Source organism: Stenotrophomonas sp. STEN063 (genome assembly GCF_056854515.1).
Genome location: NZ_JBXFWF010000004.1, coordinates 1 through 57,671, shown reverse-complemented (window position 1 = coordinate 57,671; position 57,671 = coordinate 1). Strand labels below are relative to the sequence as shown.

Annotated in this window: 48 protein-coding genes and 1 tRNA gene (1 of these 49 running past the window's edge); 29 read left to right on the top strand and 20 right to left on the bottom strand. The window is 60.6% G+C overall.

Translation table 11 applies throughout. The annotated features are described in order from the left end of the window. Together AC1VWL_RS02285 and AC1VWL_RS02280 are read left to right on the top strand one after the other, a co-directional pair. On the top strand, nucleotides 1-3,023 hold the 3' portion of the coding sequence (locus tag AC1VWL_RS02285; RefSeq protein ID WP_482985586.1) for a PAS domain-containing hybrid sensor histidine kinase/response regulator. Its footprint begins 1,474 nt before the window's first position; the window shows 3,023 of its 4,497 coding nt (coding positions 1,475-4,497); its start codon lies off the left edge, out of view; it ends in the stop codon at nucleotides 3,021-3,023. A 5-nt stretch (nucleotides 3,024-3,028) separates the two neighbouring features. Further along, on the top strand, nucleotides 3,029-4,036 hold the full coding sequence (locus AC1VWL_RS02280) for a response regulator (protein ID WP_482985585.1): 1,008 nt from the start codon (nucleotides 3,029-3,031) through the stop codon (nucleotides 4,034-4,036). A gap of 1,351 nt (nucleotides 4,037-5,387) precedes the next feature. On the opposite strand, the gene AC1VWL_RS02275 is transcribed toward AC1VWL_RS02280, so the two are convergent. From AC1VWL_RS02275 to AC1VWL_RS02235, 9 genes are all read right to left on the bottom strand, one after another. Continuing rightward, entirely contained in the window at nucleotides 5,388-6,779 is a 1,392-nt protein-coding gene (locus AC1VWL_RS02275) for an ATP-binding protein (protein WP_482985584.1), read from the bottom strand. Continuing rightward, nucleotides 6,776-7,450, bottom strand: a complete 675-nt coding sequence (locus AC1VWL_RS02270) for a response regulator transcription factor (protein ID WP_482985583.1) — start codon at nucleotides 7,448-7,450, stop codon at nucleotides 6,776-6,778. The genes AC1VWL_RS02275 and AC1VWL_RS02270 overlap by 4 nt, the downstream gene beginning before the upstream one ends. 24 nt (nucleotides 7,451-7,474) lie before the next feature. Further along, nucleotides 7,475-8,137: a hypothetical protein gene (locus tag AC1VWL_RS02265; protein ID WP_482985582.1), complete on the bottom strand. Its 663-nt coding sequence runs from the start codon at nucleotides 8,135-8,137 to the stop codon at nucleotides 7,475-7,477. Further along, entirely contained in the window at nucleotides 8,118-8,975 is an 858-nt protein-coding gene (locus AC1VWL_RS02260; protein ID WP_482985581.1) for an SDR family oxidoreductase, read from the bottom strand. Before AC1VWL_RS02260 ends, AC1VWL_RS02265 begins: the two co-directional genes overlap by 20 nt. After that, complete coding sequence (locus AC1VWL_RS02255) at nucleotides 8,975-9,649, bottom strand: iron-containing redox enzyme family protein (RefSeq protein ID WP_482985580.1); 675 nt, start codon at nucleotides 9,647-9,649, stop codon at nucleotides 8,975-8,977. The genes AC1VWL_RS02260 and AC1VWL_RS02255 overlap by 1 nt, the downstream gene beginning before the upstream one ends. Then, the gene (locus AC1VWL_RS02250) at nucleotides 9,646-11,082 is read right to left on the bottom strand and encodes an AMP-binding protein (protein WP_482985621.1); all 1,437 of its coding nucleotides are present in this window, start codon (nucleotides 11,080-11,082) and stop codon (nucleotides 9,646-9,648) included. Before AC1VWL_RS02250 ends, AC1VWL_RS02255 begins: the two co-directional genes overlap by 4 nt. Nucleotides 11,083-11,132: 50 nt before the next feature. Further along, the gene (locus AC1VWL_RS02245; protein WP_482985579.1) at nucleotides 11,133-11,792 is read right to left on the bottom strand and encodes a thermostable hemolysin; all 660 of its coding nucleotides are present in this window, start codon (nucleotides 11,790-11,792) and stop codon (nucleotides 11,133-11,135) included. 214 nt (nucleotides 11,793-12,006) lie between these two features. Further along, nucleotides 12,007-12,477, bottom strand: a complete 471-nt coding sequence (locus AC1VWL_RS02240) for a hypothetical protein (protein ID WP_482985578.1) — start codon at nucleotides 12,475-12,477, stop codon at nucleotides 12,007-12,009. A 267-nt stretch (nucleotides 12,478-12,744) separates the two neighbouring features. Beyond that, nucleotides 12,745-13,599 carry an EAL domain-containing protein gene (locus AC1VWL_RS02235; protein ID WP_482985577.1) on the bottom strand — a complete coding sequence of 285 codons (855 nt, stop codon included), beginning with the start codon at nucleotides 13,597-13,599 and terminating at the stop codon, nucleotides 12,745-12,747. 1,214 nt (nucleotides 13,600-14,813) lie between these two features. On the opposite strand from AC1VWL_RS02235, the gene AC1VWL_RS02230 reads away from it, so the two are divergent. The 8 genes from AC1VWL_RS02230 to AC1VWL_RS02195 all read left to right on the top strand — a co-directional run bounded on the left by AC1VWL_RS02230 (nucleotide 14,814) and on the right by AC1VWL_RS02195 (nucleotide 22,575). Next, the gene (locus AC1VWL_RS02230) at nucleotides 14,814-15,296 is read left to right on the top strand and encodes a MarR family winged helix-turn-helix transcriptional regulator (RefSeq protein WP_482985576.1); all 483 of its coding nucleotides are present in this window, start codon (nucleotides 14,814-14,816) and stop codon (nucleotides 15,294-15,296) included. A gap of 443 nt (nucleotides 15,297-15,739) precedes the next feature. Beyond that, entirely contained in the window at nucleotides 15,740-16,078 is a 339-nt protein-coding gene (locus AC1VWL_RS02225) for a DUF6616 family protein (RefSeq protein WP_482985575.1), read from the top strand. 253 nt (nucleotides 16,079-16,331) lie between these two features. Next, on the top strand, nucleotides 16,332-16,721 hold the full coding sequence (locus AC1VWL_RS02220) for a rhodanese-like domain-containing protein (RefSeq protein WP_482985574.1): 390 nt from the start codon (nucleotides 16,332-16,334) through the stop codon (nucleotides 16,719-16,721). Nucleotides 16,722-16,726: 5 nt separating this feature from the next. Beyond that, on the top strand, nucleotides 16,727-17,059 hold the full coding sequence (locus AC1VWL_RS02215; RefSeq protein ID WP_482985573.1) for an ArsR/SmtB family transcription factor: 333 nt from the start codon (nucleotides 16,727-16,729) through the stop codon (nucleotides 17,057-17,059). A 117-nt stretch (nucleotides 17,060-17,176) separates the two neighbouring features. Continuing rightward, nucleotides 17,177-17,530 carry a carboxymuconolactone decarboxylase family protein gene (locus AC1VWL_RS02210; RefSeq protein ID WP_482985572.1) on the top strand — a complete coding sequence of 118 codons (354 nt, stop codon included), beginning with the start codon at nucleotides 17,177-17,179 and terminating at the stop codon, nucleotides 17,528-17,530. A gap of 552 nt (nucleotides 17,531-18,082) precedes the next feature. Then, nucleotides 18,083-18,637, top strand: a complete 555-nt coding sequence (locus tag AC1VWL_RS02205; RefSeq protein WP_482985571.1) for a cytochrome b — start codon at nucleotides 18,083-18,085, stop codon at nucleotides 18,635-18,637. A 43-nt stretch (nucleotides 18,638-18,680) separates the two neighbouring features. Continuing rightward, nucleotides 18,681-19,388: a VIT1/CCC1 transporter family protein gene (locus tag AC1VWL_RS02200; RefSeq protein ID WP_482985620.1), complete on the top strand. Its 708-nt coding sequence runs from the start codon at nucleotides 18,681-18,683 to the stop codon at nucleotides 19,386-19,388. Nucleotides 19,389-19,929: 541 nt separating this feature from the next. Next, the gene (locus AC1VWL_RS02195; protein ID WP_482985570.1) at nucleotides 19,930-22,575 is read left to right on the top strand and encodes a bifunctional diguanylate cyclase/phosphodiesterase; all 2,646 of its coding nucleotides are present in this window, start codon (nucleotides 19,930-19,932) and stop codon (nucleotides 22,573-22,575) included. Between the two features lie 2,118 nt (nucleotides 22,576-24,693). On the opposite strand, the gene AC1VWL_RS02190 is transcribed toward AC1VWL_RS02195, so the two are convergent. From AC1VWL_RS02190 to AC1VWL_RS02175, 4 genes are all read right to left on the bottom strand, one after another. Beyond that, a complete protein-coding gene (locus tag AC1VWL_RS02190; protein ID WP_482985569.1) occupies nucleotides 24,694-25,746 on the bottom strand; it encodes a sensor domain-containing diguanylate cyclase in 1,053 nt (350 codons plus the stop codon). 595 nt (nucleotides 25,747-26,341) lie between these two features. Next, complete coding sequence (locus AC1VWL_RS02185; RefSeq protein WP_482985568.1) at nucleotides 26,342-26,758, bottom strand: H-NS histone family protein; 417 nt, start codon at nucleotides 26,756-26,758, stop codon at nucleotides 26,342-26,344. A gap of 144 nt (nucleotides 26,759-26,902) precedes the next feature. After that, on the bottom strand, nucleotides 26,903-28,093 hold the full coding sequence (locus AC1VWL_RS02180; protein WP_482985567.1) for a tyrosine-type recombinase/integrase: 1,191 nt from the start codon (nucleotides 28,091-28,093) through the stop codon (nucleotides 26,903-26,905). A 162-nt stretch (nucleotides 28,094-28,255) separates the two neighbouring features. Further along, nucleotides 28,256-28,332: transfer RNA gene (locus AC1VWL_RS02175), tRNA-Arg, on the bottom strand. Between the two features lie 127 nt (nucleotides 28,333-28,459). Here AC1VWL_RS02175 and ubiA point away from each other — a divergent pair. Next, complete coding sequence (ubiA, locus tag AC1VWL_RS02170) at nucleotides 28,460-29,353, top strand: 4-hydroxybenzoate octaprenyltransferase (protein ID WP_482985566.1); 894 nt, start codon at nucleotides 28,460-28,462, stop codon at nucleotides 29,351-29,353. Between the two features lie 157 nt (nucleotides 29,354-29,510). Here the strand turns inward: ubiA and AC1VWL_RS02165 are convergent, their stop codons facing one another. Further along, nucleotides 29,511-30,092 (bottom strand): HdeD family acid-resistance protein, encoded by a 582-nt coding sequence (locus tag AC1VWL_RS02165; RefSeq protein ID WP_482985565.1) that lies wholly within the window; start codon nucleotides 30,090-30,092, stop codon nucleotides 29,511-29,513. Between the two features lie 141 nt (nucleotides 30,093-30,233). Next, the gene (locus AC1VWL_RS02160; RefSeq protein WP_482985564.1) at nucleotides 30,234-30,935 is read right to left on the bottom strand and encodes a ComF family protein; all 702 of its coding nucleotides are present in this window, start codon (nucleotides 30,933-30,935) and stop codon (nucleotides 30,234-30,236) included. Between the two features lie 73 nt (nucleotides 30,936-31,008). Between AC1VWL_RS02160 and bioB the strand changes: the two genes are divergently transcribed. The 4 genes from bioB to bioC all read left to right on the top strand — a co-directional run bounded on the left by bioB (nucleotide 31,009) and on the right by bioC (nucleotide 35,108). Beyond that, nucleotides 31,009-32,037, top strand: coding sequence for a biotin synthase BioB (bioB, locus tag AC1VWL_RS02155; RefSeq protein WP_481513442.1), 1,029 nt, complete (start codon nucleotides 31,009-31,011; stop codon nucleotides 32,035-32,037). A gap of 90 nt (nucleotides 32,038-32,127) precedes the next feature. Further along, nucleotides 32,128-33,336: an 8-amino-7-oxononanoate synthase gene (bioF, locus tag AC1VWL_RS02150; protein ID WP_282267899.1), complete on the top strand. Its 1,209-nt coding sequence runs from the start codon at nucleotides 32,128-32,130 to the stop codon at nucleotides 33,334-33,336. Between the two features lie 17 nt (nucleotides 33,337-33,353). After that, nucleotides 33,354-34,121 carry a pimeloyl-ACP methyl ester esterase BioH gene (bioH, locus tag AC1VWL_RS02145; RefSeq protein WP_482985563.1) on the top strand — a complete coding sequence of 256 codons (768 nt, stop codon included), beginning with the start codon at nucleotides 33,354-33,356 and terminating at the stop codon, nucleotides 34,119-34,121. Between the two features lie 99 nt (nucleotides 34,122-34,220). Beyond that, nucleotides 34,221-35,108 carry a malonyl-ACP O-methyltransferase BioC gene (bioC, locus tag AC1VWL_RS02140; protein WP_481533124.1) on the top strand — a complete coding sequence of 296 codons (888 nt, stop codon included), beginning with the start codon at nucleotides 34,221-34,223 and terminating at the stop codon, nucleotides 35,106-35,108. 229 nt (nucleotides 35,109-35,337) lie between these two features. Here the strand turns inward: bioC and AC1VWL_RS02135 are convergent, their stop codons facing one another. Next, nucleotides 35,338-35,946: a YdcF family protein gene (locus AC1VWL_RS02135; protein WP_282267903.1), complete on the bottom strand. Its 609-nt coding sequence runs from the start codon at nucleotides 35,944-35,946 to the stop codon at nucleotides 35,338-35,340. Continuing rightward, nucleotides 35,943-36,905: a pyridoxal-phosphate dependent enzyme gene (locus tag AC1VWL_RS02130; RefSeq protein WP_482985562.1), complete on the bottom strand. Its 963-nt coding sequence runs from the start codon at nucleotides 36,903-36,905 to the stop codon at nucleotides 35,943-35,945. The genes AC1VWL_RS02135 and AC1VWL_RS02130 overlap by 4 nt, the downstream gene beginning before the upstream one ends. Before the next feature lie 144 nt (nucleotides 36,906-37,049). Here AC1VWL_RS02130 and AC1VWL_RS02125 point away from each other — a divergent pair, with 144 nt between their 5' ends. From AC1VWL_RS02125 to AC1VWL_RS02075, 11 genes are all read left to right on the top strand, one after another. Beyond that, nucleotides 37,050-37,664 (top strand): hypothetical protein, encoded by a 615-nt coding sequence (locus AC1VWL_RS02125; protein WP_482985561.1) that lies wholly within the window; start codon nucleotides 37,050-37,052, stop codon nucleotides 37,662-37,664. A 490-nt stretch (nucleotides 37,665-38,154) separates the two neighbouring features. After that, nucleotides 38,155-40,044: a tRNA uridine-5-carboxymethylaminomethyl(34) synthesis enzyme MnmG gene (gene mnmG, locus AC1VWL_RS02120; RefSeq protein WP_482985560.1), complete on the top strand. Its 1,890-nt coding sequence runs from the start codon at nucleotides 38,155-38,157 to the stop codon at nucleotides 40,042-40,044. Between the two features lie 213 nt (nucleotides 40,045-40,257). After that, nucleotides 40,258-41,076 (top strand): nucleotidyltransferase domain-containing protein, encoded by an 819-nt coding sequence (locus AC1VWL_RS02115; RefSeq protein ID WP_482985619.1) that lies wholly within the window; start codon nucleotides 40,258-40,260, stop codon nucleotides 41,074-41,076. Nucleotides 41,077-41,140: 64 nt separating this feature from the next. Continuing rightward, on the top strand, nucleotides 41,141-41,680 hold the full coding sequence (locus tag AC1VWL_RS02110) for a gamma carbonic anhydrase family protein (protein WP_482985559.1): 540 nt from the start codon (nucleotides 41,141-41,143) through the stop codon (nucleotides 41,678-41,680). 77 nt (nucleotides 41,681-41,757) lie between these two features. Beyond that, nucleotides 41,758-42,678: a DUF2167 domain-containing protein gene (locus AC1VWL_RS02105; protein WP_482985558.1), complete on the top strand. Its 921-nt coding sequence runs from the start codon at nucleotides 41,758-41,760 to the stop codon at nucleotides 42,676-42,678. Between the two features lie 183 nt (nucleotides 42,679-42,861). Beyond that, complete coding sequence (locus tag AC1VWL_RS02100) at nucleotides 42,862-43,557, top strand: RDD family protein (protein WP_482985557.1); 696 nt, start codon at nucleotides 42,862-42,864, stop codon at nucleotides 43,555-43,557. Further along, nucleotides 43,554-44,546 carry a stage II sporulation protein M gene (locus AC1VWL_RS02095; protein ID WP_481533131.1) on the top strand — a complete coding sequence of 331 codons (993 nt, stop codon included), beginning with the start codon at nucleotides 43,554-43,556 and terminating at the stop codon, nucleotides 44,544-44,546. The genes AC1VWL_RS02100 and AC1VWL_RS02095 overlap by 4 nt, the downstream gene beginning before the upstream one ends. Further along, entirely contained in the window at nucleotides 44,536-46,122 is a 1,587-nt protein-coding gene (locus AC1VWL_RS02090; protein WP_482985556.1) for a DUF4129 domain-containing protein, read from the top strand. The genes AC1VWL_RS02095 and AC1VWL_RS02090 overlap by 11 nt, the downstream gene beginning before the upstream one ends. Next, nucleotides 46,119-47,267: a DUF4350 domain-containing protein gene (locus AC1VWL_RS02085; protein WP_482985555.1), complete on the top strand. Its 1,149-nt coding sequence runs from the start codon at nucleotides 46,119-46,121 to the stop codon at nucleotides 47,265-47,267. The genes AC1VWL_RS02090 and AC1VWL_RS02085 overlap by 4 nt, the downstream gene beginning before the upstream one ends. Continuing rightward, complete coding sequence (locus AC1VWL_RS02080; RefSeq protein ID WP_481533134.1) at nucleotides 47,264-48,289, top strand: AAA family ATPase; 1,026 nt, start codon at nucleotides 47,264-47,266, stop codon at nucleotides 48,287-48,289. Before AC1VWL_RS02085 ends, AC1VWL_RS02080 begins: the two co-directional genes overlap by 4 nt. 340 nt (nucleotides 48,290-48,629) lie before the next feature. Further along, nucleotides 48,630-49,928, top strand: coding sequence for a DUF58 domain-containing protein (locus AC1VWL_RS02075; RefSeq protein ID WP_481533135.1), 1,299 nt, complete (start codon nucleotides 48,630-48,632; stop codon nucleotides 49,926-49,928). Between the two features lie 282 nt (nucleotides 49,929-50,210). Here the strand turns inward: AC1VWL_RS02075 and AC1VWL_RS02070 are convergent, their stop codons facing one another. Together AC1VWL_RS02070 and AC1VWL_RS02065 are read right to left on the bottom strand one after the other, a co-directional pair. Further along, a complete protein-coding gene (locus AC1VWL_RS02070; protein ID WP_482985554.1) occupies nucleotides 50,211-51,398 on the bottom strand; it encodes a glutathionylspermidine synthase family protein in 1,188 nt (395 codons plus the stop codon). 4 nt (nucleotides 51,399-51,402) lie between these two features. After that, entirely contained in the window at nucleotides 51,403-51,969 is a 567-nt protein-coding gene (locus tag AC1VWL_RS02065) for a DUF1190 domain-containing protein (RefSeq protein WP_482985553.1), read from the bottom strand. A gap of 538 nt (nucleotides 51,970-52,507) precedes the next feature. Between AC1VWL_RS02065 and ilvD the strand changes: the two genes are divergently transcribed. Both ilvD and AC1VWL_RS02055 read left to right on the top strand, forming a co-directional pair. Further along, nucleotides 52,508-54,346 (top strand): dihydroxy-acid dehydratase, encoded by a 1,839-nt coding sequence (gene ilvD / locus AC1VWL_RS02060; RefSeq protein WP_482985552.1) that lies wholly within the window; start codon nucleotides 52,508-52,510, stop codon nucleotides 54,344-54,346. Between the two features lie 30 nt (nucleotides 54,347-54,376). Beyond that, the gene (locus AC1VWL_RS02055) at nucleotides 54,377-54,982 is read left to right on the top strand and encodes a hypothetical protein (protein ID WP_481533137.1); all 606 of its coding nucleotides are present in this window, start codon (nucleotides 54,377-54,379) and stop codon (nucleotides 54,980-54,982) included. On the opposite strand, the gene AC1VWL_RS02050 is transcribed toward AC1VWL_RS02055, so the two are convergent. Further along, nucleotides 54,970-56,028, bottom strand: a complete 1,059-nt coding sequence (locus AC1VWL_RS02050) for an integron integrase (protein WP_481533138.1) — start codon at nucleotides 56,026-56,028, stop codon at nucleotides 54,970-54,972. The genes AC1VWL_RS02055 and AC1VWL_RS02050 overlap by 13 nt on opposite strands. Before the next feature lie 557 nt (nucleotides 56,029-56,585). On the opposite strand from AC1VWL_RS02050, the gene AC1VWL_RS02045 reads away from it, so the two are divergent. Beyond that, nucleotides 56,586-56,861, top strand: a complete 276-nt coding sequence (locus tag AC1VWL_RS02045; RefSeq protein ID WP_482985551.1) for a hypothetical protein — start codon at nucleotides 56,586-56,588, stop codon at nucleotides 56,859-56,861. Nucleotides 56,862-57,671 lie beyond the last annotated feature (810 nt).

Below are 57,671 nucleotides of genomic sequence, written 5' to 3'. Positions count from 1 at the left end.
ATGCGAAGGCCGAGGAGCTGTTTGGCTATCCGCGGGAAGAACTGCTTGGAACAACCATGGATCGCCTCCTGCCATTGGAGACACGTGGCCACCACACCGGCTATATCGAACGCTACTTCCAGCAGCCCCAGGCGCGCCCGATGGGCGCGGGCCGCGATCTCTATGGGCTACGGCGCGATGGTGCGCGCGTACCGGTGGAAATAGGCCTGAACCCGATAAACACTGCGGAAGGTCGTTTCGCTCTCGCCTTCATCATCGACATCACCGAACGCAAACGGCATGAGGAGGGCATCATGCGCCTCAATGCCACCCTCGAGCAGCAGGTACTGGATCGGACCGCGCAGATACGCACCTATTCCTCCCGCCTGGGCGCGATCCTGCAACATGCCGGCTACGCCATCATCGTCACCGATCTACGGGGCCGGATCACGCTTTTCAATCCCGCAGCGGAGCGCATGCTGGGCTATGACGCCAATGAGATCACCGCCAGCGACACCAATGCCGATCGACTGCATGAAGGAGAAGAGCTGCGCTCCCGCGCGTCCGCGTTGTCCACGCAGCACGACAGCGAAGTCGGTGCATCCTTTGCGCAAATTGCCGCCCTCACTACCTGCAAGGGAAGTGATATCGCCGAATGGACGTATGTATGCGCCGACGGAAAGCGCCTTCCCGTCGCGCTGAATGTAAGCACCCTGCAGGACGACCAGGGAGAGGCATCCGGCTACCTAGTAATGGCCTCGGACCTCACCGAGCAGAAGCAGCGTGATTCAGCACTGCACCATGCCATCACCGCCGCCGAACAGGCCAATCGCTCTAAGAGCGACTTCCTGGCAAACATGAGCCATGAAATCCGCACGCCCATGAATGCCATCCTGGGCATGCTCTACCTGTTGGACCGCGCTGACCTGCCTGTTTCCGCGCAGGACATGACCCGCAAGATCAATGCGGCGGCACGGTCGTTGCTGAGCATCATCAACGATGTGTTGGATTTCTCGAAGATAGAGGCTGGGCGGATCGAAGTGGAGCACGCTCCCTTTGATCTGGCCGAGGTGCTCGACAACGTTGCCACACTCATGGCCTCCGCAGTGGATACGCGTGCGGTGGAAATGCTGGTTTCGCCGACGCCGGAAGGTGCACGCTACCTGCGCGGCGATGCCCTGCGCCTGGGCCAGGTACTGGTGAACCTGGTCAGCAATGCCATCAAATTCACTGAGCGCGGTGAGGTAGGATTGCACGTCACGCGCAAGCCCTGCGCGGACGAGCGCAAGATCCGCCTGCGATTCTCCGTCTTCGATACCGGCATGGGTATCCCGCAGGAGAAGCAATCCATGGTCTTCTCCCCGTTCTCGCAGGTCGACTCATCGACCACACGACGTTTCGGCGGCACCGGCCTGGGCTTGAGTATCTGCCGGAAGCTGGTGGCATTGATGGGAGGCACGCTGGAGGTAGAGAGCAGCCCTGGCCAAGGCAGCACATTCTTCTTCACCCTCGACTTTCCGCTGGCCAGCTCGCCTGGCGAAAAAATGCCCATACATGGCCCGTGGCATGTACTGGTCGCAGATGACCATGATCTGGCGCGCGAGCACCTGAATACACTTATCCGCGGGTTCGGCTGGACAACCGAGGAAGTCGAATCCGGCCTGGAGGCCGTCGAGCGTGTCACCACGCCCACCGCCAAGCATTGTGATGTGGTCCTGATGGATTGGCAGATGCTCGGAATGGACGGGCTTGCCGCCGCCGCGGACATCCGCCGCCGGGTACAGACCGCACAGCAACCTATCATCATCATGGTTACGGCTTTCGAGCGGAAGCTTGTTGACGACGAGGCAAACCGGGCCGCCGTCGATGCCGTGCTGACCAAGCCGGTCACCGCATCCGTGCTCTACAACGCCATCAACGAAACGCTGGCCCTGCGAAACCCTGCGCTGCGTGTGCGAAGCAGCGCAGTGCCCTCGAGCCGCCGACTAGAGGGCTACCGCCTCCTTGTGGTCGACGATAGCGAGATCAACCGGGAGGTTGCACAACGCATCCTGGAAGACGAAGGCGCCGTCGTGGAGCAGGCCTGCGATGGCCGCGCGGCCTTGGACCTGCTGCGCGACAAGCCCCATCGTTGCGACGCCGTGTTGATGGATGTGCAGATGCCGGTAATGGACGGCTACGAAGCTACCCGCCATATCCGGGCATCACCCGAGCTCTGGGCATTGCCAGTCATCGCACTTACCGCTGGGGCGTTCAGAACGCAGCAGGATGCGGCGTTGACGGCGGGCATGAATGCCTTCGTCGCAAAGCCATTCGAAGTGCCTGACCTGGTTGCGGCCATCCTCCGGTGCACGCGTACTGCGGTGGAGCCACGCCCGCTGCAACCGGATCTGCTGCAAACACATCCAGAGCGTGAGGCGACATCAGCGCTTGAGTTGAGCAGCATGCCGCTGCTCGACGTCGACAAAGGGCTGGCCTACTGGCGAGAAGACGGTCCCTACAAGCGGAACCTCGCGCTGTTCGCGAGGCGCTACGAACGTGCGAAGGAGGAAGTCCAAGCCAGCCTGGCCCGGCATGACACGCCAAAGGCACGCGCCGACCTGCACCGCATGCGCGGCGCAGCTGCATCGCTTGCGTTGTCACGACTGGTTACCGCATGCGCCGAAGTCGAGGAATGCCTGGCGCTTGAACTGGACGCCGCCGACGCGCTCCGGCGAATGGCATCCGTGCTTGAGGAAACACTGGCAAACCTGCACCACTACTCTCAGACCGATGAAGGCGATCAGCGCCCTGCCAGTGCCCCTCCACATGCCGATCCGGTCAACGCACTTGAAGAATTGCTAGCCGCCCTGGACAGCGCCAGCCCGGGGGCAATTGAGCATGCCCTCCACCGCCTGCCGGCCGGGCTACCCGACCATGTCCGGCAACGCATCGTGCTGTGTATCGAGGAATTTGATTACCGTACTGCCGAACATGAGGCCCGCGCCTTGTTGGAGAGCCTCAACACCCATTCCCCCCCTTTCCAATCATCAACCCAGGATTGACGGACATGCCCAGCGGCCCGATCCTCTGCGTGGACGACGAGCCCAACAACTTGGCGCTTCTTCGCCAGATTCTTGGAAACGACTACAAGCTGGCCTTCGCACGCGACGGCGAACAGGCGCTACGCGTCGCCGGAAAACACACGCCAAGCCTGGTTCTGCTGGATGTGGAGATGCCTGGCATGGATGGTTACCAGGTCGCGGCCGCGCTCAAGGCCAATGCTGCCACCGAGCACATTCCGGTCATCTTTGTCACCGCGCTCAACCGGGAAGTGGACGAACGTGCCGGCTTCGCCTGTGGCGGGGTGGACTACATCACCAAACCCGTTTCACCCTTCATTCTGCGCGCGCGGGTGAACACGCATCTGTCGCTTGTTCGCGCCTCTGCGTTGAACAGCAGCTACCAGGATGCCATCCAGATGCTCAGCGTGGCGGGGCATTACAACGATTCGGATACCGGCGCGCATATCTGGCGCATGGCCGCCTATGCCCGCGTTCTGGCTGAAGCAGTGGGCTGGGAGCTCCCAAGGGCGAAACTGCTGGAACAGGCCGCGCCGATGCATGACACAGGCAAGATCGGGATTCCCGATGCCATCCTCAAGAAGCCGGGCAAGCTGGACTCAGGTGAGTGGGAGATCATGCAGCGTCACACGCTGATCGGGTTCGAGATTCTCAGCCGTAGCAAGGCTCCCTTGTTCGAACTGGCAGCCGAGATCGCCCTCAGTCATCACGAACGCTGGGATGGAACAGGCTATCCACACCGTCTGGCAGGCAGCCGCATCCCGGAATCGGCCCGCATCGTGGCAATAGCTGATGTGTTCGATGCCCTGGCAAGCCGGCGTCCCTACAAGGAGCCGTGGCCGGTGGATGCCGTCGTCGAAAAGATAAGGGAGGGCCGCGGCAGCCACTTCGATCCGCAGATGGTGGATGCTTTTACAACGTGCTTGCCGTATATCCTCGAAGAAAAGCGTTACTGGGATCAGCGCGAGACGGGGCCGATAACTGTCACGGATTGAAGCGTGCAAGCGCATTGATCTGTTGGCCGATACAGGATGCACGGCGAGTACGCCAGCGTACAGTCGCCGACTTGGCTCCGCTCATCAGTTCATAGCATTCTCGGACTACCTTGACAGCCGCGCCCATTAAGCGCGATGTTGTAGCTGATCGTAAGAGCGACATCGAGACCCTAAGCAAGAGATTTTCTTGCGGCGGATTGTCCAAGAATCCATGACCATGCCTACGGAGGCCGATGTGTCACGCACTGAGATGTTCTTGGAAGGGCCTGGTCGACTGATACGCAAAGTCACACCCTGCGGCCTCAAGAGGGACCAACTTCGGTCTTGCCGTAAAGGCCGTATCAATAGGTTGGCAGACCCATCAGAAGCCAGAGCTGTTCGAGACAGCGAAGGAAATATTGCATTGCAAGTGGACAAGGAAGGTTGGAAGTTTCGGTTTCAGGGATCTCCATTCATATGGCAACTCTTGGTTGGATAACAGACGCTATATGACCTCATCGCCTGCCCATACGCTAAAGACCGATCATTGCGAACAATTTGAGATTCTAAGGAATCTTGTAAATAGCATCTCATCCGATATTGGACGTCTCTCAGCGCAAGAGCGTATTAGCCAACTCGAAGCCATCCGGCGCGCTGCGACACGCGCTTATAAGAATGCCAGCCCGTCGCTCGAAGACGCCATTTCTGCACTAGTACTCCGAGCCTGCAATGCGTTCATCGACGCAGACGCCACTTATGCCGAAGACGTCGCAACGCCAGCATCATGTAGCGCCTAAGCTCTTCAATCCGAAGAAGTTAGATCATAATTTTGATTTCACCCCACCACTCTCAAGCAGATCAAACCATCCTCTGGTGATCGGGAATAGCTACCACATAGCTTCGATCAAGACGAATAGTGACATGCCATTGCAAGTAATGACCTGAAGCAGGGCGACCAACTATGCTGCATCACATGGAGCGGACTAACCCCTGAGTTGACACCACGCAGCTTGTCTTGGACGCTACAACCAAGTACTGTCAAATCGGTGACCCGATGATCAGGTATTTGGACGGCTGGCAACTTCACGCCTACGTAGAACATACGGTGGATGGCCCCGGGGAAGCGTGCATATCATCCAGACACCTCGCTCGAGACATACTTCACATCACTCGATTTAGCGCAATGAGATTTCGCTCATCGCGCGAAGCTACCGACTACATCGACGCTCAACTTTTCTCAGTGAAAAGTGTCGCTGACGATGGAACTCTCAGGTTCTAGCGCTTATCAGCCCCTATTTCACGCCGAAACCTTCCGTGACTATAGTTCCTCGACAGTCCTGTTGCGCACTAGGCACCAAAAATAGCTGAACGATCAGAACGCTATGGATAACGGCCACGCCACACGCACCTCCAAACCTCCCAGTTGGTGTGATGTGCCAAGCGATACCAACGCGCCGTGTGAATCAGCAACCTGTTTGACAATGGATAGACCCAAGCCACTACCTTGAACACTGCTACCCAGTGTCCGGTAAAAGCGATCAAAGACGCGCTCACGTTCGTCCTCCGCAATCCCTGGACCACTATCAGCGACGATCAAGATCGCAAGATCCGCCTCGCGACGGACAGAGACCAGAATGCTTCCACCGAGTGGCGTATAGCGGATAGCATTTTCAAGAAGATTACGTGCCAAAGCCGCCAATGCAGCCTCCTCCCCCCTGACATCCACTGTCTCCAACTCAAGAGTCATGTGTTGTCGCTTAAGATAGGAGAGAGCGCTTAGTGCCTCCGCTTCCAACGCGACGATAGCATCAAGACTAAGCCGACTAGTCAGCATTCCACAGATCGCCTCTGCACGGCTAAGTTCCAGTAGTTGTGCGACGAGACGCTCCAGCCTTCCAATCGAGTTGTCCACCAGGTCCTGAGCACGCGCCCTCCCAGCGTCATCAGGCGCAAGCCGAGCATTCTCCGCATGTACTTTCAGCGCGCTAAGTGGTGTCCGCAGCTCATGCGCCGCGTCACCTACAAAGCGACGCTCACGTGCAAGTGCTTCATTAAGGCGCACTAGTAGACCGTTAACCGCTTGAATAAGGCCGTGGACCTCCCTTGGAACATCACGCTGATCCAATGGTGACATGCGTTCTGGATCACGCTGTCCTATTTGGTCAGAAACAAGCTGTAGTGATCGTGTTACATGGTTCACACTCCACCAAATTACCAATGCCATGAGCGGCAGAGCCAGGAGCAATGGCAGCATAGTGCCAGCTGCAATGTCTTCAGCAAGCTCCTCGCGAATATCAGAGCGCTCACCTGACTGGAACCACCGCCCCTCCTTGGTACGCATAGTAAACGTGCGCCATTGCTCACCTCCAATCAGAACGCTGGCATAGCCAGGGGTCAGAGGGGCCAACGGGGTAATCGGCGCACTGTCCGAACGTAGCAGCAACTTTCGATTCGCACCCCAAACTTGGAACGCAAGCTTACTCTCGTAGGCATGCCCATCCTTGTAAGCAAGTGCTTCCCCGACACCTTCCGCCTGTCCATGCCATCCGCGGAGTACGACGGTGTCTCCAGGGAAGGCAACTAGATCACCAAGCGGCTCGTTCACCAGCCCTATCAAAACTCTGGTTGATTGAACTAAGCGCGCATCGAACATCTCACCGGCTTCCTGCAGACCCGCCCGGTAGCTAAAGAACCCCGCAACCGCCATTAGCACACCCAGCGTAGCCAACAGCACTATCAATAGCGTCCGACGCATTGATCTCATTCGTCGGCCCCCGATGATTGACCGAGTGCGTAGCCGATTCCGCGAATCGTCCGAACGATGCCGGCGTCAACCTTACGTCGCAACTGATGAACGTGAACGTCTACGGCGTTGCTGGCTACGTCCTCGTCCCACCCATAGAGATGCTTCTGGATAGTGTCCCTCGCCATCGGCCGGCCATTTTGCTCCATCAGTAGACGTAGCAGAGCGAACTCGCGCCGAGTCAGATCCAAAACTCGCCCCTTCCACCGTGCTTCTAAAGTCGCTGGATCAAGATGGAGGTCTCCCGCATCCAAGGTTGGTTGTACTCGCCCGCTTCGCCGTCTAGTCAAAGCACGCACACGTGCCAGCAACTCTGCAGTATCAAACGGCTTGCCTAGATAGTCGTCGGCACCGACATCCAATCCGAGCGTTCGGTCGATAGGCCGCTCGCGGGCACTTAGCACCAACATTGGAACAGGATTATTGGCAGCGCGCAGGCGACGAATTACTTCAATACCATCAATCCGAGGCAAGCCAAGATCCAGTACAACCAAGTCAAACTCGCCCTCGTCGGCCGCTAGGACCGCTCCATGGCCATCTTGTACCCAATCCACAGCAAAGGCGCCGCGGCGAAGGGCGGTTCGAATCCCTTCGCCCAGCGACAGATCATCTTCGACAAGAAGGATACGCATAGCCGCAGTGTCGTTTCGACATGCCTACTTTGCAATATGGCTCATTACATCCGTCAGCTTCGCCTCCGCCTCACGACGCCTGCCAATGTCCGCCACCTCGCGCCCGGGTCGCGCGGGGGCATCCAAGGCTTTCTGCAAGGCTATGCGTGCCGACCTCCATTCCTTCTGATCACGAAGGAAATCGCCGTAGAAATAGTTGGCATCTATTCCGTCAGGATCGATCTCCAGACCCCGTCGAAGCATCTGCCTAGCCTGGTCATCATCACCGAAGCCTAATGGCCACCCGGGCACCTGATAGTAAAGTGCCCCTAGACTTGTGTACGCTGCACCCTCAAGTGCCTGAGGATCCAGTTTCAGTGCAGCCTCAAAGTCGGCCCGAGCCTGCTTGACCAAACTCAGGGCCCCCATTCCGCCTCTCTCCCCGGCAAGACTGGAAAGCACGATGCCTTCCCAAATAAGGGCTCCTGCATCACGGGGCGCAGCCTGCCGCGTTTGTGCGGCCTGTACAGAAAGCGCAGAAAAAGCAGCTTCCCGCTGCGCCTTTGGCGTCTGGTAGTTGATCTGAGCCCAGCGGTCGCGGACTTGGGCTACGGATGGCGCAGCCTCTGAAACAAAGGCGATCCCTAACAAAACTACGGTGGCAATGAGAATGAGATAGAACATGGGCTTACCCTGTGTGCGCTTCATGGGAGGCGTCCTCTTTGCGAAGTGAAGGTGTGGGATCGATTGCCAGGTTGCTGCTCGCATGTCTTTTGATTACCGGTAGTTGCTTCCGCAAGCTACGATCTACCAGCTCCGGAAATAAACCGTTGAGACGAGCAAACAGACGCTCCGGCCATCCCAACTGCAGGCGCGAATTCCCTGAGCGCAGGGCCTGCAACAACGCTAGGGCGACGTCATCCGCTGAGTCAGAGGTGACGCCCAGCTCAGCATTCATTGCATCTACCGAGGCACTGTTGAAATCTGTGCTTGTTGCTCGTGGTGACAGGTATTGGAAGCTAACGTTGCTGCCTGCGTACTCTCGCCCCAATGCTTCTACTAGGCCCCGCAGGCCAAACTTGCTGGCGCTGTAAGCGGCGAAGCCGGGATATGCCAAGCTTCCGAAGGTCGAACCAATCACTGCGACGCTTGCCTTTGGCTGTCGCTCCAAAGCTGGAAGCAACGCGTGGATCAACAGCAGCGATCCAACCAAGTTTGTTTGCATCAACTGCTCAAGCGATCGATCTGTTTGATCCGCAAACAGACCAAATGCGGCGCCGGCGTGCCCAACCACCAGTATGGAGGGGGGCACCGTCATTGCGGCCACTTGCTCTAGTAGCTCCTGACGACCTGCTGATGTGCCTATGTCGGCGCCCACGGGGAAGACCGTGCCGCTCGGTAACGCGTCTGCCAGCATTGCTAGGCGGTGGGTATTGCGCCCCACCGCGACCACCTTAGCCCCCTGCCCCACTAAGCGAACGCATAGTGGCCGTCCTATGCCACCGCTGGCACCTGTGAGGATAATAGTTCGTCCGGCCAGGTCCATTACGCCACCTCAGCCAGTCGCGTGCCACTGGAGCGCAAGGTTCTGAATATATCGCCATACAGAACGTAGAATCTTTGAGCAGCGCGGACCACCGCCAGCTGATCACAGGGATCGTCTAGCTGGTCCATCAGTGATTTGAAGAAGCCAACGTGCTCAACGTCCAGGTCCCCATGGGAGAGCAAATAACTGAACGCGTTGCGCGGTAGATCCAACGACGTCTGCAATGTATTGGCCGCCTGTGTCGCCAAAGCCACACTAGTGCCCTCTAGTACCAGCACCATTCCGAAGAATCCAACAGGGTTGCCCCGTTGGATGAGATCGTAGGCGTAGCTGACCATCAGCTCGGTGGCTAGCGCCGGTTCCGACACGGCAGCCGCCTCCCGGTCTCCACCCGCTGCGGCAATGTCTTCAAGCACCCATTCTTGGTGCCCCATCTCTTCCTCAATGTACTCACCGATTGCCGTTCGCAACCACTCGAGCCTGGAAGGTAACCGGGAGCCGCACGCCATAAGAAGTGGTACGGTGTGGCGCACGTGGTGATAAGCCTGCTGCAAGAACGCAAGATAGTCGGAACGATCAATGCGGCCTAAAAGAGCATCTCCGATAATGGGGATCTCAAGGAGCCTTTGGCGCTCACTTGTCGTTTGAGCGAGAAGGCCATCGTGAAAGCTCATCTGTTGTCTCCTGTAGTACTGAAGGCGGGCCGCCTGTATGCAGCGTCGATCTGGGCTTGGTAGTGCGCGAGGATCGCCTCACGCTTAGGCCTACCGTTTGCGGTCATCAGGCCCGCTTGCGCGGAGAATGGTGCGGCGGGTACATAGCGCGCGATACGCGCGTAGTCTGGTAGTCCCGCATTAACACTCGCTAGCGCATCCTCTATAGCGCGTTCGCCTTGACCAGCATGTCGCGGCACTAGCACGGCTACGTTATCGGCCTGCGCCTCGCCCCAAACTACTGCCTGGGCGATTGCAGGGTGGGAAACTAGCTCGCTCTCTACCCATTCCGGGGACACGTTGCGGCCGAAGGCCGTGATAAACACATTCTTTCGGCGACCTGTTACATGCACGAAACCCCCATCATCGACGTGCCCAAGGTCTCCGGTGTGGACAGGGCCATCAGGTAGCAGTTCCCCCCCCAAGTAACCAAGCGCCCGTGCGCCTGAGACAATGATCTCTCCGTCGATAATCTCAACCCGCGCGTGCGGCAGCGGCTTTCCGACAGTTCCATCACGTTGAGCGTCGGGTCGGTTAAGGCAAACCACGGAGCCGCACTCTGTGAGCCCGTATCCTTCAAACACCGGCAAATTTATTCGACGTGACCGCGCTAGCAGACCAGGAGAAACCTTTCCTCCGCCAACGGCGAGATAGCGCAGAGAACGCGGAAGAATAGCGCCCTGCTCGGATGCCATCACCAACGCTAATAGCAACTGTGGGACCAAGATGATGCTCTCGGGTTGATAGGCGTGCAGGCACTGCAACAGCCTTGATACATCCAGCCCAGACGCCCCCGTGTAGCCAATCTCTTGAAGAGATGGAAGCGCAATCTCTGCCCCAGCCAAGAGTGTCGCGTAGAGCCCTGCAACGTTCTCCAACAGCGTAGCCAACGGCATCAAGCACAGATGGCGGCGCGGAGATATTCCCTCAGCCGCTCCCGCCAATGAGTTCGCAACAATCAACAACGTTTCTGCGGATAAGCAAACTCCGCGCGGGCGACCTGTGCTGCCCGATGTATAAGTTACACATGCCGTGGCCGCTGGCAGCGCGCTACCATCGGCCGGGTCAAGCCACGCGCCCAGGGCGTCAATAATGGGAATCGAAGCACCGCGCAAAGTACGGCCATGCAGCTTCGACCCCCCATTAGCTGTCACAAGTAGCTGGGCGCCACTGATGTGTAGCGCGTGCTGCACTTGCCCTTCGGAGAAGAACGTTGGGAGTGGGATGTGCACCCCATCGATCACGCGCAAGGCAAGGTCCAACACCAGCCAGTCCGGTCCGTTGTCCAACCTGCTAGCCACACAGACCAAGCCCGCGCCCTGGAGCCATTGCGCCAACTGATGCACCCGGCCGCTAAGAGCCGATGACGTAATCTGGGCGTCCCCGGCAATAATGGGCTGGCGATTCGCATCCAACAGCCCGATAAAAGTCTGCGATGAGATGCTCACCCGGCTTCTCCGGCGTTGTTTAGGCCTTCCGGCATCACTAGAGGACACGCTTGTCCGCGAAGGAATGCGATACCCTCAAGTACGTTTCCGCACATCAAGCGCGGTTGCGTTTCGTAATAACGCCCCCAGTCAGCAGCGCGCTCCCCCATTCGCTCTGCCCGCGCCACCGCTAACTCTATCGGGGCCAGATGCAAGCGAACGAAGGCATTGCGTAGCTGCCTGGTGGCGACAAATAGCACCCAGTCCACCTTCGCGGCGCCAAGCACCCATGCCAGTTGCACAATCAGCTCACGCGCGACCCCAGCCGTGGACGCAGCAAAATGACCGACCTCGACGATCTGGTTTCGTCTGGGAGAGGTAGACAGCCTACTGGCTAAAACCTCCTCCACAGGCGCGTCTAGGTAGTGCTCGACAAATAGAGGGCCAACAGCGGCTTGGCGCAATCCGACAGCGGCAACAAGCTTCCCTTGCGTATCACGGTAAGCCAGCAAATGCGGCATGAATGTGCGCAGCTCTGCGTCGAAGCGCTCCCGGTAAACTGACGAAATGAACGACTCTACCGCTCTCCGCGCGGGATGGTTTGGGCCGATTATTGCCGCATCAGCGAATCTGCCAGGGAGTGGCGCCAGAGGAATCGGGTGTGGGATCGTGTCCATGGGACAGGATCGTGAGGGCTGGCGATTAAGGCAAAATTAGCCTGTTGTTAGACAATGATTAGCCGTTCGCTTAGATTTTGTTAGCGATAGAAAGCACCGCACTTGGCTGCCTACTCCAGCTGAGCCCTTTACGCCGGCGAACCGGCGCCTCTGTATCTTGGTCGTAGGCCCTTTGGAACTCGCGGCGGCTCGTCCAGCCGCAACTATCAGAACTTCACTGCATACGCGCGAGGTCCACGAACTCGCCATTTCCCTGCACAGCGGCAACACCGCCATTGAATCTGTAGGTCTTGAAGAAGATCGTAGTTTTATAGGTTAGAGAGACAACAACCGTTTCGTACTTAAAGGAATCCTCTGACTCAACCTTCAAGCCACAATCCGGAATCGCGGAGTGACGGACTGGATCAATTACTACGCTCTCTGCGCCGCCGAGCCTTGATACCTTTAGATGAGCCACTCTTAGACATCCGGCTTCATCTCTCTTCGTCGTCCAAGCTATTTCCACCGGTACTCGTTTCTCTTCCGGACCAACACTTATCTCTTCGCGATAGGACTTGACTTCGCCAGCGTCGATACCACCACTCAAATCTCTATCGTATAAGAGCATGTTCGCAGGTTGCTTTGCGCCCGCACATCCGACCAAAAACGCTGCAATCATTGCAGCTAGAAAAGAGCCCTTGCGCATCTATTCCCCCTGAAAGTACTCCGGCGAATGACCGGTTACACCTTAATCCTGCAACGCCCAAGGGGAGGATGCAACTCAGCATCACCTCGTCACATGGAAGATATGGGAGCGGCCATGGGTGATAACGGAAAACAAGGTCCGAACGCTTGCGCCTGTAGCCCCAATGAACCGCGAATGCACGCTAATGTAGTAAGGAGTTCGGCGAAACGAAGTGGCAATAACTAAAGCAGCACGTCGGGCCGAAAGCTGATGATCCACGCCGCTTGATCATTCTGAAAGATGCACCTTTCCGGCAACAACCGACAACCGGCGTTCGTCCAGCCATCGCACCAAAGACTCCCGAGTCAGAGGTCGGGAGAAGAAATAGCCCTGAAAGTGAACGCAACCAAGACCCACAAGCAAGTCAAGCTGATCAGCGGTCTCAACTCCTTCCGCCAACGCCTCCATACCCATCACCTGGGAGATCTCTACGATCTTTCCAAGTAGACGACGAGCCCCTTCCTGCCCTACTGCCCCATCCACGAATCTCCTATCGATCTTCAGCTTTCGAACAGGCAGGGAACGCAGTAAAGATAAGGAAGAGTAGCCAGTTCCGAAATCATCAAGCGCCCACGTAACACCTATTCCTTCTAGAGCCTTCATCGTCTCGACTACAGCTTCCGCATCTGTCGACAACGCCGACTCCGTTAGCTCAAATTCCAACAGCGCTGGATCAACTCCATAGGAATTAATTATCCTAGATACGGAGCTAAGAAAGCCCCTATCTGAGAGCTGCACCGGGCTAATGTTCACCGCCATTCTCAACGTACTCGTCGCTGAATCACCAGACCAGTGACGCAGGGTTTCGCAAGCCAGGCGAACAACCTCTAGACCTACCTCACATATCAGCTCGCTCTCTTCGGCAAGAGGTATGAATGTATCGGGCGAAAACATGCTTCCCGACGGATGACGCCAACGGACAAGTGCCTCTACCCCAGTTACGACACCTGAACTAGTCACTTGAGGCTGATAGTGAACTTCGATCTCCCCGTTGCGAACAGCGCTTCGGAGATCGCGCTCCATCCTCAGACGCTGGCCGATATCAATACGATAGATTGCAAAAATGAGCGCGAGCAGCGCCATTGAGACGACCGCATTGAGCCTCGCTCCCCATGCCCTCACTTCCAATGGTGGAGATATCCCGGGGGCGAGAGAATCCAGCGCCCCAATTGAAAAGGTGCAAAATATTCCGAGGCATACAAGCGGAAAGACGAGCGAACCGTAGCGGTATCGAGCCTCAAACGTAAAGGCCGCCCCGGCGGCCAACGGAAGCAGGAATAGATGGGCAGATCTTGGTACCCATTCGATGGGAGCATCGATAACCCCAACTGCACACACTGCAATTAGCACCCCATGAGCAACGATCAGTAGCGAACCGACATCGCTACGTTTGACACGACTGATCGCGAAGAGCCCAACTCCCATCAGGCCAACAAATACAAACGATAGATCACCGCGACCAAAGTAGAGGTAGCAGAGTGTCCACGCTAGACCTAAGAATAAGCATGCAGTGCCAGCTATCGACAATATGGTGCTGATCCTCTCCCGCTGAACCGAACGACGAGCATCGAGGTGACGAGATCTCGCCTGTCGTCCAATTGATCTATTCCGAGCTCGCTCCCCAACCCCCATGTGCGGCACACCTCTTAATGAATTTTCTGTTTGCGCCCGCGCATCCGTGTCCCAGGAGACATCTGGAGACAATCAAGAACAAACAGGAACGCTAGGAAGGACGTTGCAACAAAGCGTAACAAAGGTGCACCGGACGCCCAATACCGCCATTTTCTTGGCGCAAGTCGCTCCAATCCTCGTTTCCACTAGGACAGAAAACTTGTGCAAACTCATCCCCCTTCGACATGACAAAAGTAGCACCGGCTATGCACCTTCCAAGTCCTGATGTTCGTGCAACGCATCCAAGCTTCTGCAGCTAGATTACGTCGATGGAATAGACAACGACGAAAGGCGTCGTTTGCGGCACAGCGAACGGTTGAATGATCAATGACTCGTACCACTAAGCATCCGATGCGCAATCGACGCCTACGAGGTTGCCGCTGAGTTCCGCAGCGACACCGGACCTAGGGAGAACCGATTGGTGCTGCTGTGACATGGCATGGTGGTTGCGCCATCGGCCACCACCATTTGGCGGTAGAGATAGCTCGCGCCGACTATATGGTCGCTACGACAAAGTAGTTTGACGAAGCGCGGCCAGCGAAGCGGAGCCGCAAATATCCAGATGGGGAGATGTCGAGAGGCCTGACCTTTGATATAGTTAGGCGCCTTACTATAGTTATCGACGTATGGACCTAGAGCAGAAGTACCTGGCGCTCATTGAGGAAGCACAACGGCGCGAGCTCGAGGATGTGGAGGGTATTCGGCTTTGCTTCCAGACGCTCTCCCTGGCTTCGCATATCGATCGCGACTGCGCCGCGCTACTAGCTCCACACGGCCTGTCTGAGGGTCGTTTCGTATTATTGTTCCTGCTCGACGCCGCCACCGACGGGCTAGCGCCAAACATCCTAGCTGAACGGGCCGGTGTGTCCCGCGCCACTGTGACGGGGTTGCTTGATGGACTGCAGCGCCAGCATCTGATCTCGCGCCAGGCCGAGGCTAGCGACGGTCGCGCGTTGCGCATCCGGCTCACCAGCGCGGGTAAGACGATGGCGAAGGCGGTGTTTGCGCAGCATAGTCGTTGGATCGCGAGCCTGTTCTATAACCTGTCTATGTCCGAGCGCAAGCAGTTGGGTACCTTGCTGGCAAAAGTTGCCCGGAATCTTGAATAACTTGCACCTTGACGCACCGCGCGCAGCGAATGAAGGTTCCGCCGAAACATCACAAGCGCTGCCGTGCGTCGGCATACAAAGCGCTGCCTTGGCAGATGGAAGCGCTTGTTGGTCAGCGCCAAGCACCAACTGCAGGTGCTTCCTTGAATTGCTCACATTTGGATACACACTGATGGTCTGCATTTATGCAGGCAATTTTGGGGTCCCCTTCCACCTTGGCCTCAAGCTCCATTGCTTACCCTCGCAGCTCGCCCGGCGTTCGCTACGTTCCCACTCCCCTCAAACGAAACTCAGACTAAGCATTTAGCGAGTTCGGTGAAAAAGGGGCCAACTTGCGGGGATGCAGGATCGCTGCATCCGACACCTGCAAGCGCTCCCTCGAAAGATGCAACTAAGCCCGCTCGTCCGAACACCTAAAAAACTTAAAGTAAAGGAGAAATTTCTTGTCACACTACCTAGTCGAACTCTACACACCAAAGGCAGCATGGGTGGCGTTGCCGAGCGAAAAGCGGCATGAATTCCTAGACGGAATTGGAAGCGCTATGGGCAATCTGACAGCTCTTGGGGTCGAAGTTCTGGCGCTTGCCGAGATCGAATCCGACATCGACCATTCAAGTACCCACCGCTTCCTCGGCGTCTGGCGCTTTCCCGATCCTCAGGCGCGCAACGCGCTGCTGGCAGGCATCAAGGCCTGCGGCTGGTATGACTACTTCGACCATGTGAATGCAGCAAGCAACGCAGGCGGATTCGCACCTCATCTAACAGCACTGATGGATGCGTAATGCCCCTCTTCAATCCAGCTCTTCTCCCCAAAAGAGCAACTCAATGCTATTGACCTAGAGCATAGGGCGAGGCAACTGCCTCGCCCTAGCTTCTTTCACTCCCTCTCTGCCTTCACAGAATTCCGACAGGAGACTTCCATAGGAAATCTGTGTAGAGACCAATCCAATGCACGCCCAGCACCCATCGCCCCCCCCTTGCTCTTTACATTAGGTTTCGCTAAATTAAATTTATCTAATTTAAAGGATGTACCTTATGCGAACCGCCAACGACTTGGTCGATGCCGCACGCGAACGCATCAAAGAGATCCAAGTGGAGCATTTTGCTGCTCTCTCCGAGGCCAGGCCGCTGCTTATCGATGTGCGCGAACCAAACGAATTCGCGGAAGGCCATGTCCGAGGAGCAATCAATCTTCCTCGAGGTCTGCTGGAATTCAAAATTCTGAGCCATCCAGAGCTTGCTGGCAGTTCGGCGGAGGAACCAGCGTCACATGCAGCGCGGCCAATTGTCGTCTACTGCCAAACGGGAGGACGCGCTGCTCTTGCTGCAGATAGCTTGCAGCAGCTTGGTTTCAGCAAGGTGCAATCGCTAGCAGGCGGCATCACCGCGTGGAAAGAAGCGGGTTTCCCCGTGGTCACCGACTAGCCCATATGTCCAAGAACAATACGAAACATTCGACCTCAGAACTGCACACAATGCGCGAGCACGCAAGTCACGCTGCGCAATTGCTCAAGGCCCTAGCCAATGAGAACCGACTACTGATCCTCTGCCTACTAGCTGAGCGCGAATTTTCGGTTAGTGAGCTGAATCTAGAGCTGGACCTCAGTCAGTCATCGCTATCGCAACATCTAGCTTTGTTACGGGCAGAGGGCCTTGTAATCAGTCGCCGCGAAGCTCAGCTGATCTACTACTCCCTGGCTCCGGGTCCCGCCTTCGAGGTAATGAGCACCCTTCACAGAATTTACTGCGCTGATCACTCCTAGCCCGCGGTAATGCGCTAAGACCGCTTATCAAAGGCAGCCACTCACCTAAACGCATCTATGTGAAGAAGTGGACATCATTAGCGCCTTCTTATTAGCTTCACAACCTAAGGAAATGCAATGAACGCCAACTCGTATGCCGAACTGACTCGCGAAATATCCCAGAACTTGACCGAGCTCCGTACCCAGAACAGTGCTGTGATGCAAGGCTTCGGAGCCCTCAGCAAAGCCGCAATGAGTCCAGGTGCGCTAGACGAGAAGACAAAAGAGCTCATCGCCATGGCGATTGGTGTCGCAAATCGGTGTGATGGCTGCCTGGGCTTTCATGCCAAAGCGCTAGTTCGCCTGGGCGCTAGTCCAGAGGAATTTCGAGAAATGCTTGGCGTAGCCGTCTACATGGGAGGAGGTCCGTCACTTATGTACGCAGCAAACGCCCTTGCTGCCTATCGGGAATTCAGCCAATCACAAAACTGAGTACAGGTCCTTCCACGAGCACTTCAGCATGCCGCTTTGAGGTCACGATCAGCCAAGTCGCTTGCGGCGCTAACAAGCGCGGAAAGCCCCCCCCCTTTACCGAGGAGGAGCTTGGAGGAAGCGAACCGCGCTGACGTGAAAGCAGCTAGGTCTACAGGCAGCTGCTTTGATGCAAGCGCCGAGGTAATTCGCCTCATCAATGATCCAGCGCCGCTTAGCAAGGCTTCATCGGCGGACTGCACCCGGTGGGGATTGAGCAGCATCATCCACTGCACAGCTGACAAGTAGCTACAAGAACTGCGCCTATCATCCAAAAGCTATAAATTACGGTAGCGAATACACAACTAGGTTTGAAAACTATTCGCTTTTTCATTTCTGAAGAATAGCCAGGCGCATTACCCACTATTTCCAAGTACTGACACTTGAGTTCTGTGTACGATGGGGCTTGGGAGAAATCCGGTTCTATTTGCGATCAATGGACTGGCTCTCAGTAACAAGCTCCGATATGCAAGCCGTGTGCCCTTCGCCACATGAAACGCCGAGCCATTTGCTATGGAACCCAAGAATTCCGAAAGCCGCTTCAGTCCTTTGGTCATTGCGCTGCACTGGCTAACCCTGCTTCTGCTAATCGCGGTCTATGCGAGCATGGAACTACGAGGATTGGCACCCAAGGGAAGCGAACTTCGAGGAAACATAAAGTCCTTGCATTTCCTTCTGGGTCTCAGCGTACTGGTCGTCGTCGTGATTCGCATCTGGGTCCGCATCCAAGCAGGACAAACACCCCGAATCGAGCCACCCATGCATAAATGGCAGGCACTGGCAGCGGGCGTCATGCACCATGCACTCTATGCTTTCATGATCGCCCTCCCGCTAATCGGATGGCTAATCTTGAGCGCATCTGGAAAGCCTATTGCTCTATTTGGACTTCCAATCCCTTCCCTAATCGGCACCGATACAGAATTTTCGCGCCAGCTCAAGGAGGTGCATGAGATGCTGGCCACTTTGGGCTATTTCCTGATCGGTTTGCACGCGGCGGCGGCCCTGTGGCACCACTATGTCATGCATGACAACACACTCGTTCGCTTGCTTCATGGCGATCGCCGATGAATTTCCGCAGCCCAAAGCTGCATCGAATGTGCTCGGATCACCAATGACAAAATTTCACTATCGCGTTCATCCGGAAAGTCATCGCACCGAGCATATCGGTTGGCTGCGTGCCGCCGTATTGGGTGCCAATGACGGCATCATTTCCACAGCTAGCTTGGTGGCAGGCGTGGCTGCAGCCCATGCAACCCATGCCAACATCTTGACCACAGCCATTGCTGGCTTGGTAGCTGGTGCCATGTCGATGGCTGCTGGCGAGTTCGTGTCAGTCTACTCACAGGCCGACACAGAGAAGGCTGATTTGGCAAGGGAGAGTTATGAACTGGAGAATAGCCCGGAAGCAGAGCATCGAGAATTGACGGCTATCTACATCCAGCGCGGCTTAGATCATGAACTCGCCGAGCAGGTCGCCACGCAACTGATGGCACATGATGCGCTGGGCGCGCACGCCCGCGACGAGTTGGGTATCTCTGAAACATTGAGTGCTCGCCCATTGCAAGCTGCAATGGCATCTGCTGGGAGCTTCGCTATAGGCGCAGCACTGCCGCTGGGCGTGGTCCTTTTGGCACCAGAGCAAAGCCTGCTTTATTGGATCATATCGACCGCGATCGTCTTTCTTGCATTGCTTGGCGCCGCCGCAGCAGGAGTGGGGGGCACGCCGCTAATTAAAAGTGCGCTGCGCGTAGCGTTCTGGGGCTCGGTCGCCATGTCGGTGACGTCGGGCATAGGTGCCATATTCGGCACAGCTGTGTAGATCAAGCTGCTGAAGCATCGGTTTGAGCACGGCGATAGCAAATCGCCACACCATGTGAACACTCGACCGGCGTCTCCCTACAGTTCAGCGACCGAAGGTGCTCGAGATCCCACAACCTGGCTGACCTAACATCGCCACACGTAACCACAGGCCACATCGAGCGGCCGGCCACTGATGGCGACCGTCGTCGCGGAATAATCTAGCCACTGGAAGCTCAGGCAACATTGGGGGTGGTGACCAAACATGCTGCCCCTGCCTTCAGAGCATCTCGATACGCCTCTAGTCTTCATCCCAGGTCGACGTTATCTATTGAGCTCTCCTGCCTTGATTCTAGCCCTATGTCATCACCGACGTTACAAGCGATTCTGAGAAACCTAATCAAGATCTCCTCGAACACGCCGATATCCATACTCGGTTTGGGAGGACCGGAAGTAGCGTTACGTTAGCTGCAGCGTTGTTCTGACTATTTCTAAGGCTAGCCGGCGAGCGGCACGCCACATGTTCTTCATGGCACGACATTACGCAGGAGTTGAAGCGGCACGTGAATTTCATCCAGTCAGATCACGAAGATTCCGCGCGCGCCTTTCCAATTCATGATGGCAGCCTACCGCCGCTCGCTTGGGCAGTTGCCGGCCTGTTGTTCGGACTGACCTGCACTGCGGTGCTCGCGCATCGCGAATGGTCCGAACTGCAGCATCGGACGGAGCAGGCCAGCAGCACATTGGCAGATACTAGCGTTGCGCAACTACGCGTACCGCTTGATCGCGCGGCTTCCATCCTGCGCTCGATGCAGACGGTCTTCCTCGCCAATGACCGGATGGACCAAGCGGGATTCAGCGAGTACTACACGCGTCTAAACAATGGCCGCGATGCTTACACCTCCATCGCCTTTGCTCGACGCACGCAGGTGCAACGACCGCAAACGGACAATGCGGCCTATCGCTATGAATTTGTGTCGCCCTACCAGAGCAATATCAGCCTGCTAGGTTTTGACATGACCACCCAACCGGCCAACCTGGCGGCCTTAGTACGCGCGAGAGATACAGACACCGTCACCCTTTCGGCGCCGTTTACCCTGCGCCAACACTCGCCCTCAAGAGAGAGTACGCTCGGCGTTACGCTCCGCCTGCCGGTCTATTCCAAAGGCGCAGCACCGGCGTCAACGAGCGAACGGAGAGCCCGGGAAATCGGGGCACTTGCCGTAGGCATTCGCTTGCAACCACTGATCGATAGTGCACTTGAATCGCGCATCAAGGAAGGCTTCCGGATCAGAATCCGCGATACGCATGCGCGTTCCCAGCCATTCTACGATTCGGGTGTGGTGGCGGCAGACGGGCTGCCCACCCAGCACCGTCAACTCGATTTTGGCGGCAGACGCTGGTACCTAGAGATGCTGCCCATCCCCCACCCTCTGGACCTCGGCCAACTGCACACTATCGTCATAGCCGGAAGCATCATCAGTCTCTTGCTATCGGCTCTACTGTGGTCGTTAGCCGTGACCAGGCGTAAGGCGCTAGCACTTGGCGAGCAGATGAGTACACGCTACAGAGAGAGCGAGCTGCGCTTCCGGGCCCTGAATGAACTACTGCCGGCGCTGGTGTTACTGGCCGATGCACGCAACTGGAAGATCGCATACGCCAACCAGGCAGCGCGGAGGCGTTTTGGAGACCCAACCGGCCTGCCACTCACTTCGCTATTTCTGGACCAACTACTCCAGGATCGCATACGTAGTCCCGCAAACATTCGGAACACATGGAGTTGCATCGAAGCCGAATTGCGAGGTTCGGATGACAACAGCTTCTGGGCGAACGCCTCTATAGTTGAGGTAAATGTGGATGGCGCACCTCATCTATTGATGGTAGCGACCGATAACTCCGAACAGCGAGAACTGACAGACCGCCTGAGCTATCAAGCGGCGCATGATGCACTGACCGGACTCTACAACCGTCGTGAGTTCGAGCGGCGTGTGGAGGAATTACTTCAGAATCGACCCACGATAGCGAAAAGTGGCGTGTGGGCGCTGCTCTATATTGACCTTGACCAATTCAAGCTAATCAATGACGTATCCGGGCATATGGCGGGCGACCAGCTGCTGGAGCAACTTGCACTGATCATGCGTCAGCAGACGCGCAGCGACGACGTCCTCGCGCGCTTGGGTGGGGATGAGTTCGGCTTACTGAGCTTCCACCCCGACAGCGGCGGGGCACTGGCACTGGCGGAGCAGCTGCGCGGAAGCATCGAAGCGTTGCTATTTGCCTGGCAAGAACACAGCTATAGAGTCAGCTGCAGTGTCGGGATGGTGGTTATCGATCAGCAGGTGCCCACCCTGAAAGATCTGCTCGCTTGGGCGGACACGGCTTGTTACCTGGCAAAGGAGAATGGGCGTAACCGCGTGTACGTCTATCGTGAGGACGATGAGACGACTCGCCGCCGAGGAGAGATGGAGTGGGTCAATCGACTGCGTTGGGCTATCGAACAGGACCGCCTGCTCCTTGATTACCAAGAGATCATCTCGCTCACTGGGGAGGATCCCGGTACAAATATCGAACTGCTGCTGCGCCTTCGAGATGAAGATGGCAGCATCGTGCTACCAGGGGCGTTTCTACCTGCTGCCGAGCGCTATGGCTTGATGCCCGCCATTGACCGCTGGGTGATCCGGAAGGCCCTCTCAAACTTCACCAGCCTCCACCCAACTGCGCAGACGCTTGGCGGCTGTGCAATCAATCTGTCGGGCGCCAGTATCGAGGATGAAGGCTTAGCCGACTTCATTCTCGACAGTTTGACCGAGTACGGTGTGCCGCCGCAGCAGCTTTGCTTTGAGATCACCGAGACCGTCGCCGTTCGCAACCTGGTCAAGGTGGCAAGCATCGTCGAGCGCCTACGGCGTGCCGGCTGTAGTATCGCCCTCGATGACTTTGGCGCAGGCATGTCTTCATTCGGCTATCTCAAGAATCTCCCCTTGGACCTGATCAAGATCGATCGTAGCTTCATTGCTGATCTGGACTCCGATCCGACCAGCCACACCATCATCAGTGCCATCGCCAAGATAGGCCACCAGCGCGGCCTAAAAGTCGTGGCCGAGGGCGTTAGTTCTCAGCATCTGTGTAGTGCAGCGCGCTCTTTGGGCGTGGACTACGCTCAAGGCTTTGGCTTACATCGTCCGGAACGGGTGAAATTCCAACGCTAGATTAGGCGATAGGGGTCAGCAGCGGCCCTACAGCCACCTGAGCTTTTTTCGTGTTCCTCGCCGACTCCCTCTGGATGGCTGAGCCTGAGCACGCTCTTTGATTGCGACTACCTCAAGCCTGAAGCCGATGCGGAATAGGATCCGCTTATAGCAACTCTCAATGCCACTCTTCACACCTCAGGCGCATGGCAAACCACTTCTACATTGTGTCCATCCGGGGCGATCACGAAGGCGGCATAGTAGCTAGGATGATATGACGGTCTCACTCCGGGAGGCCCGTTATCCTGACCACCCGCTTCAATCGCCGCAGCATAGAACATATCAACGTGGGCGCGAGACTTCGCCGCGATCGCGAGATGCAGAGGAGTTGGTTGAGCGTAGGTTGGATAGATCCATAGCGATGGCTTCCCGCCTACTCCAAGGCCGACACTATCAGGTCCTCGCATAGCGATTGTGACCCCCAAGGGTGAAAGAGCACGAAGAAGAAAGCTCTCCAACACCTCAGGACTACTTGAGCGTATGCCGATGTGATCGAACATGGATACCCTTGGTTCAAACCAGTCGCAGAAGACGAAATAGAATAGACCACACTAGATACTGTCACCATCTTCGCCGAAGAGAGACTTGAAATGAACACACTACTGATGATCGGCGGAGAACTGTGCACCCGCGTTGCAAACGCACTTGCTCACGATAGCTGGAAGGTTATAGGCATACGCCGCACGCCGGTATCAAAGGAACTAGCAGGCCCAATTACTTGGTACCAGGCCGACCTCGCCTCGCCACAGAGCCTTTCATTCTTAGGCGAAAGTACTTTCGCTAGCGTCAGTCATGTTCTCTATGCGCCATCGCCCGATAGTAGATCTGCAGCGCACTACGAAAGCGTCTACCCACAAGGGCTGGGAGCACTGCTAAGCAAACTCCCTACAAGTTGTATCGGGCGGCTTCAGCGCTGCATCCTTGTCGGATCGTCAGCGGTTTGGGCGCCATCTAAAGCCTGGGTGGATGAAGACACGCCTCCTATCGCAGCAAACTTCCGTGCGCGAGCACTGCTTCAAGCAGAAGAGATCCTGCATACCCGCCTACCGCTGGGTGCGGCTGTCGCGCTCAGACTGTCCGGCCTGTATGGTCCCGGACGAACACACCTGCTGAATGCTTTACGTGCTGGAACCATTCCTGCCCCCGACGGCCCGGGGCATTGGTCCAATCGAATTCACATCGATGACGCTGCAAGCGCATGCGCCCACCTATTGGCTCTCCCAGCCCCAAAACCGCTGTACATAGGAACGGATAACTGCCCGCTTCCAACATCGACACTCTACGACTCGGTAGCAAAACTACTAGGCGCACCAACCCCTGCCAGAAAGTACTGCGATCCCAGCGGGAAGCGGCTATCGAACAATCGCCTTCGAGCATCTGGATGGACGCCGAGCTGGGGAAGTGCCCTGGACTGGTACAAAAGCGTGCTGTGCCAATCCAATTTATAGATCACGAAGCTGCGCTTTGACAAGCCAAACGCCAATAGCGAAATTTTTAGGTGGCTTAGCAACTCATACTTTCGCGGTAGACCAGCGACCAGCAAGGCATATGCAATGCCACAGCTCGCCTAGCAATTCACCTCCTTCGAGCGCGAGCGAGTAGTCCACGATGACTCCCTAGAGCTTCCGACTCTATCTAACGCTGAGCCGACTAGTTCCGGCTTGCTCACAGCGAGCAGACTAGATAGCTCCAGTAGCCTGGGCAATCTGCCGATAGCGAATGCCATGCCGAGCTGGCCCATCACCTGCTCTATAGCTCGACCCTTCGTTTCTTCCGGAAAACGTCCAGTCGAGAGTTCAAGGAGCCCTCTCTCGCCATGACTGACAACGAGCACTCCAATCCATAATCCATCGATTTCTACAGAAGAGACCGCAACCTCATACGCATCATGAGTGCATAGAAAGGGCACAGTTCGGTACAAGTTTTCGTGGCTCTTCGGGTGCCAGGCACTCGAAAACGAACTTGACGCATGGATGTGCCTTTCCGGAGTGAGCCAACCGTTGCGGCACTGTTAATGTGCTTTCTCCGAAACGAAATGGTGCAGCCGGATAATTCAGGTAATGACCCGATTGAGGTGGCTCAGTAAGCATAGCTAGCTGTGTCCTTTCCTTGGCGTTTGGCCTGATACAGCGCTTCGTCGGCGATCGCTAGCCAATCCTCGGGCCCACCCTTGTCTGGAGCAGCTGCAATTCCTATGCTGACACTAAACCGCATATCGACGCTTTCTATTGGGCCAGCCTCACGAAGCTTCTTTCGAACCTGACCCGCCAGTTGCATGGCCTCATCAACGGTGCACTGATCCAAAAGAACAGCGAATTCATCGCCACCCAAGCGAGCAGGCGTATCCTTCGATCGAGCTAGCTGACCCAGCACCTCAGCAATACGCCGGAGTACCTCGTCTCCAGTCCGATGCCCAAACGAATCATTGATCCGCTTGAAGTCATCGACATCAAGCATCAGTAGGCATGCACTGTCGCCGCTCTGACGAATGCTCTCTAATACTCGTTCAGTGCGATGGATCAGAAATCCGCGATTGGCTAGTTCCACCAGCGGGTCCATCCGACTAAGACGCCTCAACTCTCGATTCTGCAGCTTCACTTTTCTCGCTAGCTGCCAGCTGAGCAGGCTCAGCCCGATTCCGTATACGAACAAGAACGGAAGGCTTAGGAGAACAGTACGCTCGGAGGTAATTGGCTGATAGGGAAATCCTATCGCCACCCAGGAAACGATGAACCCCAAGACGAGACCAGCAGTGGATTTGGCAGCAAGCTTAAGCCCGCCAGCAGCGATTTTGTCAGCCACTAAGAGTGCTGCAAACAAAGCACTGGGGACAATGCTGATGGCTATAAATGCTATCCATGCACCACCCAGCATGGAATCCAGAACCATGCAGCGAAACTGTACAACTGCAGGCTCCCTGGCTCGATGCGTCATAGCCAAAGCCACTGTGGGCCACACGACCGCATTCAGTAGTAATAGCGCCCAAGCAAGCGTGGAAGCGTCACGCTCAAGAATGACGGAGGCTATAGGAAGTGCTGCCAATCCACATCCAACGAATCTCATCCAACCGATGCGTTTAGCAGCCCCTGCCCCTTCGACATAGAGCTCTGTTGAATCATCAAAGAATGGCATGGGCGACTCCCCTGTCGATCATAACGCCGCCATTGTTTCAAAATGGCCGCTACTATCGTAACTCTGCCACAGGCACGTCAAGGGCATAAGAGCAAATGGCGCGCGCAAGCCGGCGAATAGGAGACTCCCCTGTCGATTCTTGATGTACCTGATAGCAAAATATCGGGAGTTCTTAATCAGGCCCGCCGAGCGTTTGTATCCGGGTGAATCTATTCTCCAAGAGCAGAACGAACGCTTAGATGAGGCATGGCCGGTCGCCTCCACTTACTGGTTTATTCATTCCGATGTTCTCGCTCACGTGGGATGCAGGTTCGTCGATCGGCTTGCCTGCAAAGTGCAAATAGAGTTTCTTCCGCAAGAACGTTCACAGGAGCCGGCCATGGCCAGCCCCGACCGAAGAATGAGACATCATTAAGTGCAGGGGGTCCTACCAAGCCCCATACCGACCGCGCTGCACTAACACGGGGAAAGCTCCGCGGATTCTTCATGGAATACCTTTGCCTCTAACCAAATAGTTTGAACCGACGAATTCTGCAGTGTTACGAAGAGACTGACGCATGTCCGGCTTGCCTAGCGGATTCTTCTGATCACACCATCAGCCTTGCTTGAACAACCTACGTTTTCCAGTCAACGGCTTAGTCTTTGAGGTCAGCTTAGCGACACCTGGAATTAAGAAATCGACTGGATTTTGGCCAAAGCGAATCTTGGACGCCAGCCAAAGCGGCATTCTTCCGCGACCGGTCCACGTGTTCCAAGGGCTCTCAGGATCCCGGTACTTTGGCTGGACCTTTGGCCCTTTACGTCGGCGACCTTTTTTAGTGGCGCCCGCTTTCACCACTTCCGCGCCAAAGAGTTCTTCGATGGTGTATCCGGCTTTCCCGGCCAAAGCTGTCAATTGCCGTCTGACCTTTTCCGGTGGCAGACGTTCTTTGAGGGACTTCTGCTTTTGCTTTGCATTGCTGATGAGGGAGTTCAGCTCGCGAAGAGTGAGTGAATTCAGATCGATGCTCATCTATGTAGGCTCAAGTCTATTGCTGTTGGTGTCAAGGAGGCATACCCCACATTTTCACCAAAAGGATTGCCCTACGTTTACTCGCAGCCCTGAGTCTTTATGGCATCGCAATCAGTCCACTCGAATCGGGCAAGAACCGGGCGTCTAAGCAATTTTCTGATCTCGCAACTTATCCAAGTAGTCAGCCCATTCCTGCATCATTTTGCGACGCTCGCTCAAGTGAGCAGTGCGGTTGTAGGCGCGCCCATTGGGGTCGCGAACCGCATGAGCAAGTTGATGCTCGATGTAGTCGGGGCGGAATCCTAGTACCTCATCAAGAATAGTCCGCGCCATTGCACGGAACCCATGCCCCGTCATTGTTTTTGAGTCAAACCCCATCCGGCGTATAGCCGCGTTTATTGTGTTCTCGCTCATCGGACGTCCTTTCCCATGAAGGCTTGGGAAAACGTACTGGCCTCGTCCGGTGAGAGGGCGCAGCTCAGTGAGAACCTCGATTGCTTGCTTGGACAACGGAACAATGTGCGGCGTGTCGGTCTTGGTAGCCACATACCGCCACTCCGCAGCATCAAGGTCAATATCGACCCAGCGTGCGCTACGCAGCTCGCCTGGGCGAGGAAATAGCAACGGCGAGAGCTTCAGCGCGGCGGTTACGATGGCACTACCTTCGTATCCCCAAATGGCACGTAGAAGCGGCGCAACCGCGGATGGCTCCGTCAAGCTAGCGAAGTGTTTCGTTTGAGGTGCTTCCAACGCGCCGATCAAGTCAACAGCAGGATTTCGCTCTGCCCTACCTGTAGCAATGGCGTACCGGAAAACCATTCCTGCAATACCACGCGCTCGATGCGCCGTCTCCACTGCCCCCCTCTTCTCCATCTTTCGAAGCACTGCAAGCAGCTCAACAGCGGAAATCTCATTGATGGGCCTATCACCAATGTAAGGATTGAGATCCTTCTCAATAATCCTTCCGTTCCTTACAGCCGTGGATTTCGCGTTCTTCTTGGTTCGCATAGCAAGGAGCTCCAGCGCAATGGCGCCGAAGCTGTTCTCGGAGCTTCCGCTGCGAACCAGCTTTTCAAGCTTCCGCTGCTCACCAGGGTCAATGCCGTTAGCCAATGTCTTTCGCGCCGCCAGGTGCTTCTCACGGGCTTCAGCCAGACTAACTTCGGGGTAAGAGCCCAAGGCCAGCCGCTTTTCTTTTCCAGCAACGCGATACTTCCACCGCCACAGCTTGCCACCCGATGGGGTGACCTCGAGGTAGAGCCCCCCGCCATCGAAGAATCGCTGGGGCTTCTCAGCTGGCTTGGCTTTACGTACTTGGATGTCACTCAGAGCCATTGGGGGCATGTCCGCTTTTGGGGGGGCAGGATGCCCCCGAACTTGCCCCCGGATGACTTGGATTGCAATAGATGCCCCCGGACCTGATTGGACCGTGGATAAAGAAAAACCCCAGATTTCTCTGGGGTTTTGGACATCCTGAGACATGCTCGGACTTCAATCTGGCGCGCCCGGAGGGATTCGAACCCCCGACCAATGGCTTCGGAAGCCACTACTCTATCCGGCTGAGCTACGGGCGCATTGTGCTCCGGCCGGCTGAGCCGGGCGGACGCGCATTCTAACGGCAAAAGCGGCCGCAGGTCTGCCCCCACCTTTGGATTGCTGTAGTTGGGCGGGAAAAACCTGCCCAGCTGGTAACCTTTGCGCATGAGCCGTCTCCCAACTACACCGTCCACCGCAGCTGACACGTCGCGGTTCGGGCACTACTGGAAATTGATGCGCGCCGACCGCCCGATCGGCACCTTGCTGCTGCTGTGGCCCACCTGGTGGGCGCTGTGGCTGGCCGCCGATGGCCTGCCACCGCTGTGGATACTGTTCGTGTTCAGCGCCGGCGTCTGGCTGACCCGCTCGGCCGGCTGCGTGATCAATGACTACGCCGATCGCTGGCTGGACCCGCACGTCAAACGCACCAAGGACCGGCCACTGGCCACCGGCGCAATCTCCGGCCGCGCGGCGCTGATGCTGTTCGCCGGCTTGATGCTGGTCGCATTCGCACTGGTCCTGACCCTGAACGCACTGACCATAGCGCTGAGCTTCATCGGCGTATTCCTGGCCGCCAGCTATCCCTACCTGAAGCGCTACACACATCTGCCGCAGGTCTATCTGGGCATGGCCTTCGGCTGGGGTATCCCGATGGCATTCGCCGCCATCCAGGGCGAAGTTCCGCCGCTGGGCTGGGTGCTGTATGCCGCCAACATCCTCTGGTCCACCGCCTATGACACCTGGTACGCCATGGTCGACCGCGACGATGACCTGAAGGTCGGTTCGCATTCCACCGCCATCCTGTTCGGCGATCTGGACCTGGTCATCCAGGGCATCCTGTACGCGCTGTTCTTCGCTGCGATGGCGCTGGTCGGACACCGCGCGGGTCTGGGCTGGGCGTACTGGGCCGGCATCGGCGTGGCGATGGTCTTGGTGGTTTACGAGTTCTGGCTGTGCCGGGACCGCGAGCGTGAGCCCTGTTTCAAGGCCTTCCTGCACAACAACTGGGTCGGCGCGGTGCTGTTTGCCGGCATCGTCGCCAGCCAGTACCTGGATTGAAGAAACGGCCCGCAGTGCGGGCCGTTTCGCTTTAGGTAGAGCCGAGCCATGCTCGGCTGAAGCATTGCCGGGAAAGCCCTGCCGAGCATGGCTCGGCACTACGCTTCTGCCCCCTCCCTTTCGCGCAGCGAAGGGGAGGGTTGGGGAGGGGTAAGCGTTACATCGCGCCGATGGACTTCCCCAGCGAACGCAGGCGGAACGCTGCAATTATCTGCAGCACGCCGTAGATCAATGCCAGCACGCCGATCCACAGTGAGGTCACTGCCAGGCCGGCGATCGGGTTGAGTGCGAACATCACGCCCAATGCCACCGCCAGCAGGCCGCTGACAATCAGCATCCATTCGCCACTGATCTGCTTGCGCACGCGGATGGCGAACACGATGCGGTAGATGCCGCCCACCACCAGCCAGGCGGCCAGGAACAGCAGCAGCACGCTCGCCGTCGCCAATGGATTGATCACCGCCAGTACACCAAAGGCAATCGATGCCAGCGCATAGAACAGCGCCCAACCGCGCGAGACCGGTGCCGAACCATTGAAGGCCGAGACCAGCACCACCACGCCTTCAACAATGGCCATGATGCCAAGCCACCACGCCAGGACAGCTGCGGTGCGCACCGGCGCCATCACCGCCAGCACGCCGAATACCACCGCAAACAGGCCGAACAGCAGCAGCACCCACCAGTTGCGCGTCAATGTGCCAAACAGCGATCCAGCAGGAAAACCCGGGGAAGCACCCATGTCTGTCTCCTCATGTTGAGCAGGTGTAAAGGCCTTTCAATCCCAGTCTAGGCCCATAGCCGTAGTCATGGCATGTAGAGATGACAACCGGTATTTCAAGCCAGTTGCAACGCAGGCGCGGCCTTGCAGGCACACCAGCGCTCACGGCACCCGCGCACAGACCCAGGCATCCACCCGCTGCACACCGGCGCGATGCAGTGTGAGCGCTGCCGCATGCAAGGTGGCACCGGTGGTCATCACGTCATCCAGCAGCACCACATGCGCAGGCAACTGCCCCACCGCAATGAAGGCACCACGCAGATTGCGTTTGCGCTCCACCGCATCCAGCTCCGATTGTGGCTGGGTGGAACGGCGCCGATGCAGGCCCCGGCACAGCGGTAGCTGCAGCGCGCGTGCCAGCGGCTTGGCCAGCTCCCAGGTCTGGTCATAGCCGCGCTGACGCAGCCGCGACAGATGCAGCGGCACCGGCACGATCGCCTGCGGATGCTCGGCAGCGCCCAATGCATCCAGCATCAGCGCTGACAGCAAGCGCCCAGCGCTGAGATCATGGTGAAACTTGAAGCGCAGCAGCAGGCCATCGATCGGCGCGTTGTAGGTAAATGCCGCCTGCACTGCCTGCAAGGGCGAGCGTGAGCGCTGGCAGGCACCGCACAGCCCATCAGCGTCGCTGGCTGGCAACGGCAGCGCACAACGCCGGCAAGCGGCGTGTTGCCAAGGCAATCCGGCACTGCAGGCCAGGCACAGATCCCGCCCCGGCAAGCCATCCTCACCACAGACCAGGCAGCGCGGCGGGAACAACAAGGCCGATAGCCGACCCCCGGCCCTGTAAACCAAACTCTTCATTTGATGGTTGACAGCAATGTGTATGCTGACCAGACTGCGCCGCTTCCATCGCCCCATCTGTCAGGTAACACCGATGTCCACCGTCATCCGCCACGACTGGAAGCGCGAAGAGCTGCTGTCCCTGCTCGAACTGCCCTTCCCCGAGCTGCTGCACCGCGCCGCCAGCGTGCATCGCCAGCACTTCGACCCGGCGCAGGTACAGGTCTCCACCCTGCTCTCGGTCAAGACCGGCGGTTGCCCGGAAGACTGCGCCTACTGCCCGCAGGCCCAGCGCTATGACACCGGCGTGGACGCGCAGAAGCTGATGGACACCGACAGCGTGGTGGCCCGTGCCCGCGCCGCCAAGCAGGCCGGCGCCTCGCGCTTCTGCATGGGTGCGGCCTGGCGCTCGCCCAAGGACCGTGACATCCCCAAGGTCGCGGCGATGATCCGCGAGGTGAAGTCGCTGGGCCTGGAGACCTGCGCCACCCTGGGCATGCTCGAGGGCCACCAGGCGCAGGCGCTGAAGGACGCCGGGCTGGACTACTACAACCACAATCTGGACACCGCGCCGGATTACTACGACTCGATCATCCATACCCGCCAGTACCAGGACCGCCTGGACACGCTGGAACACGTGCGCAACGCCGGCATGAAGACCTGCTGCGGCGGCATCGTCGGCATGGGTGAAACCCGCGAGCACCGCGCCGGCCTGCTGCAGGCGCTGGCCAACCTGCCGGCGCACCCGGACTCGGTGCCGATCAACCGCCTGGTGCAGGTCGCCGGTACCCCGTTGCACGGCAGCGCCGAGCTGGACCCGTTCGAGTTCGTGCGCATGATCGCCGTGGCCCGCATCGTGATGCCGCGCTCGATGGTGCGGCTGTCAGCCGGCCGCGAGAGCATGAGCGATGAGCTGCAGGCGCTGTGCTTCCTGGCTGGCGCCAACTCCATCTTCTACGGCGAAAAGCTGCTGACCACCGGCAACCCGGACACCGAGCGCGACCAAGCCCTGTTCGCCCGCCTCGGCATCAGCCCGATGCAGGTCCATGTGGACGCCGACGACCACGACCACCCCGGTACCGTGCACCTGGATATCGCCCCGCTCTGCGCCCGCAGCGCCTGAGCCCACCGGCGCCCCGCACCGGGGCGCCGCTTGGGGCATTCTTACAGGCAACCGGGTACGCTAGCCGCCCGCTTGACCATGAACCTTGCCATGGCCCGTCCTGACATCCACGACCGCATCCACGCCCAGCGCAAGCTGCGGCTTGCCCAGGGCCGCATCCGCACCAGGCGCAGCATCAGCCGCCGTGACGGGGTGCGTTTGGAACTGGACGGGCGCTGGTTGACCGGCTTCTGCAGCAATGACTACCTCGGCCTGTCGCAACAGTTCGAGGTGATCGCCGCGCTGCAGGACGCCGCCGGCCGCGAAGGCGCCGGCAGCACCGCCTCGCACCTGGTCTGTGGCCACCACAGCGTGCATGAGCAGCTGGAACGCGAGATGGCCGACTGGCTCGGCTATCCGCGCGCCCTGCTGTTCGACAGCGGCTTCATGGCCAACCTGGCCGTGCAGCAGGCGCTGCTGAGCGAAGAAACCGACATCTGCGTGCAGGACCGGCTCAACCACGCCAGCCTGCTTGATGCCAGCCGCCTGGCCGGCTGCCGCCTGCGCCGCTATCCGCACCTGGACAGCGAAGGCGCCATGCGCCAGCTCAAGAACACCGCCGACGGCGCCGCCATGCTGGTCACCGACGGCGTCTTCAGCATGGATGGTGACATCGCCCCGCTGCGCTCACTGTCGCTGGTGGCACGCATGCAGGAGGCGCTGTTCTATGTGGACGACGCCCACGGCATTGGTGTGATCGGCGAACACGGCCGCGGCTGCGTCGCCGACGCCGGCCTGGGCGTGAAGGAGGTTCCGCTGCAGCTGGCCACCCTGGGCAAGGCACTGGGCAGCCACGGCGCGGTGGTTGTGGGCGAAGACGCGCTGATCCAGCACCTGGCCGAAACCGCACGCCCCTACATCTACACCACCGCCCTGCCGGCGGCACAGGCGGCCGCCTCGCTGGCAGCGGTGAAGCTGGCGCGTCGCGACCATTGGCGCCGCGACAAGCTCACCGAACTGATCGCCAGCTTCCGCGAGGGCGCGCGCCGCAACGGGCTGGAGCTGATGGCCTCGGAAACCCCGATCCAACCGCTGCTGTGCGGCGACGAAGCGACGGTGATGGCCTTGTCGGCGACGCTGGAGCAGTCCGGCTTCCTGGTCAGCGCGATCCGTCCGCCGACCGTGCCCGAAGGCAAGGCGCGCCTGCGCGTGACCTTGTCCGCGCTGCATACCCTCGAGCAGGTCAAGGCGCTGGTGGACGCCATCGCCAAGGCCCGCGATGTGGTGCTGTACCAGAAGTCCCTGAACACTGTTGCCTGAGAACCGGTTGTAACGCCATGCATATCCACGTCACCGGCAGCGGCCCGGCACTGGTCCTGATCCACGGCTGGGCACTGCATGGCGGCATTTTCGCGCCGCTGGTGGAACGGCTGGCGCCGCACTTCGAGCTGCACGTGGTCGACCTGCCCGGGCATGGCCACAGCCGCGACGACGCCACGCCCTTGCGCTTGCCCTACCTGGTCAATGCCATCGCCAGCGCCACCCCGGCAGCGGTGTGGTGCGGCTGGTCGCTGGGCGGGCTGGTCGCCCTGCATGGCGCGGCCACGTTGCCGCAGGTGCGCGGGCTGGCAATGCTGGCGGCGACGCCGCGCTTCGTCCGCGATGCCGATTGGCCCAATGCAGTGGAGCCGGTGGTGTTCGAGCAGTTCGGCCGCGATCTGGAACAGGACTACCGCGGCACCCTCGAACGCTTCCTCGCGCTCGACGTGATGGGCTCGCAGCACGCCCGCAGCGAACTGCGCACCCTGCGTGATGCCCTGGTCGAACGCGGCGAACCGGCCCCCCGCGCTCTGCACGAAGGCCTGGCCCTGCTGGAGCGCAGCGACCTGCGCGGCGGTCTGCCCAGCCTGCACAAACCCGGCCTGTGGATAGGCGGCCAGCGCGACCGGCTGGTGCCGTCCAAGGCCATGCACCAGGCCGCCGCGCTGGCGCCGGCAGGCCTGCACAACGCCCACACCATCGACGGTGGCGGCCACGCGCCGTTCCTCGGCCATGCCGATCACGTTGCCGGGCTGCTGCAACAGTTTGTTGCTGGCTGCGCGTGAGCGGTTACGCAGCCATTCGCGCTGGCTGGCCGATGATGTCGTCGGCTGCCTGAGCACCGCAGCGCTTCCCATCCCGAATCACGAAACCGAATCACCGCCATGTCTTCTCTGTTCGACCCCAAACACGTCCGCCGCGCCTTCTCGCGCGCCGCCAGCAGCTACCACGCCGCCGCCGTGCTGCAGCAGGAAGTGGCCAAGCGCCTGCTGGAGTCGCTGGACTACCTGGAAGACCGGCAGCCGCAGGTGGTGTTGGACGTGGGCAGCGGCCCGGCCCATGCCACCGCGGCGATGAAGAAGCGCTGGCCCAAGGCACAGGTGATCGCGCTGGACCTGGCCCTGCCGATGTTGGCCGAGGCCAAGAAACAGGCTGGCTGGTGGCGCCCGTTCTCGCGTGTCTGCGCCGATGCCCGCGCCCTGCCGCTGGCCGACAACAGCGTCGACGTGATCTACAGCAACCTGTGCCTGCAGTGGGTGGAAGACCTGCCGGCGGTATTTGCCGGCTTCCGCCGCGTGCTCAAGCCCAATGGCCTGCTGGTCTGTTCAACGTTTGCCCACGACACGCTGGTGGAACTGCGCCAGGCATTTGCGCAGGCCGATGACACTTCGCATGTAAGCCACTTCGTGCAGATCGCCCAGTTCGGCGATGCCTTGATGATGGCCGGCTTCCGCGATCCGGTACTGGATCGCGACATGTTCACCCTGACCTACGACGACCTGCCAACGCTGATGCGCGAGCTCAAGGCGATTGGCGCCACCAACGCCATGCACAACCGTCGCCACACCCTGACCGGGCGCAGCCGTTTTGCGGCAGCACGCGATGCTTACGAGCCGATGCGTCGCGCTGACGGCAAGCTGCCGAGCAGCTGGGAAGTGGTGTATGCGCATGCCTGGGCACCGGCACCGGGCGCACCGATCCGTGAGCAGGGGCAGGATGTGGCGAGCGTGCCGTTGTCGGCCATTCCGATTCGGCGGAAGACGCAGGAATAGGAGTTCGGAAAAGGGCGAATGCAAATGCCGCCCGGTAGTGCCGAGCCATGCTCGGCAGGGGCTTTACCAGCGAAAGACTGCCCTCACCCCAACCCCTCTCCCGCAGGCGGGAGAGGGGCTAAAGCCGTAGTGCCGAGCCATGCTCGGCAGGGGCACCACAGACAACCCATCGGACAGCGCGTCAGCTTCGCGGCTTACGCCGCTCCTACAAATGCAGTTTCTTCACCGCTCAAGCCCCTTTTACAAACAGGTCGCGGTGGAAGAAATACACTTCCTGCAGCAGGAAACGCCAGCTGGTGTGGAAACTGCGGAAGCGCGTGCTTGGCGTGGATGACGCCAGCGCATCAATCCCCAACTCCTTCGATAGACGCAGCGCGCGCGCCATGTGCAGCGGGTCGCTGACCACGATCACCTTGTGCATGTCGTGCTTGGCCATGACCTGCTTGGCTTCAACCAGATTCTGCCGGGTGGTGCGCGAGCGGGTTTCGATCAGGATGTCCTTGCCCGGAACCTTCTGCTTCAGTGCATAACGCCGCGCCACCTGTGATTCGGAGAAACGCGCGCCCGTGCCGCCAAAGCCACCGGTGAAGATCAACTTCGGTGCGTAGCCCTGCCGGTACAGGTCCAGGCCATGGCGGATGCGCTCTTCAAATACCGGCGAAGGCTTGGCGTCATACGCCGCAGCACCGAGCACGATGATGGCGTCGGCAGGTGCGGCCTGGTCACGGTCACCTACCCAGATGATCCACGCCGCCACGCCCAGCAGCCACAACAGCAGCAAAACACACAAGCGCCATACCCAGCCCATCAATCCTGTGCGCCGAACAGCTGCCTTCATGCCTGCACCCAGGGCAATGCATCCAGATCCACATTGCCACCGGACAACACCAGCCCCACCGTGCGCCCGGCAAAACGCTGCGGCTGGGACAGCACCGCCGCCAGGGTGATCGCCGAGGACGGTTCGACGGTCTGCTTCATCACCTGCCAGATCAAGCGCATCGCGGCCACGGTATCGGCGTCGTCCACGCTGATCACCTGTGCCGCGCCGTGCAGCAGCTCGAAATTGGGCGCGCCCAGTGCGCCGCGCAGGCCATCGCACAGTGTGTCGGGTACGAAATCGATCAAGCGCTCATCCGCCGCCAGCGAACGCGCGGTGTCGGCAGCCCCGGCCGGCTCGGCCAGTACCAGCTCGCAGTTCGGCAGCAGCTGCTGCATCGCCAGCAGGGTGCCTGCGGCCAATCCACCGCCGCCTACCGGCACCACCAGTACATCCAGTTGCGTTCCGGCCTGGCGAATCAGTTCGAGCACGGCAGTGCCCTGCCCGGCGATGACACGCGGGTCGGTATAAGGGTGAACCAGGGTCGCCCCGGTTTCGCGCTGCACGCGCAGGCACTCGGCTTCGCGCGCGGCCTGGGTGGGTGCACAGCGCCAGAGGGTGGCCTGGTTGCGTTCGATATTGGCCAATTTGGCCGCCACCGCACCCTCGGGCACCACTACATGGCAGGGAACCCCGCGCGAGCTCGCCGCCAAGGCCAGTGCGGCACCGTGGTTGCCGGAGGAATGTGTCACCACACCGTGACTGGCGTGCTCCACATCCAACGACCACACCGCGTTGCAGGCCCCGCGGAACTTGAACGCGCCGCTGCGCTGCAGGTGTTCGGCCTTGAAGTGCAGGCTGGCGCCGGCCAGTGCATCCAGCGTGCGTGAGCGCAGCACCGGGGTGACCGTCGCATGGGCGGCAATCCGCGCCGCTGCTGCCAGAACCTCGGCAAATCCGGGCAAAGGAAGTTCATTCATGGTGAAAGGTTAGCCCAGGCCCCGGGCCTGCGACCATCTCATCTGCGCACACGTTGTATGTTCAGCCATGTAGATGCGAATTAAGGGCCGATTCAACGCCGTGGCCCGAAGCTGGCTGCCATACCCACGAGGGGGGGATTTCTCATGATCAAGCGCCTGATTGTTTCCACCGGCCTGCTGTTGGGCCTGTCTGGCTGTGCCACGTACGACTACGTAGGCGGCGGTTCGGGCGGCTATTACCACGGCTCTCCCTCGGTGCAGTACAGCTATCCCTATGGCTATCCGAACAGTGGCTACGGCTACGGCGGTTACGGCTATGGCAGTGGCTATTACGGCTACGGCAACTACGGCTATCCGGTCTACCGCCCCAACTACAACCGCCCGCGCCCGCCGTATCACGGCAATGGTCCGCGTCCGCCCGGCCACGGCAACGGCCCGCGCCCGGGCGGAGACGGCGATCACAACCATGGTGGCAACCGCCCACGCCCGCCGGGCAACGGCGGCAATGACGGCCGGCCGACCCGACCACCACCGCCGGTGAACGGCGGCGGCAACAAATCGCCGTGGCGCAATCTGGACAATCTGAGCCGGCCGCCGCCGCGTGCCAACAACCAGCCAATGCAGCGCGCCCAGCCCATGCAGCAGGCGATGCAGCGGCCTCAGCCTGCAGCGCGTCCGGCTATTCAGGCACGGCCGATGCCGGCCCGACAGCCGTCACAAACCCGGCAACCGAACGGCGCTCGCATCCAGGAACGATAAAAAGGTTGCAATTGGCGCAAATGCAGGCATTCTTGGTCCCACGGGTGACCGCTAACGTCGCATAGTGACCCAACCGGTCCCGCCCAGACAGTTCAATGTCGATGTCCGCCAGGAAATCTGGATCCCCCCTGTTCCGGCCCTGTCGGACATCGGCGCCTAATAAAGACAAAGCCCCGGCCTAGGCCGGGGCTTTGTCTTTCAACGCTTTCCCGCCGAGGCGGGCCCTGCTGGACTGCAAGGCCGGTAGTCCCCCGACTACCGGCCCCTGCTACCCCAACGTACGCTTCGGTCGGCCCCTGTTCCAATTCCGACCTTGTTGCGCCTATGTCGCATGCCACGTTGGGTGCAATGTATTAACTGCAGGTTGCGTGCCAACTTTAGGGTTGATGCGTACCTGATTGCGCTTGGCAGTAAAATCACCACATACGCCGTCACATCGTGGGAAATACCCATCTGACGGACTTCACACTTTCTGACCGATCTCACGCCCATGAGCGACTCCTTCTACCGTTACGACGTTATCGTCATTGGCGGCGGCCACGCCGGCACCGAGGCGGCGCTGGCTGCAGCGCGCGGCGGCGCCCGCACCCTGCTGCTGACCCACAACGTCGAAACCGTCGGCGCGATGAGCTGCAACCCGGCCATCGGCGGCATTGGCAAGGGTCACCTGGTCAAGGAGATCGATGCGCTCGGCGGGGCGATGGCGCATGCCGCCGATCGCGCCGGCATCCAGTGGCGCACACTCAATGCCTCCAAGGGCCCGGCCGTGCGCGCCACCCGCTGCCAGGCCGACCGCAACCTGTACCGGATGGCGATCCGCGGCATCGTCGAGTCGCAGCCGAACCTGACCGTGTTCCAGGCAGCCGTCGATGATCTGGTGATTGAAGGCGACGCCGTGCGTGGCGCCATCACCCAGACCGGACTGACCTTCCACGCTGTTGCAGTCGTGCTCACCGCCGGCACCTTCCTGGCCGGCAAGATCCATATCGGCGAAACCCAATATACCGCAGGCCGCATGGGCGACCCGCCGGCGACCACGCTGGCCGCGCGCCTGCGCGAGCGCCCGTTCGTCATTGATCGCCTGAAGACCGGCACTCCGCCGCGCATCGACGGCCGTTCGCTGGATTACAGCGTGATGGACGAGCAGCCCGGCGACGATCCGCTGCCGGTGATGTCCTACCTGGGCGACGTCAGCGAGCATCCGCAGCAGGTCAGCTGCTGGATCACCCATACCAGCGAACGCACCCACGACATCATCCGTGGCGCACTGCACCGCTCGCCGCTGTACAGCGGCCAGATCGAAGGCATCGGCCCGCGTTACTGCCCGTCGATCGAAGACAAGGTGGTGCGTTTCGCCGAGAAGGACAGCCACCAGATCTTCGTCGAGCCCGAAGGCCTGGACGTGGTGGAGATCTATCCGAACGGCATTTCCACCTCGCTGCCGTTCGACGTGCAGCTGGAACTGGTGCGCAGCATCCGTGGCTTCGAGCAGGCGCACATCACCCGCCCCGGCTACGCCATCGAATACGACTTCTTCGATCCTCGCGGCCTGAAGAACACGCTGGAAACCCGCCAGGTCAACGGCCTGTTCTTCGCCGGCCAGATCAACGGCACCACAGGCTATGAAGAAGCCGGTGCGCAGGGCTTGTTGGCAGGCATCAACGCCGCCTTGTTCGTGCAGGGCAAGGACGGCTGGTGCCCACGTCGCGACGAAGCCTATATCGGCGTGCTGGTCGACGACCTGATCACCCACGGCACCAGCGAGCCCTACCGCATGTTCACCAGTCGCGCCGAATACCGGCTGCAGCTGCGCGAAGACAATGCCGACACCCGCCTGACCCCGACCGGCCGCAAGCTGGGCCTGGTCGATGATCGCCGCTGGTCCGCGTTCGAAACCAAGCAGACCGCCGTTGCCAGCGAGAGCGCGCGCCTGCGTGGCATCTGGGCAACGCCGGGCAACGCGCTCGGCCGCGAAGTCGCCGAAGCCACCGGCGTGGCAGTCAGCCGCGAAACCAATGTGCTGGACCTGATCAAGCGCCCGGAACTGGACTACGCCAAGTTGATGCAGGTGCCCTCACTCGGGCCGGGTGTTGATGATGCGCGCGTGGCAGAGCAGGTGGAGATCAGCGTCAAGTACGCCGGCTACCTTGACCGTCAGCGCGATGAGATCGAACGCCAGCAGCGGCACGAGAACACTGCGATTGTCGAAGGCTTCGACTTCGCCTCGGTGCGTGGCTTGTCTGCCGAGGCATTGCAGAAACTGGAGCGCGTGCGTCCGCAGACCATCGGTCAGGCACAGCGCATTCCAGGCATGACGCCAGCAGCGATTTCCCTGCTGCTGGTACATCTGGAGCGGGCGCGACGCGGCAAGGTGGCTTGAGTTTTTGATTGGAGATTTTGGTGGCGGGGGCTTAAGAGCAACCCCTCCCCTGCGCTTCGCGCAAGGCAGGGGCAGAAGCGGCGCTCCGCCAGCTGTGAGAACACGCGAAACAGCTTCCTCCCTTGCGCCGAAGGCGGAGGGGAGGGTTGGGGAGGGGTGCCTTTCGCGCGCACCCTGACTAGACTGCGTCTCCCGCTAAAGGAGCCGCAGAATATGGACATTCATCCGATCGACCCGGAAAAACGCCAAGCCGTACTCGCCGCGCTGGAACAGATCGAACGCCAGCACGATGTACGCGTGTTGATGGCCTGCGAATCCGGCAGTCGCGGCTGGGGATTCTCGTCGCCGGACAGCGACTACGATGCCCGCTTCATCTACGTCCATCGCCAACCGTGGTACCTGAGCGTCAATGAACGGACCGGCCCGGGCGAAGCACAACGCGATGTGATCGAGCTGCCCATCGATGACGAGCTGGATATCAGCGGCTGGGACCTGCGCAAAGCATTGCGCCTGGTCTCCAAATCCAACCCAACCCTGTCCGAGTGGCTGCGCTCACCTATCCACTATCGCGGTGACGCTCAGGCAATCTCAGAACTGCAAGCCGCGGTACAGCAGTTTCACTCGCCCTTGGGCAGCTGGTGGCATTACTTCAACATGGCCAGCGCCAATCATCGCGGCTATCTGAAAGGTGAGCGGGTACGCACCAAGAAATACCTTTACGTGTTGCGGCCGTTGCTCGCCTGCCAATGGATAGAGAACGAACCCACACCGCCGCCCATGGCTTTTGAGGACCTGCTCGATCGCCTGCTCCCCGAGGGCAAGGTGCGCAACGCCATTGATCAACTGCTGGTGACAAAGCGGCGCAGCGCTGAGGTAGCCGATGGCCCTCGCATAGCCCTCATCAGCGACTACATTGATGCCGAGCTTGCGCGGCACAGCAATACACCGCCCCTGTTGACTGCAGGCCAAGGCGACGCCAACGCGCTTGACGGACTTTTCAGACAAATGCTCATTGCCCACGCACCGCGTTGAGATCCCCCACTGGCAACAGCGACTATGATGTTGCTTGCCAAATTCGTTCCCCGAGGCGATCACCATGCCCGCACTGCGCCCCTTCTTGGATAAAACCCCCACCCTCGGCGAGCGCGTCTATATCGACGAAGCCTGCACCATCATCGGTGATGTGCAGATTGGCGATGATGCGTCGGTGTGGCCGGGTACGGTGATCCGCGGTGATGTGAACTACGTCCGCATCGGTGCACGCACCAATGTGCAGGACGGCACCATCATCCATGTCAGCCACGAAAGTCCTTACAACAAGGGCGGCTACCCGACGCTGATCGGCGAGGGCGTTACTGTCGGCCACGGCTGCATCATCCATGCATGCACCATCGGCGATTACTGCCTGATCGGCATGGGCGCGTGCATCCTCGATGGCGCTGTCATCGAAGCCAATGCCTTCATCGCCGCCGGTGCGGTGGTCGGGCCGGGCAAGCTGGTGCGCAGTGGCGAGTTGTGGGCCGGCAACCCGGCACGGCTGATGCGCCAGCTCAGCGAGAAGGACATCGAGGGCCTGCGCTATTCGGCCGACCATTACGTCAGGGTCAAGGACCAGTACCGCGGCATGCAGGGCTGAGCGAGCAGGCATTGTCGGCAAGCCCCCTGCGGGTGCACACTGCCGGCCCGGCGTGGGGACGCCTTTGAGGGTTTGACATGAAGTCGATGAAAATCGTGGCGCAGCGCCTGTTGGCGGCTGTGGCACTGCTGTGCGTGGTTTGCTTTTCCGCCTCCGCCCAGGATGCTGCCCAGCAAGAAGAGGGCATGAGTGTGGAGCAGTTCGAGCAGTCGCTGCAGTTCCGCAGCGGGCAGATCGAGGTACCCGAGGCACGGGCCCACTTCAATTTGAATGACGAGTTCCGCTATCTGGACAAGGCTGATGCGCGCCGGGTACTGGAAGACATGTGGGGCAACCCGCCCGATGACAGCGTGCTGGGCATGATCGTGCCGCGCAGCCCGGGCTTGAGCGAGCAGGACAGCTGGGCGGTGGTGGTGACCTGGTCCGACGATGGCTACGTGTCCGACGAAGATGCCAGCAAGATCGACTACGCCGACCTGCTCAAGACCATGCAGGCCGAGACCCGCGACAGCAACCCGGAGCGCATCAAGGCCGGCTATGGCTCGCTCGACCTGGTGGGCTGGGCGGTGCCGCCCCGCTACGAGGCAGGCAGCAAGAAGCTCTACTGGGCACGCGAGCTGGCCTTCAACGACCAGCCCGATCACACCCTCAACTACGACATCCGCGTGCTCGGCCGGCACGGCTACCTGAGCTTGAATGCCGTCTCGGGAATGTCGGAACTGGCACTGGTACGCGAGGGCATGGACAAGCTGCTGCCAATGGCCGAGTTCGACCAGGGCGCACGTTATGCCGATCACAACCCCAGCACCGACAAGGTCGCCGCCTATGGCGTGGCTACCCTGATCGGCGGTGGCTTGGCGGCCAAAGCCGGGCTGTTTGCCAAGCTCGGCCTGCTGCTGGCCAAGTTCTGGAAACTGCTGCTGATCGGCGTGCTGTTCCTCGGCGGTGCGATCAGGAAGCTGTTCGTGCGTGGCGACGACAACCGCACCGTGCGCTGAAACCCGCCCCACCCGGCCTGCCGCTGCCACCGGCGGGCTGGGTTTTCCTGCTGCCGCCAGCTAAAGTCAGCATTCTGATAGGGACGTAGCAGAGACACGAATGCCACAGGCATCCGTCCGGGCTGGACTCCGGGCTTCCATCCGCCGCATGCAGGACCACCAGCAGGTGCTGGAGCCAAGGCAATGAGCGCAGCGCGGCCGATGCTGGACACCTATCGCGAGGTCATCACACCCGAGGGCGTGCCCTTGCAGTTGCCCGCTGCCGGTCCGGTGCCGCGTGCCCTGGCCTGGCTGATCGACCTGTGCGTGCGCTTTGGCGTGCTGATGGTGATGAGCCCATTGCTGGTCGCGCTGGGCGAGTTCGGTAGCGGTCTTTATCTCGGGCTGATGTTCCTGATGTTCTGGGCCTACCCGATCGTGCTGGAGGTGTGGTTCGGCCGCACCTTGGGCAAGAAGGTGTTGGGCCTGCGCGTGGTCGCCCGCGACGGCGCACCTTTGGGCTGGATGGCGGCGATCGTGCGCAACCTGCTGCGCACTGTCGACGCGCTGCCATTTGGTTACGCGCTGGGCCTGGTCACCTGCCTGTTTGACGCGCATGGCCGGCGCCTGGGCGATCTGGTCGCCGGCTCGCTGGTAATCCATACCGTGCCACGTCCGGCCACGCCGCCAGCACGCATCGATACCGCACTGGCACCACCGCTGCCCTTGCAGCCCAGCGAACAGGCTGCCTTGATCGCCTTCGCCGACCGCGCGCCGGCACTTTCACCAGGCCGTCAACGTGAGCTGGCCGACATCGCCAGTGGGCTGAGCCAGGATCGCGGCCAGGCTGGCGTAGTGCGTTTGTATGCAATGGCCAACTGGTTGCTGGGGCGGCGATGAGACAGGAACAGTTTGTCACCCGCTATCAGCACGAATGGCAGCAGTTCGAGGACTGGCTGCAACGCCGTGGCGAACGCACGCGGAAGCAGCGGCCCAGCATCGACCCCGACGTGCTGGGCGATGAAACCATCCCACAGCGCTACCGCCGCCTATGCCAGCAGCTGGCCTTGGCGCGCCGCCGTGGCTACAGCCCGCAGCTGGTGGAACAACTGCAGCAGCTGATGCAGCGCGGCCACAACCTGCTGTATCGCACACCGGCACCGCGCTGGCAGCGTGCGCTTGAATTCCTGTTCGCCGATTTCCCAAGCACCGTACGCAGCCAGGCAGGCGCGATGTGGGTGGCGTGCGCGCTGTTCGCGATTCCGCTGGTCGGCATCTTCGTGCTGCTGCAATACAAGCCTGAGCTGATCCACATGCTGATGGATCCACGCGAACTCGCACACATTGAAAAGATGTATGACCCCGCGGCCGACAACCTGGGCCGCGACAGCGGCACCGACTGGGCGATGTTCGGCCACTACATCATGAACAACATCAGCATCGGCCTGCGCACGTTTGCAAGCGGCTTGCTGGCCGGTATCGGCACCATCCTGGTGCTGCTGTTCAACGGCATCACCATTGGTGCGGTGGCCGGGCACCTGCAGCAGATAGGCTCGGGCGATCCGTTTTGGCGCTTTGTGGTCGGGCACGCGCCATTCGAGCTGACCGCCATCGTCATTGCCGGTGGTGCCGGCCTGCAGCTTGGCCTGCGCCTGGTGGCACCAGGCCGCAAACGCCGCATCGATGCACTGATCGAAGGCGGCGTGATTGGCGCACGGCTGTGCCTGGGCGTGGCCTTCATGCTGCTGGTGGCTGCTTTCATCGAGGCGTTCTGGTCATCGATCGCATGGGTGCCGATGTGGGGCAAGCTCAGCGTGTCTGCCGTGCTGTGGACGGCCGTGCTGTTGTGGCTGTGGCGCGGCGGGCGTGGAGGTGACCATGCGGATTGACCAGCTTGATGTCGCTCTGCGTGCGCGTTCGCAATGGGAGGCGATGGAACTGGGCACCGCCCTGGTCCGCCGCCATGCCGCCGCAATCTGGAAGCCCTGGGTACTGCTGACACTGCCGGTGTTTGCGCTGCTCAACCTGCTTGGCTGGTGGCTGGACAACTTCTGGGTGTCCAGTTTCATCCTGTGGTGGCTCAAGCCCGCGTTCGAGCGCATCCCGCTGTATGTGATTTCGCGCGGCGCGTTTGGTGCCGAGCCCACTACCGGCCAGACCCTGCGTGCGCAGTGGAACTGGGGATGGCGCGGTGTCGGCGCCTATCTCGGCTGGCGTCGACTCAGCCCTGCCCGCTCACTGCTGATGCCGGTCGATCTGCTGGAAGGTGGCGACGCCAGCCAGCGGCGCGGACGCCGGCATGCACTCGGTGGTGCCGCCTATGGTCACGCCACCCTGCTCACCTGGGTGTGCTGGCATTTTGAGGCCATGCTGCAATTTGCCGGTGTTGCCTTGATCTTCATGTTCGTACCGGTGGAGCTGCTGTCCGAATCACTGCGAGCAACGTGGGAACTGATCGGCCAAGACACCCCCGCGTGGGCGTGGATAGGTTTCAACCTACTAGCATGGTTGGCGATGACCATGATCAGCCCGTTCTACAGCGGCGCCGGCTTTGGCCTCTACCTCAACCGTCGCACCCAGCTGGAAGCCTGGGATGTGGAGATCGCCTTCCGTCGCCTGCGCGAACGACTGGCTGGGCTGGCGCCGATGCTGGTGTTGCTGCTGGCCGTATTCGCATTGCCATCGCTGCAGGCACGGGCGCAGGACAGCGCAGATACGCATGACGTCAGCAGCCTCGGCAACCACAAAACCGCGGACGAAGCGGGAACGGAATCCGCTACCGCGACCACGCCGCAGCAGCTGTTTGGCGCTGCACCCGCCGATACCGCCGGCTTCCGCCAGGCTGCGGCACGTGCCTATGAAGACCCGCAACTTGGCGCCAAGCGCAGCGTCACCCGCTGGGTAAGGAAGGCATCGGACAAGAAGCCCGATACCGACGACAGCGACAACCCCGATCCCGGCCCGATCCTCGGTGCCATCGCCAAGTTCGCCGCGCTGATCAGCGAGAGCATCCTGTGGATCCTGCTTGGCGTGCTGCTGGTGGCGCTCGCCCTGACAGCGCGTTGGTGGCTGCCGTGGTTCCGCGGCGATGGCCGTCGCAGCCGTGACGTGCAGGCGCCTGCGTTGCAGGAAGCGCTGCAGCTGCCGGAAGTGCTGCCGCCGGACATCCTCGGCAGCGCGCGCCGGCTGTGGCGCGAAGGCAAGCCACGGCACGCGCTGGCATTGCTGTACCGTGCTTCGGTGGAAGTGCTGGTCGAACGCGGCAATACCGTGTTGCCGCCGGGCGCCACCGAAGCGCAATGCCTGCGTGCATCACGCAAGATGCCGCAGGAGGCAGATCGCAACCTGTTCGCACGCATGGTACGCATCTGGCAGTACGCCGCTTACGCCGGCCGTCTGCCCAGCGATGAAGAATTCGACGTGCTGATCAAGGAACTGCACCAGCAGTACGGGTGGCCGGCATGAACGCCGCCGTGCGCAATACGCTGGTGATCGTGCTGCTGGTGCTGGCCACATTGGTCGCGTTCTGGTTCGTCCGCAATTACGAGAAAGTCAGCGAAGAAGTCACCCTGCCTGCTTATGGCGAACCGACCTACAACGCGCTGTATGCGCTGCGCGAAGCCCTGATCCGCGACGGCAGCAAGGCCGAAACCCGGCGCCAGCTCGACCTGCCAGCCATGCAGCTGCAGCCCGGCGATACCGTGTTGATGCTTGATGACCCGCGCCTGCTCACGCCGGCGCAGGTCGAGAGCCTGCTGGACTGGCTGCAATTTGGTGGTCACCTGCTACTGCAGGCGCCCGATGCCGACGAAGACCTGGATGGTGATGAACAAGGCCTGCTGGAACGTCTTGGCGTGGTCACCAGCGAAGTCCCGGCGCGTTGCCAGATCTGGCAGGTCCCCGGCCAGGAATCCCACAACGAGTTCTGTAGCGGCAACCGCTTCACCCTCGCCGGGAAGGCCCGCGCCGAGCGCCGCTGGGCCGATGCAGACGACGATGGCACGCTGGCCTATGCGCGCCTGCGTTACGGCCTGGGCCGGGTGGATGTGCTGGGCGACATGGATTTCCTGCTCAATGGCAGCGGGGAACGCGACACCGGCCTGCGCGACATCCCGCACCGCGACCTGGCCCGCCTGGTGCTGGCACCCAACTACGGCAAGGGCACCACCCACCTGATCTATGCGATGGAGCTGCCATCGCTGTGGAAGACGCTGTTCCAGCGTGGTTGGCCGGTATGGGTGCCGTTGCTGCTCGCGCTGCTGGCGTGGCTGTGGATGCGCTGCCAGCGCTTCGGCGCCCTGCTGCCCTCGCCGCGCGAAGACCGTCGCTCGCTGCTGGAGCATGTGCGCGCCAGCGGCGAGCACCTGCACCGCTACCGCAAGTCACCGCTGTTGTACGACGCCGTGCGCCAGGCCTTCCTCACCCGCCTGCGCCGTCGCGCACCGGTGGCTGCCGCGCTGACTGGCGACGCCCAGGCACAGGCCATCGCCGATCACCTGCAGTGGCCGATCGGCCGTGTGCAGACCGCATTGCAGATTCCCCCTTCGCAGGACGACGTGGCCCTGCGCGACCGCATCCGCTTGCTCATCCAGATGAGAAACCAGCTATGACCGACGAGCTCACTCCGCCCGCCCTCCCCGGCGATGCACCCGCGCCGACGCCTGCTCCTGCGCCGGTCAACACGGACCTGATTGAACGCGTCGAGCGCATACGCGACGCGGTAGGCCATGCCTTCATCGGCCAGAGCGACGTACTCGACCAGATCCTGATTGCCTTGCTGGCCGGTGGTCACGTACTGATCGAAGGCGTGCCCGGACTGGGCAAGACACTACTGGTCCGCGCACTGGCACAGGCGCTGGAGCTGGAGTACGCACGCGTGCAGTTCACCCCCGACCTGATGCCCAGCGACGTCAGCGGCCACGCGGTGTACGACCCCAAGACCGAGAGCTTCAAGATCCGTCGTGGCCCGGTGTTCACCAACCTGCTGCTGGCCGACGAAATCAACCGCGCCCCGGCCAAGACCCAGTCCGCGCTGCTGGAAGTGATGCAGGAAGGCCAGGTCACCATCGAAGGCAAGGGCTTCTCGCTGACCCCGCCGTTCCTGACCATGGCCACGCAGAACCCGGTCGAGCAGGAAGGCACCTATCCGCTGCCGGAAGCACAGCTGGACCGCTTCCTGCTGAAGGTGCTGATCGACTACCCACAGCTGGAAGACGAGAAGCAGATGGTGCAGGCCATCACCACCGGCCGCACCGCCAGCGACTTCAACCTCAGCCAGGTGCCGCGCGTACTCAGCGGCGCCGATGTGGTGGAACTGCAGAAGGCAGTTGCCGCGATCACCGTTGACCCGCAGGTAATCGATTACGCCGTGCGCATTGTCGCGGCGACCCGCAAGTGGCCAGGTATCGCCCTGGGCGCAGGCCCACGCGGCAGCATCGCGCTGGTTCGTGCCGCCCGCGCACAGGCAGTACTTTCCGGTCGTGACTTCGTCACCCCGGACGACGTGCGCGAGATCGCCAAGCCGGCACTGCGCCACCGCATCGCGCTGGCCCCGGAACTGCAGATCGAAGGCCAATCCGCCGACGACGCCCTGACCGCCCTGCTCGCCAAGGTGGAGGCGCCGCGCAAGTGAGCAACGCGGCAAGAAGCGCCAGCATGCCAAACGAGGCCCTTGCCTCAGCTCCCTCCCTTGCGCGCGCAGCGCAAAGGGGAGAGCTGGAGAGGGGTGCTCTGGCTCCTGCCCCCTCCCTTGCGCGCGCAGCGCGAAGGGGAGGGCTGGGGATGGGTGCCGTAGCTCCTGCCCCCTTCCTTGTGCGCGCAGCGCGGAGGGGAGGGTTGGGGAGGGGTGCCGTAGCTCCTGCCCCCTCCCTTGCGCGCGCAGCGCGGAGGGGAGGGTTGGGGAGGGGTGCTTCGGTTTTTGCTTTCGCTCGTCCATGCCAAGCGCAAAATTTCCAAACAACCAAGGCCACGCAGTGAGACCCGCTCCCCTACTGATCACCCTATTGGTGCTCTGGGGCCTGCTAGGCCTGCCAGTCGCCCTTCACTACCTGCCCATGCAGGCATGGACCATCAGTGCTGCGGCTATTGCCCTGCTTGCCCTGATCGACCTCGCGTTGCTCTGGCGCAAACCCAGCCCGCAGGTGCGGCGCGAACTCCCTGACTCCCTCGCCCTGGGTGTCGAACGCGAAACCTGGCTGCAGCTGGATTCCTACGGCAAGCAGCGCGTTGACGTATTCGACCTGCTGCCGGATGGCTGGAACAGCAACGGCCTGCCACGCAGCCTGAAACTGGGCAAAGCCAGCGAAACCCGTTTCAGCTACCGTTTCACCCCGGCCAACCGCGGCACCTTCGTGTTTGATGGTGTGCACCTGCGCCTGCATTCACCACTGCGCCTATGGCGGCAACAGCGCACCGTCGGCACAGAGCAAACCGTGCGTGTTTACCCCAACTTCGCTCCACTCACCCGCTTCGCCCTGCTGAGCGCGGAGATGGCATCACGACTGGTAGGTGCGCACCTGAAGCGCCGTCGTGGCGAAGGCACCGACTTTCACCAGATGCGCGAGTACCGCGTCGGCGACAGCCTGCGCCAGATTGACTGGAAGGCCACGTCACGTGCACGCAAACTGATCTCGCGTGAATACCAGGACGAAAAGAACCAGCAGCTGGTGATGCTGATCGACACCGGCCGGCGGATGATGGCCGACGAGGGCGGGTTGTCGCATTTCGACCACGTGCTCAACGCCTCGCTGGTGGTGTCGTATCTGGCGCTGCGCCAGGGCGATGGCGTCGGTTTGTTCGCCAGCGGCGGTGACAGCCGCTGGGTCGCACCGAAGCGCGGTATGGGCGCGATCGACAGCCTGTTGCGCGCCAGCTATGACCTGCAGCCCAGGCCGGTAGCTACCGACTATCTCGCCGCAGCCACCGAATTGTCGCTGCGGCAATCACGGCGCAGCCTGGTGATGCTGGTCACCAACGTCCGCGATGAAGACATCGAAGACCTGTTGGCCGCCGTGCGCCTGCTGCAGAAGCGGCATCTGGTCTGCGTAGCCAGCCTGCGCGAGCGCGAACTGGACCAGGCCTTGGCACGCGATGTGGAAACTGTTCCCGAGGCGATACAAGCCGGTGCAATTGCCGCTTACCTGCAGCAGCGCAGCGATGCCCATGAAGCACTGCGTAGCCATAGAGTGATGGTGCTGGACGTCACCGCTGAAGAACTGCCTGCAGCCTTGGTCGAACGCTACCTCGCAGTAAAGCGCGACGGCCTGCTGTAACCGGCTTCGCGGCTGACGCCGCTCCCACAAAAAAGGCCGGGTCATGTAGTGCCGAGCATGGCTCGGCTCTACAGCTTTGCTCCCTCCCTTTCGCGCAGCGAAGAGGAGGGTTGGGGAGGGGTTGGCTTTGCCGCTGCTGATGTCGCGCAAGCTTCGCGGCTGAAGCCGCTCCTACACAAGCCGCGTCATGTAGTGCCGAGCCATGCTCGGCAAGGGGCGTCACCGGTAAAGCCTCAGCCGAGCATGGCTCGGCTCTACAGTGATATTTCAGACAACAACCGCTTACAGATAGATCCGGGTCGTGCCCTGCGGCGCATCATCAATGATGGCGTGCGGCAGGAAACGGGCGCTGTCGCGGGTGATGCGGCTGTTGTCTTCGCGGATGCCAACGCCGCAGGCACGGTCGCCTACGATCCAGCTACCCACCAACGGGTAGCTGCCGTCAAACACCGGCAGCGCATGGAACGCCTGACGAATGCTCGGCCCGTTGTACGGCCCTTCGCTCTCCTGCCAGCTACCGTCGCTCATGTGCATCGCCACATTGGCGCCCTCGCGCGAATGCAGCGGCTTGCGCACCCAGCCGGCCGGCAAGGCACTGCCATCGTCGAAATAGGATTCCAGCAGATTCGGGTGGCCGCGGTGACGTTCCCACAACAATGGCAGGATGCCCTTGTTGCTCAGCACCGCCTTCCATGCCGGCTCCAGCAACTGCACGCCCGACCGTGGCAAGGCTGCGCCGAATTCCTCGCGCATCAGGTCTTCCAGCGGATACAGCTTGAACAGGCTGCCGATCACCACATCATCCAGATCAGTGAAACGGCCGTCGGCCGACAAGCCGATATCCTCGATGGCAAGCGCCGCTGCATGCAGCCCGGCCTGTGCCGCGCAATCGCGCAGATAGGCGACCGTGCCCTGGTCTTCCTCTGACTCCCCCACCGCGCTGAAATACAGCGGCGGCGGCAGCCGCGAGGTCAACTCGGCGAAGCGCTCCACCAGGGTCTCGTGGATGGAGTTGAACTGATCGGCCTGCTGCGGCAATGCGCCACGGTTACGTTGGTCTTCCAGCCACTGCCATTGGAAGAACGATGCTTCGTACAGCGAGGTCGGCGTGTCGTAGTTCAGTTCGTACAGCTTGGCTGGCCCGTTGCCGTCGTAGGCGAAATCCAGACGACCGTATAGATGCGGATCACGGCGGCGCCAGCTTTCGGCGATCCAGTCGCGGAATGCCTCGGGGATGGCCAGCTGCGCCATCAGCGCATCGCTGCCCACCACCTCACCGACCAGATCCATCGCCATCGCATGCAGCTCGGCGCTGGGATCTTCGATGTCGTTCTCGATCTGGCGCAGGGTGAACGCGTAGTACGCGCTTTCATCCCAATACGGTGCACCGTCGATGGTGTGGAAGCGGAAGCCCGCCTCCGCAGCACGGGCCTTCCAGTTGCCGCGTTCGGCAATTGCAACGCGCTTCACTGCATCAACCGCCGACGCTGCTGCGGCCGCCGCTACGCGCACCAAAACCACCACGGCTGGCGGTGACGGCGCGGTTCGGGGTGGCGTTGACCGGAGCCAGGCCGGCCTTGCCAGCGCCGATGCCGCTACCAGTGTTCAAACCACCGGTGCCGCCCGGTGCGGCCGGCTTGGCCCAACCATTGGCGTTGTCCTTGAAGGCAGGCTGCGATGCCGGCGGTGCGGCCACGGCGCCACGGCTGCCGTTGAGCATCTGCGACATGAAGAAGCCCATCATCATCGGGCCGATGAACGAGGTGCCGGCGCTCGTCTGCTGCTGTACGCACTGCTCGGCCGGATACTCCTTGGCGCACTCTTCCTTGCTGGCGTACTTGGGCGCGGCATCGGCCGACTGCTGCTGCGCGGTGGCAAACGCCTCGCGGCAGCTGGACGGATTGCCGGTGGCTTCGCTGCAGGCTTCCACCGAGGTGTACAGCCCTTCCTGCACCTGCACCGTTTCTTCCTTCTGGCAGGCGGTCAGCAGCAGCGGCACGGCGCTCATCAGCACCAGTGCGGTGGCCTTGGATCGCTTCATGGTCGGTTCCCCGTCAATTTGATCCCCAATAATGCCCGATGCAGGCTTCAAGGCGGAAACCAGAAAACTCCTGAAACTGAATCAGATTTCAGCTGATGCTTGGAAAGGCTTGGAGTGGCTGGGGTTTGGGCTTTTTTCTGTTTGCTTCGCTATTCAGCGCGTTGGCGATGGTGGTGGTGTGTTGGAAGAGCCAAAACCAAAGGCACCCCTCCCCAACCCTCCCCTGCGCTGCGCGCAAGGGAGGGGGCTGTTTGCTGCGCTCGTTCAGGCCGCGAGCGAGCCGCCTTTACCCCCTCCCTTGCGCGCAGCGCCGGGGAGGGGTGGGGAGGGGTGCCTTTGAGGGTTGGACTTTAGCTTTGGCCTTGGGGTCGCCTGCCCCCGCTCTTCCCACCAGCCCCACCAGCCGCCAATCGACCTGCCACTCAACCGCCCCACTCCACCCCACAACCACCGCAAACCAATGGTTGCAGCTGCAACCGGGAACTTGATGCAGAATCAATCGCACTGCACTTCTGCCAGCCCGTTTCAGCTCGCCCCAATGCCCGAATACCGCTCTAAAACCTCCACCGCCGGCCGCAACATGGCCGGCGCCCGCGCCCTGTGGCGTGCCACCGGCATGACCGATGGCGACTTCCACAAACCCATCGTCGCGGTGGTCAATTCCTTCACCCAGTTCGTGCCCGGCCACGTGCACCTGAAGGACCTTGGCCAGCTCGTGGCGCGCGAGATCGAAGCAGCCGGCGGCGTGGCCAAGGAATTCAACACCATCGCCGTGGACGACGGCATCGCGATGGGCCATGACGGCATGCTGTACTCGCTGCCCAGCCGCGAGATCATCGCCGACTCGGTCGAATACATGGCCAATGCCCACTGCGCCGATGCGCTGGTGTGCATCTCCAACTGCGACAAGATCACCCCCGGCATGTTGATGGCCGCACTGCGCCTGAACATTCCCGCGGTGTTCGTTTCCGGCGGCCCGATGGAAGCCGGCAAGACCAAGCTGGCCGACCACAAACTCGACCTGATCGACGCGATGGTTGCTGCCGGCGATGACAAGGTCAGCGACGAGCAGGTGGCCGCGATCGAACGCAGTGCCTGCCCAACCTGTGGTTCCTGCTCGGGCATGTTCACCGCCAATTCGATGAACTGCCTGACCGAAGCACTGGGCCTGTCGTTGCCTGGCAACGGCACCGTGGTGGCCACGCACAGCGACCGCGAGGCGCTGTTCAAGCGCGCCGGTCGACTGATCGTCGAGCTCTGCCATCGCTGGTACGGCGGCGAGGAAGCCAACGTATTGCCGCGCGGCATCGCCACCTTCGAAGCGTTTGAAAATGCGATGACGCTGGACATCGCCATGGGCGGTTCCACCAATACCATCCTGCACCTGCTGGCCGCCGCACAGGAGGCCGAAGTGGCCTTCGACCAGCGCGATATCGATCGCCTGTCGCGACGTGTTCCGCAGCTGTGCAAAGTGGCGCCGAACACGCAGAAGTACCACATCGAAGACGTGCACCGCGCTGGCGGCATCATGGCCATCCTCGGCGAGTTGGCGCGTGGCGGCCTGCTGCATACCGGTGCCTCCACCGTGCATAGCCGCACGCTCGGCGATGCGATCGCGCAATGGGATGTCACCCAGACCCGGGACGAAGCTGTGCACCAGTTCTACAAGGCTGGCCCGGCCGGGATCCCCACCCAGGTGGCTTTCAGCCAGTCCACGCGCTGGCCCTCGCTGGATCTGGACCGTGCCGATGGCTGCATTCGCGATGTGGGCCATGCGTTCTCCAGCGAAGGCGGCCTGGCCGTGCTGTACGGCAATCTCGCCGCCGACGGCTGCGTGGTGAAAACCGCAGGCGTGGATGAATCCATCCACGTGTTCGAAGGCAATGCCCGCGTGTATGAAAGCCAGGACGCAGCGGTCAAGGGCATCCTCGGCAACGAGGTACAGGCCGGCGACGTGGTGGTGATCCGCTACGAAGGCCCGAAGGGCGGTCCCGGCATGCAGGAAATGCTGTATCCGACCAGCTACCTGAAATCCAAGGGCCTGGGCAAAGCCTGTGCGCTGCTCACCGACGGCCGCTTCTCCGGCGGCACCTCCGGCCTGAGCATCGGCCACTGCTCGCCCGAAGCCGCAGGTGGCGGCACCATCGGCCTGGTGCGTGACGGCGACCGCATCCTGATCGACATCCCGCAGCGTGGCATCAACCTGCTGGTGGACGATGCCGAACTCGCACGCCGCCGCAGCGAACAGGATGCCAAGGGCTGGAAGCCGGCCGAGGCACGCCCACGCAAGGTAAGCACCGCACTGAAGGCCTATGCCCTGCTCGCCACCAGCGCCGACAAGGGCGCCGTGCGCGACAAGGCGCTGCTGGACGCTTGACCGTGCAAGCGGGCGCGGCAGAATGTGGCCATGAACACGGCCACCCCCTGCCCGCCCCCGCTGCCTGCCACCGCCAGCTGCTTGTGGAATGGCCACCCGTATCGGGTGACGACTGCCGAGCTGGGGGCTTATGTGGATGCCCACCTTCCCGCACTGCTGTGGGACTTCGACATCCACGCCGAGCGTATCGACCCCGACGGCATCGTGCTGGACGAAGACGATCTTCCGCCCGATGCGCTGCACCTTCGTGTGCATGACTGCCCGGCTTTCAGCAGCGGCCCAGGCGCAGTGACGCACTGGAACGACATCACCGGCATGCAGATCAGATTCGCCAGCAAGGACGAACCCGAAGTGCTGCTCTACACCGGCGAGCACCTTGCCCTCGACAACGGCGGCTTTGCGCTGAGTGAGCGCGGCGGCCAGCTATGGATAGCGCTCAACGGCCATTGCGAAGGCATGCATGGCCCGGCAAGGATCGAAATGCTCGCGCCGTTGACGTTCACCACCATTGCCTGCGGGCGCCGCGATCAGGCCCAGGCCCGCGAACACATCGCAACCGTGGTTGACCCCGACCACTACGCATTCGAATGCGACCAGTACGGTGTTGCACGCTTCCGCCCGGTTCACACGCGCTGATCGTCAAGCCCACGGGTGCTTTCCAGCACCGACAAAGCCGGCACCGGCAGCCGATCCAAGGGACTGAGCACGGCACCGGCACCGCGCCCCAGTACATGCGTGTAGATCTGTGTCGTGGCGATGTCCTTATGGCCCAGCAGCTCCTGCAAGGTACGGATGTCGCAGCCCGCGTCCAGCAGATGGGTGGCAAAACAGTGCCGCAGGGTATGGCAGCTGGCCGGCTGCAGGATTGCCACCTGCAAGCGCGCCTGCTTGATCGCCCGCTGCAGCACTTCCTCACTGAGATGATGGCGGCCACGCCGCCCCGTGCGTGGGTCGCGGGACATCCTGTGCGAAGGGAACAGGTATTGCCAGCCCGGTTGTACGTCAGCTGATGGGAACTTCCTTGCCAAGGCATTCGGCAGATGGACCCGCCCCACGCCTGCAGCAAGATCGCATTGATGCTGAAACAACACCTGCTCGCGCTGCTGCAGCAAACGATCACGCAGCGACACGGGCAGCGGAACACGCCTATCCTTGTTGCCCTTGCCGGCACGCACGCAGATCTCACTGCGCGCGAAGTCCACATCCTTGATCCGCAAGCGAAGGCATTCCATCAGTCGCATGCCGGTGCCATACAGCAGGCGCGCCATCAGTGCAGTGACACCTTCCGGGATTGCCGACAACAGCCGGGCAACATCCTCCACGGGCAGAACGACGGGCAAACGTTTGGGGCGCTTCGCACGCACAACGTCCTGCAACCATGGCAGTTCCATCCGCAGCACCTCGCGATAGAGGAACAGCAACGCCGCCAACGCCTGGTTCTGGGTGGCTGGCGCCACCTTGTCTTCCGTCGCCAGCCGGCTGAGGAATGCCGCAACTTCATCACCGCCCATCTCGCGGGGATGGCGCTTTCCGTTGGCCAGAATGAACCGCCTGATCCACCCCAAATAGGCCTGCTCGGTACGGATGCTGTAGTGCCGCAAACGAATCTGTGCCCTAACGCTATCCAGCAATCGCGGCGGCTGCGCCGGTGTTACACCGCTTGGAACAGGGTCGTAACGCATATGGCCGCTCCCAAGCGGTAGTTTCTGGGAAGCATGCAGTGCAGCTTTGGTTGCCCCTATCGGCTAAATCCATGATTCAACGTGGGAATTTCTCAGTTTGAAAGCGGCAAGAAAACAAGGATACTCTGCGCTACACCGCTGTTAGGCGGTCCAATACGAGTTAGGCGGCGGTGTGTTGGGTTGGCTGGCCCTTCTCGTTTCGGCAGCAACATCGGCAAGTTACCGGTCGGCTCCGGGTAACAGTTCCAATTGTTCCTGGCAGCGGCAAGCCAGCCACTTCGCCTTACGCTTCACTGCCTCACCGCAATCATTTCTTCGCACCTCGGCGGCAACGCTCGGCAAGGTTTCCCGGGCAAGCTCCATCCCGCAAGCTGTGGCATGATCGGCTCGCGTTGGGTTGCACAAGCAGGGCAGCTTTGGGCAGGGGTTCCACCAGTCGCCACAGCCGCCTAACAGTTCATTCAAGCCGACGCCGCCTCGCGGCGCGGCTTAATTCCAGAGTTAGGCATCGTATGCACGTTCCCGCGAGACAACAGACCAACTCAACGCCAGCCCATATGACCCATTTGTATCGCTACATACCAATCTGGCGTCGTGTACAAAGCGGCGCAGTTCTTTATCGCGTCTTTGAGGTCATCGGCATTGGGTTCACCGTTCAAAGCAAAGACTACTTCCACGCGGGCGCACCGGTTGGCGCCACGGCATCAATGGAAGCACAATTCTTGGAGCTGCTAATTGAGCAAGACCCACATCACCGGTTCGGGACTTCATCAACGATTGAGGCGGCGGTTTTGGCGTTCGACCAGTACTTTGAGTCTACCGCCGATGCCTAACAGTTCATTCAAGCCGACGCCGCTTCGCGGCGCGGCTTAATTCCGGAGTTAGGCGGCGGTGTGTTGGGTTGGCTGGCCCTTCTCGTTTCGGCAGCAACATCGGCAAGTTACCGGTCGGCTCCGGGTAACAGTTCCAATTGTTCCTGGCAGCGGCAAGCCAGCCACTTCGCCTTACGCTTCACTGCCTCACCGCAATCATTTCTTCGCACCTCGGCGGCAACGCTCGGCAAGGTTTCCCGGGCAAGCTCCATCCCGCAAGCTGTGGCATGATCGGCTCGCGTTGGGTTGCACAAGCAGGGCAGCTTTGGGCAGGGGTTCCACCAGTCGCCACAGCCGCCTAACAGTTCATTCAAGCCGACGCCGCCTCGCGGCGCGGCTTAATTCCAGAGTTAGGCGGCGGTGTGCTGGGTTGGCTGGCCCTTCTTCTTTCGGCGGCAGCATCGGCAAATCACCGGTCGGCTCCGGATAACAGTTCCAACTGTTTCTGGCAGCGGCAAGCCCGCCACTTCACCTTACGCTTCACTGCTCTGCCGCAATCATTTCATCGTACTTCGGCGGCAAAGCTCGGCAAGGTTTCCCGGGCAAGCTCCATCCCGCGAGCTGTGGCATGATCGGTTCGCGTTGGGTGGCACAAGCGAGGTAGCATTGGCCGGGGGCGGTAGTTGGCCACAGCCGCCTAACAGTTCATTCAAGCCGACGCGGTAGCTCCTTCGCTTTAGTGGACACCCTGACCTAACGATCAGGAGTATCCCAATGCCCCGCCCTGGCCCCAGAAGCACCTACCGCTATACCGATCATTTCAAGGCTACC

Coding starts and splice junctions, on each gene's coding strand:
- AC1VWL_RS02280 (WP_482985585.1), top strand. CDS start 3,029: ATGCCCAGCGGCCCGATCCTCTGCGTGGACGACGAGCCCAACAACTTG.
- AC1VWL_RS02275 (WP_482985584.1), bottom strand. CDS start 6,779: ATGAGATCAATGCGTCGGACGCTATTGATAGTGCTGTTGGCTACGCTG.
- AC1VWL_RS02270 (WP_482985583.1), bottom strand. CDS start 7,450: ATGCGTATCCTTCTTGTCGAAGATGATCTGTCGCTGGGCGAAGGGATT.
- AC1VWL_RS02265 (WP_482985582.1), bottom strand. CDS start 8,137: ATGAAGCGCACACAGGGTAAGCCCATGTTCTATCTCATTCTCATTGCC.
- AC1VWL_RS02260 (WP_482985581.1), bottom strand. CDS start 8,975: ATGGACCTGGCCGGACGAACTATTATCCTCACAGGTGCCAGCGGTGGC.
- AC1VWL_RS02255 (WP_482985580.1), bottom strand. CDS start 9,649: ATGAGCTTTCACGATGGCCTTCTCGCTCAAACGACAAGTGAGCGCCAA.
- AC1VWL_RS02245 (WP_482985579.1), bottom strand. CDS start 11,792: ATGGACACGATCCCACACCCGATTCCTCTGGCGCCACTCCCTGGCAGA.
- AC1VWL_RS02240 (WP_482985578.1), bottom strand. CDS start 12,477: ATGCGCAAGGGCTCTTTTCTAGCTGCAATGATTGCAGCGTTTTTGGTC.
- AC1VWL_RS02235 (WP_482985577.1), bottom strand. CDS start 13,599: ATGGCGCTGCTCGCGCTCATTTTTGCAATCTATCGTATTGATATCGGC.
- AC1VWL_RS02230 (WP_482985576.1), top strand. CDS start 14,814: ATGGACCTAGAGCAGAAGTACCTGGCGCTCATTGAGGAAGCACAACGG.
- AC1VWL_RS02220 (WP_482985574.1), top strand. CDS start 16,332: ATGCGAACCGCCAACGACTTGGTCGATGCCGCACGCGAACGCATCAAA.
- AC1VWL_RS02215 (WP_482985573.1), top strand. CDS start 16,727: ATGTCCAAGAACAATACGAAACATTCGACCTCAGAACTGCACACAATG.
- AC1VWL_RS02210 (WP_482985572.1), top strand. CDS start 17,177: ATGAACGCCAACTCGTATGCCGAACTGACTCGCGAAATATCCCAGAAC.
- AC1VWL_RS02205 (WP_482985571.1), top strand. CDS start 18,083: ATGGAACCCAAGAATTCCGAAAGCCGCTTCAGTCCTTTGGTCATTGCG.
- AC1VWL_RS02200 (WP_482985620.1), top strand. CDS start 18,681: ATGACAAAATTTCACTATCGCGTTCATCCGGAAAGTCATCGCACCGAG.
- AC1VWL_RS02190 (WP_482985569.1), bottom strand. CDS start 25,746: ATGCCATTCTTTGATGATTCAACAGAGCTCTATGTCGAAGGGGCAGGG.
- AC1VWL_RS02185 (WP_482985568.1), bottom strand. CDS start 26,758: ATGAGCATCGATCTGAATTCACTCACTCTTCGCGAGCTGAACTCCCTC.
- AC1VWL_RS02180 (WP_482985567.1), bottom strand. CDS start 28,093: ATGGCTCTGAGTGACATCCAAGTACGTAAAGCCAAGCCAGCTGAGAAG.
- ubiA (WP_482985566.1), top strand. CDS start 28,460: ATGAGCCGTCTCCCAACTACACCGTCCACCGCAGCTGACACGTCGCGG.
- AC1VWL_RS02165 (WP_482985565.1), bottom strand. CDS start 30,092: ATGGGTGCTTCCCCGGGTTTTCCTGCTGGATCGCTGTTTGGCACATTG.
- AC1VWL_RS02160 (WP_482985564.1), bottom strand. CDS start 30,935: ATGAAGAGTTTGGTTTACAGGGCCGGGGGTCGGCTATCGGCCTTGTTG.
- bioB (WP_481513442.1), top strand. CDS start 31,009: ATGTCCACCGTCATCCGCCACGACTGGAAGCGCGAAGAGCTGCTGTCC.
- bioF (WP_282267899.1), top strand. CDS start 32,128: ATGGCCCGTCCTGACATCCACGACCGCATCCACGCCCAGCGCAAGCTG.
- bioH (WP_482985563.1), top strand. CDS start 33,354: ATGCATATCCACGTCACCGGCAGCGGCCCGGCACTGGTCCTGATCCAC.
- bioC (WP_481533124.1), top strand. CDS start 34,221: ATGTCTTCTCTGTTCGACCCCAAACACGTCCGCCGCGCCTTCTCGCGC.
- AC1VWL_RS02135 (WP_282267903.1), bottom strand. CDS start 35,946: ATGAAGGCAGCTGTTCGGCGCACAGGATTGATGGGCTGGGTATGGCGC.
- AC1VWL_RS02130 (WP_482985562.1), bottom strand. CDS start 36,905: ATGAATGAACTTCCTTTGCCCGGATTTGCCGAGGTTCTGGCAGCAGCG.
- AC1VWL_RS02125 (WP_482985561.1), top strand. CDS start 37,050: ATGATCAAGCGCCTGATTGTTTCCACCGGCCTGCTGTTGGGCCTGTCT.
- mnmG (WP_482985560.1), top strand. CDS start 38,155: ATGAGCGACTCCTTCTACCGTTACGACGTTATCGTCATTGGCGGCGGC.
- AC1VWL_RS02115 (WP_482985619.1), top strand. CDS start 40,258: ATGGACATTCATCCGATCGACCCGGAAAAACGCCAAGCCGTACTCGCC.
- AC1VWL_RS02110 (WP_482985559.1), top strand. CDS start 41,141: ATGCCCGCACTGCGCCCCTTCTTGGATAAAACCCCCACCCTCGGCGAG.
- AC1VWL_RS02105 (WP_482985558.1), top strand. CDS start 41,758: ATGAAGTCGATGAAAATCGTGGCGCAGCGCCTGTTGGCGGCTGTGGCA.
- AC1VWL_RS02100 (WP_482985557.1), top strand. CDS start 42,862: ATGAGCGCAGCGCGGCCGATGCTGGACACCTATCGCGAGGTCATCACA.
- AC1VWL_RS02095 (WP_481533131.1), top strand. CDS start 43,554: ATGAGACAGGAACAGTTTGTCACCCGCTATCAGCACGAATGGCAGCAG.
- AC1VWL_RS02090 (WP_482985556.1), top strand. CDS start 44,536: ATGCGGATTGACCAGCTTGATGTCGCTCTGCGTGCGCGTTCGCAATGG.
- AC1VWL_RS02085 (WP_482985555.1), top strand. CDS start 46,119: ATGAACGCCGCCGTGCGCAATACGCTGGTGATCGTGCTGCTGGTGCTG.
- AC1VWL_RS02080 (WP_481533134.1), top strand. CDS start 47,264: ATGACCGACGAGCTCACTCCGCCCGCCCTCCCCGGCGATGCACCCGCG.
- AC1VWL_RS02065 (WP_482985553.1), bottom strand. CDS start 51,969: ATGAAGCGATCCAAGGCCACCGCACTGGTGCTGATGAGCGCCGTGCCG.
- ilvD (WP_482985552.1), top strand. CDS start 52,508: ATGCCCGAATACCGCTCTAAAACCTCCACCGCCGGCCGCAACATGGCC.
- AC1VWL_RS02055 (WP_481533137.1), top strand. CDS start 54,377: ATGAACACGGCCACCCCCTGCCCGCCCCCGCTGCCTGCCACCGCCAGC.
- AC1VWL_RS02050 (WP_481533138.1), bottom strand. CDS start 56,028: ATGCGTTACGACCCTGTTCCAAGCGGTGTAACACCGGCGCAGCCGCCG.
- AC1VWL_RS02045 (WP_482985551.1), top strand. CDS start 56,586: ATGACCCATTTGTATCGCTACATACCAATCTGGCGTCGTGTACAAAGC.